Consider the following 53,503-nt stretch of genomic DNA (forward strand, 5'->3'; position numbering starts at 1 on the left):
GGCGCCGTGCTCGTTTGCCCTCGACATCCCGAAGCGCGCTTGCTGCAGCGCGATCCCTGATGGAGGCGCAGATGCAAGCACGCCGGCAACGTTCGTCAAGGGCATGGCTGCGCGCGATCGGCACCGGGGCATTGACGTTGCTCTTGTCACTGCCCCTCTCGCTCGCGCAGCAGCCGGCGAGCGACGACGCAGCCCAGCAGGCCTTCAACAATTCCTGCCGCACCTGCCACTCCATGAAAGAGGGCGACAATCGTCTCGGTCCCAATCTTAACAAGATCGTCGGACGCAAGGCCGGCGCGCTGCCGAACTACAATTACTCGTCGTCGATGAAGGAAGCCGGCTTCATCTGGGACCAAGACAAGCTCACCCGCTTCATGGTCAAGCCGGACGAGGTCGTGTCCGGCCACAAGATGCAGCCCTATGGCGGCATCTCGGCGGAGGAGGCGGCCAAGGTGGTTGCGTATCTGCAGGCAGCTTCGCAGTAACGACCTAGGCTAAGCGCGTCATTTTTGCTTGGTGTCGGTGATCGTGGCTATCCTTCGAGACGCCGCCTGCGGCGGGCTCCTCAGGATGAGGTCGGACTACGCGGCCGCCAATCCATACGGAACCCTTGCACCAAACTGCAGATGCCCGTTAGCCTCATCCTGAGGAGCGCGCCCTTGCGCGCGTCTCGAAGGACGAGGCGTTCACGATGACCGAAGGCGTACCTCTACATTCTCAAATGCGCCGATGGCAGTTACTACATCGGCACAACGCGCACCGCGCTCGACATCAGGGTCGCGCAGCACAACGCCGGCACGTTCGAAGGCTATACAAAGGCGCGTCGGCCCGTGACCTTGGTCTTCTCGCAATGGTTCGATCGCATCACCGACGCGATCGAATGCGAACGCAAGCTCAAGAAATGGAGCCGCGCCAAGAAAGAAGCCTTCATGCGCGGCGACCTCGCCGAGCTGCATGAGGTGGCGAAGCGCGGATCACATCATCCTTCGAGACGCCCGCCTGCGGCGGGCCCTCAGGATGAGGAGCGGAGTTCGCGGCAGCGCTCTAGCCCCGACTCCGATGCCGATTAGCCTCATTCCCGGGATGAGGGCGCAGGTGTGGCAGCAGTTTCAACGGGCCCGATGCCAACTAGCCTCATCCTGAGGAGCGCGCTTGCGCGCGTCTCGAAGGACGAGGCGTTCACACCGGGCGGTGCGTTACCGCTCGCCGCCGCGCCTTCGCTCCGCAATCAATCTCAGCCACGCCGCGGAATGAAACGCGCTCATCAACAGATACATCGGAAGCATGCCAACGAGCACGGATCCTTGTCCCGCGGAGCAGAGCATGTCCGCCGCACCGCCGCCGAGCGCGGCGGTCAGCAGGGCCATGATCGCGAAGGTCGGCGTGGCCGCCAGCCCCAGCCATCGGGCGAGGTGACGCGCGGCCGCGACGCTGTCGCAGTTGACGCTGGCGGCCGCGCTTGCGGAAGCGGTCATTTCCGTTCTCCCGCAGCCTCCTGCCGAAAAGCCTTCTCGCCGGCGGTCGAGATCTCGACCCACTTCTCGTCGGGTGCTGCACCTTCCGTGTAGCTGTCGTGCCAATTCCACCATTTGTAGGTCGGGGTCTGCGGATAGCCTTTCGGCGAATCCTCCCAGACCTCCTGGCGGCCGAGCGGCGTGATGTCGAGATAGTTCCAGGTACCGCCCATCTGCTCATCGCCCCGGCTCTTGACGAAATAGGTGCGGAACACGCGGTCGCCGTCACGGTAGAACACGTTGGTCCCGTGCCATTCGTCAACGCCGAAATCAGCATCGAAGCTGTCAGTGATGGTGACCCAGGGCATGATCCAGCCCATCCGCTGCTTCAGCCGCGCGATATCGGCCTGCGGCGCGCGCGAGGCGAAGACAAGGGTGGTGTCGCGGGCATTGAGGTGCGCGACATGGGCGACCTGGTCGGCGACCATGGAGCAGCCCCGGCACGCATGGTCGGGCCAGCCGAACACCCCCGGCTCGAAGAAGGCACGGTAGACGATCAATTGCCGCCGGCCCTGGAATAGGTCAATTAGACTGAGCTTGCCGCCGGGGCCCTCGAACGCATAGGTTTTGTCCACCGCCATCCAGGGCATGCGCCGCCGCTCGGCGGCCAGGGCATCGCGGGCACGGGTATGCGCTTTTTCCTTTACGAGCAGTTGCTGACGGGCTGCCTCCCAGTCCTGCGGCGACACCACAGGCGGTGTCTGCATGGCGGAATGTGCGTTCGTCCCTGCGTTCTCAACTGATGTCATCATGGCTCTCCAAACCTCTTGCCTGGGCGATCATTCCGCATCGCGTTATGACAGACGCGGAACCCCTGGCCCTTCACCGCACATCGTCGGTCGTAAACTGTTTCTGGCATCTCGCGGTTGCGGAGTGGGAGTAACAAGTGTGGCGGGATTAGAATGGAGTCGCTGATCACGGCCGCGGCGCGCGCGCTCGAGGCGGGCGATCCGCTCGGTGCGCTGAACCGCGTTGCGCTGCGCAACGACGCACCGTCGCTGGCGCTGCGCGGCATCGCGATGGCGCAGCTCGGCGATTTCGCCAAGGCCAAGACGCTGCTGCGGAGCGCCGCACGCGCCTTCGGTCCGAGAGAGGCGGTGGCGCGCGCAAGGTGCGTCGTGGCCGAGGCCGAGATCGCGCTGGTCTCGCGCGACCTGAGCTGGCCGGCGAAGACGCTCGCAGCGGCGCGCGCGACACTCGCAAGGCACGGCGATCTCGCCAATGCCGCCCATGCCGGTCACATCGAGGCCCGCCGCCTTCTTCTGCTCGGGCGCCTCGACGAGGCCGAGCGCACGCTGGCGGAGCTCGGCGCAGGCGCTCTTCCGCCTGCGTCTCAGGTCATCCGTGAACTCGTGGTCGCCGGCATCGCAATCCGGCGGCTCAAAACCAAAGTTGCGCGCGCGGCGCTCGACCGCGCCGCCGACGCGGCACGGTCGGCTGGGATTCCAGCGCTGACGGCCGAAGTCGAAGGCACGAACCTCGTGCTCGACACGCCCGCGGCGCGCCTGATCGCACGCGGCAAGGAGCATCCGTTGTTGCTCGGACAGGTCGAAGCGCTGGCGGCGTCTCAAGCGCTCGTCGTGGACACGTTCCATCACACCGTTCGCAAAGGAGGCATCGTCGTGTCGCTGGGAACGCGGCCGGTGCTGTTCGCGCTCGCCCGCCCCCTGGCGCAGGCGTGGCCCGCGGACGTGTCCCGAGAGGCTCTGATGACCGCCGCGTTTCGCGCTAGGCACGTCGATGAATCGCATCGCGCCCGGCTACGGGTCGAGATCGGTCGGCTCCGCGCCAAGCTCAAGCCTCTTGCCGATGTGAGCGCGACCAAACACGGCTTTGCGCTGACACCGCGCAAAACGCGACAGGTTCTTGTGCTGGCGCGTCCGGTCGAGGAGAAGCACGCCGCAGTGCTCGCCTTCCTGTCCGACGGCGAGCCCTGGTCGAGCTCGGCGCTCGCGCTGGCGCTCGGAACGAGCGCCCGCACCGTGCAGCGGGCCCTCGACGATCTGGCGCGATCACACAAGGTGCAGTCCTTCGGACATGGCCGGGCGAAGCGTTGGATGACCCCGCCCGTCCCGGGTTTCCCGACAGGCTTGTTACTCCCCACGCCGCTCCTGAAGACGTAGGGTGAGGTCACATCACAGGGATCGAGCACATGAAGCGTACAGCCGCCGAGATCATCAAGGAGTATGGGCCTTTCGCGGGCGTCGAAGCCGTGCATGGCGTCACCTATGACGGCAAACATGTCTGGTTCGCGTCCGGCGACAAGCTGAACGCGGTCGATCCGGCCGACGGCAAGATTGCACGCTCCATCGGTGTCGCCGCGCATGCGGGAACGGCGTTCGACGGCCGGCACCTGTTCCAGATCTCCGAAGATCGCATCCAGAAGATCGACGCCGCCACCGGCAGGGTGCTCAGCACCATTCCGGCGCCCGGCGGCGGTGGCGATTCCGGATTGGCCTGGGCCGAAGGTTCGCTCTGGGTCGGGCAATATCGCGAGCGCAAGATTCATCAGGTCGATCCCGAAACGGGAAAGGTCCTCCGCACCATCGAGAGCAAGCGCTTCGTGACCGGCGTGACCTGGGTCGATGGCGAGCTCTGGCATGGCACCTGGGAGAACGAAGAAAGTGACGTGCGGCGGATCGACCCCGATACGGGCAAGGTTCTCGAGCAGCTCGACCTGCCCGCCGGGACGATGGTCTCAGGTTTGGAGTCGGACGGCGGCGATCGCTTCTTCTGCGGCGGTGGCAGTCGCGGCAATGTGAGGGCGATCCGCCGTCCCCGACGCAGCTAGCCTCGCGATAACGATTTGAACGCGCGGCAACGGGGCGTTCGCAGCCGTTAACCTGTTCGCCCCAATTCCACCCCACCTGTGCGCTCTAGCGCCCTCCGCGCCAGCCCTGTAAAACCCCCGTCGGGGCGGCTTGGGGGATTGATGCGACTGACGTTGAATCTGAAGACGATCCTGATCGCCGTCGCAGTGCTCGCGGCGTCGTTCTTCATCAGCCTGAAGGCAATGGACTTGCTGTCGCCGCGCGTGACCAATTCGGCGCCGACGGTCGCGCAACTGCCGCCGTTGCCGCCGGCCTCGAAGAGTTCCATCGTGATCGCGCCGGTCGCGATCGCGCTGTCGGTGATCCGCGAGCAGGCCGAGAAGGCTTCGCCGCGCAATTTCGCAGGAAAGGCCGACAACCCGATCTCGCAGATCCTGGAGAACGCCGACATCGGATGGACGGCGGCGCGCGGACCGATGGCGGCAACAGGCGACAAGGACGTGCTGACGCTGTCGACGCCGCTCACCGGCAGGCTGAACGTGACGGGATCGCTGTCCTCGAAGGCCACCGGCGCGCTTGGCGACGCGCTCGGCAGTGTGCTCGGCGGCGACGCCGCGAAACGGATCGGCGCGGTCAACATCAAGAACCTGAACGCCAGCGCCGAGATCAAGGGCAACGTGGTCGTCACCTCGCGCCCGAAGCTCGCGGCCAACTGGTATCTCGAGCCCAATCTCGGCGCCCAGGTCAATCTCGGCGACACCAACGTTGCCGTCGCGGGCGCCAAGGTCAACGTGCCGGCGCAGGTGAAGCCATTGATCGACAAGAATGTCGGCGAGCAGATCAACGCCGTCTCCGAGCGCATCCGCAACGATCCCTCGCTGCGGGAGAATGCCAGGGTGCAATGGGCCAAGGCGTGCCGCTCGATCTCGCTGCAAGGCTCGGGCTCATCGGCCGCACTGCCGCCGCTCTGGCTCGAGATGAAGCCGGTGCGCGCAATCGCGGCGCAGCCGCGCGTCGATGCACAGGCCGTGACGCTGCTGCTCGGCCTCGAGGCCGAGACACGCGTGACCTCGACGCCGACCAAGCCGGAGTGTCCGTTTCCCGACAAGATCTCGATCGTGCCGCCGACCGGCACGGGCGTGAACATCGGCGTGCCGATCGACGTGCCCTTCACCGAGATCAACAAGCTGATCGCGGCGCAGATGGTCGGCCATACCTATCCCGAGGACGGCTCCGGCCCGGTCGACGTCACTGTCAAGACCGTCAACGTGACCCCCTCGGGCGACCGCCTGCTGATCTCGCTGCTGGTGCGCGCCAAGGAGAAGAAGAGCTGGTTCGGCCTCGGCGCCGAGGCGACCGTGCACATCTGGGGCCGGCCGATGCTCGACCAGGCGCAGCAAACGCTGCGGCTCGCCGACATCCAGCTCGCGGTGGAATCCGAGGCGGCGTTCGGTCTGTTAGGAGCCGCGGCGCGTGCCGTGGTGCCGCAGATGCAACAGGCCCTGCTGCAGAAGGCGACGCTCGACCTGAAGCCGATCGCCGCCAACGCCCGCGAGAAGATCGCAGCCGCGATCGCCGACTACCAGAAGAGCGAGGATGGCCTCAAGGTCGAAGCCAAGATCGACAGCCTGACGCTTGCCGACATCGCCTTCGATTCCAAGACCCTGCGCGTCGTCGCCGAAGCCGGCGGCTCGCTGAAGGTGGTTGTGACGAAGCTGTCGGGGATGTAGCCCGCCTTCGCTCACCGGGTCCGTGCGCGTCTTCGCTTGCACCGCTGGCATTCTCATCGGAGGATGCTAAGCTGTTCCTCGCAAGCTCGAACGAGGCGCTGACAGCATCGTAGCTGATAACGCGAGGACGACATGGAAGCCGGCATGGTCACGCCTGCGCCGGCACTGGTACGCTTTTCAGGCATTCAGAAGACCTACGATGGCGAGCACCTCGTGGTGAAGAACCTCGACCTCGAGATCAAGAAGGGCGAGTTCATTACCCTGCTCGGCCCGTCGGGCTCGGGCAAGACGACCACGCTGATGATGCTCGCTGGCTTCGAGGTTCCGACCCATGGCGAGATCTACCTCGCTGACCGGCCGATCAAGAACGTGCCGCCGCATAAGCGTGACATCGGCATGGTATTCCAGAACTATGCCTTGTTTCCGCATCTGACCATTGCGGAGAATATCGCCTTCCCGCTATCCGTTCGCAAAATCAACAAGGCGGAAGCGCAGGAGCGCGTCAGCGCGGCGTTGCGCATGATCAAGATGGAAAGCCTGGCGCACCGACGGCCCGCGCAGTTGTCCGGCGGTCAGCAGCAACGCGTCGCACTGGCCCGTGCGCTGGTCTTCAATCCGCAACTCGTGCTGATGGACGAGCCCTTGGGCGCGCTGGACAAGCGCCTGCGTGAACAGATGCAGCTCGAGATCAAGCAACTTCACGAGACAATGGGCATCACGATCGTCTACGTGACCCACGATCAGAGTGAAGCGCTCACGATGTCGGATCGTATCGCCGTATTCAACGACGGCATTGTGCAGCAGATCGATACGCCCGACTCGCTTTACGAGCATCCGGTGAACAGCTTCGTCGCCCACTTCATCGGCGAGAACAATGTGCTGGCCGGCACCGTCGAAACGATCGAAAAGGAATATTGCCGCGTCGCGCTGGCCGGTGGCGGCGCCGTGACCGCACGGGCGGTCAATGTATCACGCGCAGGCGCATCGACTTCCCTGTCGGTGCGGCCGGAGCGGATCTCCATTGTCCCGGATGGCACCTCCAGTGACGGACCGAACCGCCTGCCGGCCAAGGTGCAGAGCACCATCTATCTCGGCGATCACGCGCTGGCTGTGCTCGATGTCGCCGGCAATTCGGAGTTCATGGTCAAGCTTCAGCCCGTGGCGCATCACAGTCTGAGACAAGGCGAAAGTGTGTCGATCACCTTTCGCCCGGAGGACTGCCTGGCCCTCGATCCCGTCTGATCCACCCTGCAGCCTTCATCCAAAACAAGCGGTCGGGCATCTCAACGCAACTCACATGAAGAAGGAACAAGGACCATGCTGAACCGCAAGATTGGCAAGATTGCCTTGGGTTTCGCCGCGGCGCTCACCGCCAGCGCCGCGCTGACGACAATGTCGCAGGCGCGTGACCTCACCGTCGTGTCGTGGGGTGGCGCATATCAGGATGCCCAGAAGAAAGTCTATTTCGAGCCTTTCAAGAAGGCGGCCGGGATTGCGATGAACGACGAGTCCTGGGACGGCGGCATCGGGGTGCTGCGCGCCAAGGTGCAGGGGGGCGCCGCCACATGGGATGTGGTCCAGGTCGAAAGCGACGAACTGGCGGTCGGCTGCGAGGAAGGTCTGTTCGAGAAGTTGGATTATTCCAGGATCGGCGGCGAGTCCGCCTACATCGCACCGGCGGTCAATCCCTGCGGCGTCGGCGCGATCCTTTATGATTTCGTTCTCGGCTACGACAAGGACAAGCTGAAGGAGGCGCCGAAAGGCTGGGCCGACTTCTTCGATACCAAGAAGATTCCCGGCAAGCGCGCCTTGCGCCAAGGCCCGAAGACGACGCTGGAGATCGCTCTCATGGCCGACGGCGTCGCACCGAAGGACGTCTACAAGGTGCTGGCGACCGACGAGGGCATCGATCGCGCCTTCAAGAAGCTGGACACGATCAAGGGCGACCTCGTCTGGTGGAAGGCCGGCGCCCAGCCGCCGCAATTGCTCGCGTCCGGCGAGGTGGCGATGACCTCGGTCTACAATGGCCGCATCGACACCGCGAACAAGAACGAGAAGAAGAACTTTGGCATGGTGTGGGATGGAGCGCTCTTCACTCTCGACAGTTGGATCATCCTGAAGGGGAGCCCGAACAAGGACGCCGCCTACAAGTTCCTGGACTTCGTCGGCAAGGCGGAGAACCAGTCAAAATTGTCGGAGAACATTGCTTACGGCACCTCGAACAAGGACGCAGCCGCGCGGCTACAGCCCGCCGTTCTGAAGGACCTGCCGACGGCGCCTGACAACATCAAGAACGCGGTCGAGATCAACGTTGCCTTCTGGCTCGAGAACATCGACCGCCTGACCGAGCGCTTCAACAAATGGGCGGCGAAGTAGCGCGCGGCGGCAATCGACTTACGCAGCAGGTAGGGTGCGTGGCGGACAACTCGCCCGTGGCGCATCCTTCGAGACGCCCGCCTACGGCGGGCCCTCAGGATGAGGTCTGAGTCTGTGGCAGCGATCTTACAGGCACCTATGTCAATAAGCCTCATCCTGAGGAGACCGCGAAGCGGTCGTCTCGACGGACGAGGCGCTTGCACCGGCCGCTCCAAAAGGCCACATGCGATTGACCTACCCAAATTAGGGAGGGATATCCGTTCAAAGGGGCTCTTGCCGTGACGGATGCGCTCCTGACCGGCGCCAATGCGTCGACCGAGGTGCCGCTCAAGCGCCGGCTGAGGCGTGCTGAGCGGACACGGCAGGTCAAGGCATTGGCGCTGGTGGCACCGCTTCTCGTCTTCCTGCTCTTCACGTTCGCCGGGCCCATCGTCGGCATGTTGTGGCGCTCGGTCGAGGACAGGGAGGTGCGCCAGGTCTTCCCTCACACGGTAGCTGCTCTGGCCAGTTGGGATGGCAGGGACCTGCCAGACGAAATGGCTTATGCGGCGCTGGCCAGCGACATCCTGGCGACGCGCGCCTCCGGCACCATCGCCATTGCGGCCAAGCGGCTGAACTACGCATTGAATGGCTTCCGCACGATCCTGACCAGCACGGCACGCAATCTGAAGGCGGTGCCGGAGCCCGGCACGGCCAAGGAGACGCTGGGCAAGATCAATCCGGCCTGGCGCGAACGCGCCACCTGGACGACGATCAAGGACGCCAGCGGTCCGGTGACCGGCTTCTACCTTCTGGCGGCGCTCGACCTGACGCGAAACGCGGACGGCGCGATCGTCGCGGCCCCGCCGGATCAGGCCATTTACCGCGATGTTTTCGCCCGCACCTTCCTCATCAGCATCAGCGTCACGGCACTCTGCCTGATCCTCGGCTTCCCGGTCGCCTACCTGCTGGCGACGCTGCCGCCCGGCCGGTCGAACCTGCTGATGATCTTCGTCCTGCTACCGTTCTGGACTTCGCTTCTGGTCCGCACCTGCGCCTGGATCGTGCTGTTGCAGAGCAAGGGCGTCGTGAACGACAGCCTGCACTGGCTCGGCATCATCGACGAGCCGTTGCGCCTGATCTACAACCGCTTCGGTGTCTGCGTGGCGATGACCCACGTTCTCCTGCCGTTCATGATCCTGCCGCTGTACAGCAGCATGAAGGCGATCTCGCCTGCTTACATGCGTGCCGCCGCTTCGCTTGGTGCGCCACCGCTGACCGCTTTCCTGCGCATCTACCTGCCGCAGACCCTGCCCGGCATCGGCGCGGGAAGCCTGCTCGTCTTCATCCTGGCGCTCGGCTATTACATCACGCCGGCCCTCGTCGGCGGCGCCGCCGATCAGATGATCAGCTACTTCATCGCGCTCTACACGACCGAGACGGCCAATTGGGGCCTTGCCTCGGCGTTGGGCGCGGTGCTGCTGCTGGTCACTCTTCTGCTCGCTCTCGTCTACGGAAAGCTGGTGCATGGCCAGCAGGTTACGGGAGGAATGAAGAATTGAGCGACAATTCCCTCCTCCGCACGCCCAGCCAGCGCATCGCGTGGACCGCGACAATCATTGTCTCCACGCTGGTGTTCATCTTCCTGATCGCGCCAATCCTGGCGATCATGCCGCTGTCCTTCAGCTCAGGCTCCTACTTGACCTATCCGCTGCCCGGCCTCTCCTTGCGCTGGTACGACGATTTCATCAATTCGCCGCGCTGGATGAATTCGCTGAAGAACAGCATGATCATAGGCGTCGCTTCGACCGTGCTATCCATGGTGCTCGGCACATTGGCCGCCCTGGGACTGGCGCAGTGGAGGAGCCGGTTCAAGCCGCTCGTGCTGGCCTTCGTGCTGTCGCCGGTCGTGGTACCCGGCGTCATCACCGCGGTCGGCCTGTATTTCTTCTTCGCGCCGATCGGACTGACCGGCAGCTATCTCGGCTTGATCCTGGCCCATACGGCGCTGGCGACGCCGTTTGTGGTGATCACGGTCGGCGCGACGCTGCAAAGCTTCGACACCAACCTGGCGCGCGCCGCCGCCTCACTCGGCGCCTCGCCGCTTCAAGCGTTTCGCCGCGTGATCCTGCCGCTGATCCTGCCCGGCCTGGCGTCGGGTGCGCTGTTCGCCTTCGCGACCAGCTTCGATGAGGTGGTGATCGTGCTGTTCATGGCAGGTCCCGAGCAGCGCACCCTGCCGCGCGAGATGTTCGCCGGCATTCGCGAGAACATCAGCCCGACGATCACGGCAGCGGCGGTGGTGCTGACGGCGGTATCGGTCATCCTCCTCGCTACCCTGGAAGGCTTGCGTCGGCGCAACGAACGGCTCAAGAGCAGGAGCGCCTGACCGGCGCCGCCAAGCGATCTCGAAGAATTCCCTATTCCCCGCTCAGCCCCCGCCTTTTTGCATTCCGCTACGGCGCTCCTGGCTTAGCCGGCGGCGCCGATTGCGGCTAGAACAGGCGCGCAACAACACCCAAACAACAACACGCAGGGAGAAAGAACGTGCAAAAACTCATCGCCGCGGTCGCAGCGGGCTTCACGCTTGCCGCAACATGCAGCACCGCACAGGCCCAGATTTCCGATGACATCGTCAAGATCGGCGTGCTCACGGACATGTCGAGCCTCTATGCGGACGCGACCGGCAAGGGCTCGCTCGCCGCGGTCGAGATGGCGGTCGCTGATTACGGCGGCAAGGTTGCGGGCAAGCCGGTTCAGGTCGTCGCCGCCGATCACCAGAACAAGCCCGACGTCGGCGTCAACATCGCCCGCAACTGGTACGACAACGACAAGGTCGACGCGATCTTCGACGTGCCGACGTCCTCGGTGGCGCTGCCGGTCTCGGCGCTGACGCGCGAGAAGAACAAGATCCACATCAATTCCGGCGGCGGCTCGTCCGACATCACCGGCACCGCCTGCTCGCCCAACACGGTGCACTGGACCTACGACACCTATGCGCTGTCGAACGTCGCCGGCAAGGCGATGGTCAAGCGCGGCGAGGACAGCTGGTTCTTCGTCACCGCCGACTACGCCTTCGGCATGGCGCTCCAGCGCGACGCCGCCAACGTGGTGAAGGAGAGCGGCGGCAAGGTGCTCGGCGAGGTCCGCCATCCGCTCAACTCGTCGGACTTCTCCTCCTTCCTGCTCCAGGCCCAGGCCTCCAAAGCCAAGGTGGTCGCGCTGGCGAATGCCGGCGGCGACACCACCAACGCCTTGAAGCAGGCTTCCGAGTTCGGCCTGACCCAGGGCGGCCAGAAAATGATCGCGCTGTTGCAGGAGATTACCGACACGCATTCGCTCGGCATCAAGGCGACCCAAGGCCTGATCGTCACAGACGCCTTCTACTGGGACATGAACGAGGAGACGCGCGCCTTCTCCAAGCGCTTCAACGAGAAGGTCGGCCACATGCCGACGATGATCCAGGCCGGCCTCTACTCGGCAGCCATGCACTATTTGAAGGCGATCGACGCCATCAAGTCCGACGAGGCGCCGAAGGTGATGGAGGAGATGCGCAAGACACCGATCAACGACTTCTTCGCCAAAGGTGGCAAGATCCGCATCGACGGCCGCATGGTCCACGACATGTATCTGTTCGAGGTCAAGAAGCCCGAGGAATCCAAGGGCGAGTGGGACCTCTACAAGCTGATCGCCACCGTGCCCGGCGACGAGGCTTTCCGTCCGCTCGACAAGGGCGGCTGCCCTCTGGTGAAGGGGCATTGAACTGCGTCGTCATACGCAAGTTCGCCGCAATGACGAAAAGACACGACAGCGCGCCCGGGGAAAACCGGGCGCGCTTCGTTGAGGCGTTTAGAAGTTCATTACTCCGTGTACTTGAACTCCGGCATGTTCTTCAGCTCGTCCTTGCTGGCGTTGAACACGGCGTGGTCCGGATACCATTTCGACGCCGACGAGGTCGTGGTCGTCGCGGTCTTGTCGGTGCCGGTGGCTGCGCCAGTCGTCGTGGTCGCAGCCGGCCGGCCGGGCGGGTTGGTGGCTCCTGTGCCGGAGTAGGCGACGGCCTCGTTGACGAACTTCAGCTTCTCATAGGGCACCGCGACCAGATGCTCGCCCATGCCGAGGAAGCCGCCGACGCCGATCACGGCGATCTTGATGTTACCGCTCTTGTCCATCAAGAGGTCGTTGATCGAGCCGATGTTCTCGTTAGCCTCGTTATAGACCTTGACGCCCGACATTTTCGACACGCGCCACTGGTCGGACGCGCTCGTCGTCGTGGCGGTGGCCGCGGTCGGCGCCTTGTCGGTGGTGGCGGGCGGCGTTTGCGCGAACGCAGCGGTCGCGAGCAGTGCTGTGCCGGCAAGACCGGCGACGATCGACTTCATCATGTTGTCCTCTCCTTCGACAGAAACCTTGTGCGGAGAAAACAGCGCTGATCACGCCCAGTTCCGTGCGGGCGGCAATTTCGTCGCGCGATGCGCGAGCCGAAAAGCGCCCAGGGCATGTTCCTGCGTCACCCAGGAACATATTGCGGCGCACCGTTCCGACAATCATGCGCGCCGATCAACGTGCTGCTGGTCGAATCCGTCGTCGACGACGATCCGAAGAAGCATCCTCCGGCGGCCAAGATGCTGGAGCCGTTCGTGCGCGGCGACGACGCCTCCACCATGGACGCGCCACCGGCTTCGGGCTCGGCCCGTCGATCGCGCTCGCCCATGGCCGCGAGTTGTCACTGCACGACCGCGAGCCGCATGGCTTGATCGTGCGGATGCAATTGCCGGTGTGGCAGGAGCCGCTGCTGGCGGCGTAGCTCAAGCCGCGAGCGGCGGGTGCTTGATGGCGTGCTCATCGAAGATCGCCACCGCCTCGAAGCGGTAGCCGCAGGCGTGGCAATTCCAGAGATAGGAAACGCGGCCTTCGCCCGGCTCGATCCAGTCCGGGAATGGAATCGGCGTGCCGCACTGTGCACAGGGGTTCTGCGTGGGAATGTCGTCGATGTCTCGCGGGGTCATGGACGTCCTCCCGAATGCTGTTTTGAAAGCGATTTTTGGGCGGAGACACGAATGGACAGACCAGCTGTCGCGTAAGGCGCTCTGCCAGCTCCAAGCTTAACGTGAGTTTGAGTCGTAAAAGCGACGGCCCAACGAAAATCGCCGAAGGCGGCGTTTCGCCACATCATCGCCGTGTTCCCACGGCCTAACCCGCATGGGTGCAGGTCCGTTCTGCCAAGGAATATTTCGATGAAAATTTTACGCGTTGCCGCGCTGCTCGCAACCGCACTGATTTTGCCGCAGGGCGCATTCGCCGGCCAAGCCGAATACGCCGAGATGGTCGCAGCCCATGCCCGCGCCAACGGCGTGCCGGAGGCGCTGGTCCACCGCGTTATCATGCGCGAGAGCCGCTATCAGCCCGGCCTGGTCGGCCGCGGCGGCACCATCGGGCTGATGCAGATCAAGCTCGCGACCGCCCGCGGCGTCGGCTACACAGGCGATGCCGCAGGCCTGCGCGATCCCAACACCAACCTCACCTATGCGGTCAAATATCTCGCCGGCGCCTATCGCGCTGCCAATGGCGACCATGCCCGAGCCGTGCGTTATTTCGCGGGCGGCTATTACTATGCGGCAAAGCGGCAGCGGCAGGAGGCCGTGCAGGTCGCCACTATGGGCACGACCAAAATGGGCGAGACCAATTTTGGCGAGACTTGGCTCGAGCCGAACGGCAACCCGCAGCCGATGCTCGGCGCCACGCCGCCCAGGAAGCTCGTCCAGCGCGTCCGCAACGCCCGGGCGCAAGTTCCTCACTAGAGATCGTCATTCCGGGGCAGTCCGCAGGACCGAACCCGGAATCTCGAGATTCTCAGGTGCGCAATTGCGCACCATAGTTCGATGCTTTGCATCGCCCCGGAATGACGGCCGTGTGGCTTAACGCGTTGACACCGGCCGTCACTGGCATACATTAGAGCCGTTCCGAGGGGTGCTCCGAGGAGGAGCTGAGATACCGCTAAATGGGCAATACCGCCCAGGACCGCGGTGACCCTTTGAACCTGATCCGGGTCATGCCGGCGAAGGGACAGGGATGTTGCAGACCACCAAGCGACCGGATTCACCGGTATCCATCATCGGCGCAGGGATCGCAGGCGCCTGGCAGGCCTTGCTGTTCGCGCAGGCCGGCCATGTCGTGACGTTACACGAGCGTGGTGACGCCGCCATGACCGATGCCACCAGCCATTGGGCCGGCGGCATGCTCGCGCCCTATTGCGAGGCGGAGGTGGCCGAGCCCATCGTCAGCCGCCTCGGCCTGCGCTCGCTCGAGATCTGGCGCCGCGAATTGCCGGAAACGCCGTTCAACGGCTCGCTCGTCGTCGCCCATCCCCGCGAGCGCAACGATTTCGAGCGCTTTGCCCGCATGACGGAGGGTCACGAGCGGCTCGATGCGGCCGGTCTTGCCGCGCTGGAGCCGTCGCTGGAGGGCCGCTTCCGCGAAGCCCTGTTCTTCCCGAGCGAGGGCCACGTCGAGCCGCGCCGCGTGCTGCCGAAATTGCACGAGCGCATCCGCGCCGCCGGCGGCACCATCAAGTTCGAAAGCCGCGTCAGCGCCGCCGAGCTCGATGGCGTCGTGATCGACTGCCGCGGCCTTTCCGCGCGCGACGAGCAGCCCGAGCTGCGCGGCGTCAAGGGCGAGATGATCCTGATCGAGACGGACGAGGTGCACCTTGCGCGTCCGGTGCGATTGATCCATCCGCGCTGGCCGCTCTATGTCATCCCGCGCGAGGACAATCTGTTCATGCTGGGCGCGACCTCGATCGAGGCCGAGGACACCGGCGTCAGCGTGCGCTCGGCGCTCGAGCTGCTCGGCGCGGCCTATGCGGTGCATCCTGCCTTCGGCGAAGCCCGCATCGTCGAGTTCGGCTCGGGCCTGCGTCCCGCTTTTCCCGACAATTTGCCGCGGATCGGCATTCGCGGCGAGAAGATCGCCGTCAATGGCCTCTATCGCCATGGCTTCCTGCTCGCGCCGGCGCTCGCCGAGCTGACACTTGCCTATGTCCAGCGCGGCCAGATCGACAATGAGGTGATGCAGTGCGGGTGATCGTCAATGGTGAGCAGCGCGAAGTGAGCTCGGCCAGCGTCGACGCGCTGCTCACCGAGCTCGGCTACGAGGGCACCCATTTCGCCATCGCGCTCAATTACGACGTCGTGCCGAAAAGCCGCTGGGCGGAGACGCAGCTGAAAGCCGGCGACGAGATCGAGATCATCACGCCGCGGCAGGGAGGGTGAAGTGATGATGGCGCGCTCTCTTCGCGACGACGGCTCTTTTTGGCTCGTCATTCCGGGGCACGCGAAGCGTGAACCCGGAATCTCGCGCCGCAACTTCGAGATTCCGGATCGGACCGCGTCCCGCGGCCCGTCCGGAATGAAGGGGGAATTCATCATGGTGACCTTCTACGGCAAGACCTTCGCCTCGCGCCTGCTGATCGGCAGCGCGCTCTATCCCTCGCCCGCGATCATGCAGGCCGCGATCCGCGCCTCCGGCGCGAGCATCGTCACCGTCTCGCTGCGCCGCGAATCCGCCGGCGGCAAGACCGGAGACGCGTTCTGGAAGCTGATCCGCGAGCTTGACGTCACGGTGCTGCCGAACACCGCCGGTTGCCGCAGCGTACGGGAGGCGGTGACGACGGCAAAACTCGCCCGCGAATTGTTCGGCACGTCCTGGATCAAGCTCGAAGTGATCGCCGACAACGACACGCTGCAGCCCGACGTCGTCGGCCTGGTCGAGGCGGCCAGCATCCTGATCAAGGACGGCTTTGAGGTGTTCCCCTATTGCACCGAGGATCTCTCGGTCGCCAACCGCCTGGTCGATGCCGGCTGCAAGGTGGTGATGCCATGGGCAGCCCCCATCGGCTCGGCCCGCGGCATCACCAACCGCGACGCGCTGAAACTGCTGCGCGAGCGGCTGCCCGACATCACGCTGGTGGTTGACGCCGGCTTAGGGGCGCCCTCCCACGCGGCCCACGCGCTGGAGCTCGGCTACGATGCCGTGCTGCTCAACACCGCGATCGCAAAGGCCGCCGACCCCGTTGCGATGGCCAACGCCTTCCGTCTCGGCGTCGAGGCCGGCCGCACCGCTTACGAAGCCGGGCTGATGGACGCCCGCGACTTCGCCTCCCCCTCCACCCCTGTCGTTGGGACCCCGTTCTGGCATGCCGTATCCTGATCCTTTCTATCCCGTCGTCGACAGCCTCACATGGGTCGAGCGCCTGACGAAACTCGGCGTCGGCACCATCCAGCTGCGCGCGAAAGAGCTGAACGATGCCGACGCGCTGCAGATCGTCACCGATGCGCTGGCGATCACCAAAGACACGCAGGCCAAGCTGGTCGTGAACGACTATTGGCGCGCCGCGGTCGTCGCCGGCGCAAAATATCTGCATCTCGGCCAGGAGGATCTGGCGGATGCCGATCTCAAGGCCATCCGCGAGTCCGGGCTGTCGCTCGGCATCTCCACCCATGACGACGACGAGCTTGCGACCGCGCTCAAAGCCAAACCCGACTACGTCGCGCTCGGCCCGATCTTCTTCACCACGCTGAAATCGATGCGCTTCGAGCCGCAGGGCATTCCAAAAGTCACCGAATGGAAAAAGCGCATCGGCGATATCCCGCTGGTCGCGATCGGCGGCATCAAGCTCGAGCACGCCGCGGAGATTTTTGCCGCAGGCGCGGATTCCATCGCCGTGGTTTCCGACGTCACGCAAAATCCCGACCCGGATGCGCGCGTGCGGCAATGGCTCGACCTGTCGAAGGAGGCTGCGTGATGATCGCTCCGCTCTCACCACCCGTCATTGCGAGCGAAGCGAAGCAATTCAGGAACTTTCCGCGAAGGCGGTCTGGATTGCTTCGTCGCAAGGGCTCCTCGCAATGACGGAGCAAGAATTCACCGCAGTCGCGCCAACGCACGCAGAACAGAATTAACCGGAGAATCCCCATGAACATCCGTTCCAACCCCGACAAGACCGTCCCCGCCGTCACCACCGGTCCCCTTCCCTCCTCGCGAAAAATCTTCGCGACGCCCGACGCCGCGCCCGACCTGCGCGTGCCCCTGCGCGAGATCATCCTCTCCGAAGGCGCCGGCGAGCCGAACCTGCCGGTCTACGACACCTCGGGTCCCTACACCGACCCGAGCGTGACCATCGACGTCAACGCCGGCCTTGCGCGCAACCGCAAGCAATGGGTGCTGGAGCGCGGCGGCGTCGAAGAATATGACGGGCGCCAGATCAAGCCGGAGGATAATGGCAGCGTCTCCACCGACAAGGCCGCGCGCGCCTTCTCGGCCTATCACAAGCCGCTGCGCGGCCTTCCCGGCCACAAGACCACGCAGCTCGAATTCGCCCGCGCCGGCATCATCACCAAGGAGATGATCTACGTCGCCGCCCGCGAAAATCTCGGGCGCAAACAACAGCTCGAGCGCGCGGAAGCCGCGCTCGCCGACGGCGAGAGCTTTGGCGCATCGGTGCCCGCCTTCATCACGCCGGAGTTCGTGCGCGACGAGATCGCGCGCGGCCGCGCCATCATCCCCTGCAACATCAACCATTCCGAGCTCGAGCCGATGATAATCGGCCGCAACTTCCTGACCAAGATCAACGCCAATATCGGCAACTCGGCGGTGACCTCTTCGGTCGAGGAAGAGGTCGAGAAGATGGTGTGGGCGATCCGCTGGGGCGCCGACACCGTGATGGACCTCTCGACCGGACGCAACATCCACACCACGCGCGAATGGATCTTGCGCAACTCGCCGGTGCCGATCGGCACCGTGCCGATCTACCAGGCGCTGGAGAAGTGCAATGGCGATCCGGTCAAGCTGACCTGGGAGCTCTACAAGGACACCTTGATCGAGCAGTGCGAGCAGGGCGTCGACTATTTCACCATCCACGCCGGCGTGCGCCTGCAATACATCCATCTCACCGCCAGCCGCGTCACCGGCATCGTCAGCCGCGGCGGCTCGATCATGGCGAAGTGGTGCCTGGCGCACCACAAGGAGAGCTTCCTCTACACGCATTTCGACGAAATCTGCGACCTCATGCGCAAATATGACGTCTCGTTCTCGCTCGGCGACGGCCTGCGGCCCGGCTCGATCGCGGATGCCAATGACCGGGCGCAGTTTGCCGAGTTGGAGACGCTCGGCGAACTGACGAAAATCGCGTGGGACAAGGGCTGCCAGGTCATGATCGAAGGCCCCGGCCACGTGCCGATGCACAAGATCAAGATCAACATGGACAAGCAGCTCAAGGAGTGCGGCGAAGCGCCATTCTACACGCTTGGACCGCTGACCACCGACATCGCGCCGGGCTACGACCACATCACCTCAGGCATCGGCGCTGCCATGATCGGCTGGTTCGGCTGCGCCATGCTGTGCTACGTCACGCCGAAGGAGCATCTCGGCCTGCCCGACCGCAACGACGTCAAGACCGGCGTCATCACCTACAAGATCGCCGCCCATGCCGCCGACCTCGCCAAGGGCCACCCCGCCGCGCAACTGCGCGACGACGCCCTCTCCCGCGCGAGATTCGAATTCCGCTGGACCGACCAATTCAACCTCGGCCTCGATCCGGACACCGCAAAGAGCTTCCACGACGAGACCCTGCCCAAGGAAGCCCACAAGGTCGCCCATTTCTGCTCGATGTGCGGCCCAAAATTCTGCTCGATGAAGATCACCCAGGACGTGCGGGATTACGCGGCGACGCTGAACGATCCGAACTCGGTGGGCATGTCGATGGCCGGCAGCGTCGAAGACGGCATGAAGCAGATGAGCGAGAAGTTCAAGGAGATGGGATCGAGCGTATATTTGGATGCGGAGAAGGTGAAGGAGAGTAATCGGGTGTTGTAATTCTCCGCTCGTTATGCGCGGGCTTGCTCGAGCATCCATCAGGAGCGAGAAGCCGGGCGAAAGCTCGGCTTCTTTTTAGAGCGCAGCGTAGCCAGGGTGACATCCGGGATTGACAGCGGCCCGGACGCCGCTGACGCTCTGTAGGTTACAACGCAAAAGTTGGCCGATTTGCCCACCCCTACCCTCCACCGCCTCCCCGACCAGCTCCGTCCCAACCTCCGCCTCGTCTTTGTCGGCACCGCCGCCTCGACGCGCTCGGCTGAACTCGGGCACTACTACGCCCATCCCCGCAACCGCTTCTGGCGCGCCATCCATGAGGCCGGGATCACGCCGCGGCGCTATCAGCCGGGCGAGTTTGCATCGCTGATCGCGCTCGGGATCGGCTTCACCGATCTCTCCAAGTCGGGCGCCGGGATGGATCACCAGATCGCGGCGGAGACGATCGACGTGCCGGGCTTCAGGGCGAAGATGGAAAAGTATCGGCCGCGGACGATTGCGTTCACGAGCAAGAAGGCGGCGAGCTTGTTCTATGGCCGGCCGTCGGCTGCGATTGCGCTGGGGCGACAACCGCGCGATGCCAGCCTGCCGGAGGTCTTCGTGCTTCCCTCGCCGTCCGGTGCGGCGTCCGGGCATTGGACGATCGAGCCGTGGCGCGAGCTGGCGGCGTGGATCGATCGCGCGCACTGAATAGTTTCCTCGCGGAACGCCTCCGCTCTCGTGTCCCGGGCAAGCGGAGCGCAGACCCGGGACCCAGAGGCTCCGGTACGGATCCGCCATGGGCCCCGGCTCTGCAGCGCATCACGCCGCAAAAAGCGGCGCGCTGCACCGCGTCCGGGGCACGCCGCCACTCGCCTTGCGCTAGCCTGTCGGAAACTGCGTCGGTCGTTCGTCCTCTGGAAACAGACCACCCCGGAGCCTACGCATGCCGCCCACCATCACCGCCTTCGAAAACTCCCCCGACCGCGGCCGGGGGCAGGCGCGCGACATGCGGGTGCGCTGGGCGCTGGAGGAGGTCGGCCAGCCCTACGATGTGCGTCTTGTTTCATTCGAGGCGATGAAGGCACCGGCGCACCTTGCGCTGCATCCGTTCGGGCAGATCCCCACCTATGAGGACGGCGATCTCGCGCTGTTCGAGTCCGGGGCGATCGTGCTGCATATCGCCGAGCGCCACGATGGCTTGCTCCCGAAGGATGCGAATGCGCGGAGCCGTGCGATCGCGTGGATGTTTGCCGCACTCAGCACGGTGGAGCCGCCGATCGTCGAGCTCGCCATGGCGATGCTGTTCGAGCGCGACAAGAGCTGGTACGCGGAGCGCCTGCCCATGCTCCAGGACCGCGTCCGTGTCAGGCTCGGCGAATTGTCCCGCCACCTCGGCAGTGCCGACTGGCTCGACGGCGCGTTCAACGCCGGCGATCTCATGATGGTGACGGTGCTGCGCAGGCTGAACACATCGGGCTTACTCGACGAATATCCTGCCGTTGCCGCCTATGTCGGCCGCGGCGAAGCGCGGCCGGCTTTCAGGCGGGCGTTCGATGCGCAGCTTGCGGTGTTCAACGCCGCGTCGCGACCGTAGGGTCGGCAAAGCGAAAGCGTGCCACCAACTGTTTTGTATTGTGCTGACACTAATGGTGCGCACGGCGCTTGCGCGCCTTCCACCCAGGGCACCTCGCCTACCGCATCGTGATCGCAAGCCCGCTGAGATCTGCATTCGCCATCAACCCGACCTGCTGGCCGGTCAATTCCAGCACCGCGCCCTTCTGGTTGGTCAGCACGATGGCACGGGCGCCGCGGCCGACGGCAAGGCCGGCACCGGCGGCGCCGTAGACGCCAGCCACATCCGAGGGACGGTTGATGTTGGAGACCCGGCCGCGCAGTACGGTTTTCGAGCCGCCGAACACGAGGCCGTAATCGAGGCCGCCGGTGGAGAGCCCATAGGTGCGGCCGCGGAAGCTGAGCACACCGCTGCCGCCCGAGCCGCCGATGATCCAGCCCGCCTTGTAGATCGTCAGCGTCACGAAGCCGCTGTCGGCCCGTGCCGCAGTCGCAAGGCCAGCCAGGGCGATGATGGCGACCAGCACGGCGCGGAAGGTGGATGCGAACTTCATGGGTGTCTCCGGGGGGCTATTTTTCAGGGGGATCGAATCAGACGCGACAAATCTATCCGATCGATCGCGGCGGCAACATGATGGGGCGGACGTGACGTGCAAGATGCAGCATCCAACTGTCATCGCCCGCGCAGGCGGGCGATCCAGTATTCCAGAAGCGGTCATGGTTGAGCCGAGAGGCCGCGGCGGCCGCCGAAGCTTTAGCGAAGGCGGCAAGCCGGGGCATGACGGTGGAGTTTGAAGCTACAGGGCATTGTCGCCATGATGCCATTCTGCCAGTGTTTTGCCCGACGGGTCAACGATTATTTCGGACTTCCCGAATACATTGACACGTCTCGGCTTTTCTACTGTGCATGGGGTTGTTTTCGCATATTTTGTTTTGAGCGGCCCCCGGCCTGCCGCTACGCTCGTGAAACACGAGAAAACCGACCGAGGTGATCCATGCCGATTCAGCATTTCGCGCCCCCGCCGCACGTCAAGGCGCCGCCGCTGTCCTTTGCCACGCGCGTCGGCGACCTCCTGTTCGTCTCCGGCATTCCCGGCTTCGATGCCAATGGCACGCTGCCCGATGGGTTCGAGGCGCAGTTCGCCAACGTCGTCGTCAACATCAGACGCGTGCTCGACGAGGCCGGCGCGACCATCCGCGACCTCGCCAAGGTCAACGTGCTCTTGACCCGCGCCGCGGACGTTGCCGCCATGAACGCGCTCTATGCCGGCGCCTTCGGCCCGCCGCCCTACCCCGCGCGCACAACTTGCGTGGTGCAGGCGCTGCCCGATCCGAAGATGCTGATCGAGATCGAAGCGGTGGCATCGCTGTCGAAGTGAGCCGCACGAAGTGCGTGTGACTTGCCGGGCACGCGGCCAAACCAAATGCCCGGCGCTGTCTGACATGTCCGTGAACGGCCGCTCCCCGGCTTGCCAAGAACCTGCTTTTACCGCACGAATTTTCGCGTCACACACTTCCCCCACAAGGAGATACTTCATGCGTCGCGCACTCGCGCTCTGTGCCGTTGCCGGCATCGCTTCTTCCGTGTTCGCCGTGCCCGCTTCGGCGAAGGCCGGCTATTACGTGATCCGGTGGGACAACACCGGCATCTGCCAGGTCTGGAACGAGGACCTGCAATACAAGCCGTTCCAGTTCGGCGTGTCGACCTACAAGGTCGTCAGCAAGCCGCTCCCGACCTTCCAGGCCGCCTCCGACCTCCAGATCAAGCTGCGCTCGGAGCGCCGCTGCACGTTCTGAAGCTGACGCAACGGACCGGGCTTGAAGGGCGGATCGCAGGAGCGATTCGCTCTTTTCTTTTCGGAAGAGGCTCACGTTTTCCGGGCCAAATTCACGCATTTTCCCGCGTGTCCGCTTTGAACCCGATCGGCCGGCGGACCTACTCACATCTTGTCCGGGGCGTATGCCAAAAACGTCCCGCACCGCCCCTCCCCGTCATTGTCGGGAGGCGCATCCCATCTTTCATTTGAGGAGCTGATCATGCATCGTATTTCCGTGCTCTGCGCTGCCGTCGGTCTTGCCGTCACTGCGTTCGTCGCTGCGAGCCCTGCCGAGGCCGGCTATCACCTGATCCGCTGGCAGGACACCGGCTTCTGCCAGATCTGGGACGAGAGCATCCCGACCATGCCCTGGCCTTCCGACTATGCCCGCGTCAGCGCGACCGTCCCGACGTTCGGCGATGCGTTGATGGTGAAAGATCAGGCGCTCAGGAACGGCCATTGCACCTGGTAACGATTCGATCGGCGGACGAAGAGCCGTGCAAGGACGCCAGCGTTCTTGCCCGGCCGTTTTTTTTGCGTGAACGTGAGCTGACCCGCTCTCACGCGTCCTTGTGTGCACCCGGATGAATCAGGATGTCGCGCGCGGCGGCGAGGTCGATGAAGGCTTGCGCGCTGCCGCCATGGTCGGGATGCATGCCCTTGGCAGCGCGGCGATAGGCCCGGTTGATATCGTCGCAAGTGAGCTGCACGGCGAGCGGCAGGCCGAGAACCTTGCGGGCGCGATCCTCGCTCGACAGCTTCTTCGGCATGGCATTGCGGCGACCGAAGCGCGGCGCGGTCAGATCATGAATGACATCGAGGACCACACCGACGCGGCGCTGGGCCGCCAGCGTGACGCTGTGATCGTCGTTGTCCGCGGCCTGGCGCAGCACCGGCAGCGCCTGCTCCGCCGCCCGGCGCAGCGTGACGTCGCTGCTCATCCGCGCGATCTCGGTCACCAAGCGGCCCGCCTCGGCCCAATCGGCAGACTGCGCCGACCGCAGGCGCTCGAGCGCCAGTTTCCAGGATTCAAGCCGTTCCATCATGCGCGCAACGTTTAGCAATCAAGATCAGTATGCCAAGGCCGCCGTTTCCGACCCCTTAATTTCGAGTTAGCTTTTCGTGAAACTTCGCAAAGAAATCGGGAGGAAACTGTCATGGCATTGCTCGCAAACCACATCGCCGTGGTCACCGGCGCCGGTTCCGGCATCGGCCGGGCGATTGCGGCCGGCTACGCGCGGGAAGGCGCGCAAGTGGTGCTGCTCGACGTCAATGCCGACACGGTGGCGGAGGCCGCCCAGGAGATCCGCAAAGCTGGGGGCAAGGCCGAGAGCTTTGCGCTGGACGTGACCAGGCGCGAGGATTGCTTCGCGCTGGCACAGCAAATCGCCGACAAGGTCGGGCAGGTCTCGATCCTCGTCAACAATGCCGGCATCACCCGCCGCAACGCCTTCACCGCCGAGACGGAGACGGTGGCGAAGGATTGGAACGACATTATCTCACTCAATCTCAACGGCGTCTTCAACATGACGCAGGCGTTCCTCGCGCCCTTGCGCGCGAGCAAGGGCCGCATCGTCAATATCGGTTCGATCCAGTCCTTCGTGCATCTGCGCACGCCGAGCTCGGCGGCCTATACCACCTCGAAACACGGCGTGCTCGGCTTCACCAAGGCGCTCGCGGTCGAGCTCGGCAAGGAAGGCGTGCGCGTCAACGCGATCGGGCCCGGCTTCATCGAGACCAACATCAACGCCAATGTGCGCGCGACCAATCCGGCGCTGGTGCAGGCCTTCGTCGATCACACCCCGCTGGCGCGCACCGGCAAGCCCGAGGACATCGTGGGACCGGCAATCTTCTTGGCCTCGGATCTGTCGGCCTTTGTCACGGGAACGATCGTGATGGTGGACGGCGGATATCGGACGGTGTGAACGAGGGACCAAGCTGCATCCATATACGCGCTGTCACCGCCCGCGCAGGTGGGCGATCCAGTATTCCAGAGAGTCTGATGTCTCACGAGGTGCCGCGGGGTACGGGATCGTCCGCTTTCGCGGACGATGACACGGTGTGTGACGCGAGATCGACCCGCATCAGCTCCCATCCCGCGCCAATCGCGGCGGCTTCGCGGCATTGCTGAGGTCAATTGGTGCGATCGTCCACGGTTAACCTTTCGTTAACCAAACCCGACCACCGTACATCTACAGCTTGGGGGTCGTTTGTTCTCGATCCGCTTCCAATGATGGAAGCGGGCGTTGATCGGGGAGTATGTTGATGACCACTGTTCATGTCGCCGCGTCCCAGCCGGACGCGCAATTCCTTGCACCCAACCAGATCGTTCCGTTGCTGATCGGCGCGACCGTCGACGAAGTCGAGCGCGAGCTCGTGCTCCAGACCCTGGCGCGCTGCGACGGCAACCGCACGCGTGCCTCGCGCGTGCTCGGCCTGTCGGTGCGCACGCTGCGCAACAAGATCCGGCTCTATGCCGCCTCCGGAATCGACGTGCCCGCCTATCAGGATTAGTGCGCGGTGCCGATTGATGTTGGCCGATCCCGTGCGAGACGCGGGCGGAATTGCTGCTGTCGTCAAACGCCGCTAAGTAGCTTGCTTCCGTGACAGGGAGCAGCGGCGTGGCAGACGATCAGGGACGACGGCAGGGACCTCAGGGACCGCGCGGGCGGCAGGGTGAGCCGGGACGGCCGGGACCACAGGGTCATCCGGGCCGGCGCGGCCCCGACGGCGCGCGCGGCAAGCCGGGTCCGCAAGGCAAGCCGGGGCCGATCGGAAAGGCCGGACCGCCAGGCAAGCCTGGTCCGCAAGGCAAGCAAGGCGAAGCCGGTCCGCGCGGACCGGCCGGCGCGCAGGGGCCTGTCGGACCGCAGGGGCCGGCGGGGCCGCAAGGCCCGCGTGGCGAGGCCGGACCGCCCGGCCAATTGCCGTCGGTCGAACAGGTGCTGCCGTGGCTCGAGCAACTCTTCGACGCCTGGGACGAACGCCGCCGCCAGCGCGAGCATGAAGCCGCCGAGCGCGAGGCGCTGGAGGCCGCCGTGCAGGAGCCTGACGAGCCGATCGCCGATGACGGAAGCGACGACGGCGAAGACGAGGTCGATAGGAAAAAGAAGAAAAAGAAGAAGCACGGCAACAAGGGTTAGCAGACAGCCTATTCTTTGTTTTCGCGTCGCGGCAGCATGCCCATGCGCTCGAACTGCCAGCGCATGGCGCGATACCAGAGATAGCCCACTGCGGCGCCGCACAGGGCGAGGATGATCATGTTCATGCTCGAGAAGGAGCCGCCCCACCACATCATCCAGGCAGTCCACAGCACTGTGAGGACGATGGCACCTGCTTTCAGAGGAAGAAGGGGGCGGCTCATGATCCTGCTCCGGGCTGTCGAAATCCCGGCGGTCATCATCGCGCAGTAGGATTCTTGCTTCCGTGAGCCAGATCACGGAATGGGCTATCGGGAAAACCTATCCGAACCGCAGCCGCGAGCGCTCCTTTGCCTTTTCCGCCTCGACCTCGCGGTCGCGCGCCGGCGCATGGGTGTGCAGCGAGGCCAACAGCCGCCGCGCCGCCTCCGAGACTTCCGCCACCGCGCGTTCGAACACCTCCTCATTGGCCTGCGATGGCTTGTTGAAGCCGGACAGCTTTCGCACGAACTGGAGCGCGCTGGCGTGGATCTCGTCCTCCGTCGCCGGTGGTTCGAAGTTGAACAGCGTCTTGATGTTGCGGCACATGCAGTCTCTCCGGATATATCCCCAAGGACGGTTGGCAACGGCGAAATCCTACATCCTTCCCCGCACTTCTGTTAAGTTCCGCGGCAACGCGGCCGCCCAATACGTGCCGCATGGGGAGAGAAACATGAAAGCTTCTTGCGCGGCCTTGTCGGCCGTTCTGCTTTCCATCTCAACGTCAGCATGGGCAGCCGACTATCCGGCGCCCAACCAAGGCGACTGGATCGCCCGGGATTTCAAGTTCCACACCGGCGAGACCATGCCGGAGCTGAAGCTGCACTACACCACCGTCGGCGAGCCGAGCGGCCAGCCCGTGCTGGTGCTGCACGGAACAGGCGGCTCGGGCGCGAGCATGCTGGCGCCCGCCTTTGCCGGCGAGCTGTTCGGCCCAGGGCAACCGCTCGATGCCTCCAAATACTACATCATCATTCCCGATAGTATCGGCCATGGCAAATCATCAAAGCCCTCCGACGGCATGAAGACGAGCTTTCCGAAGTACAATTACGACGACATGGTCGAGGCGCAACATCGCCTGGTGACAGAGGGCCTCGGCGTCAAGCATCTGCGGCTCGTCATCGGCAATTCGATGGGCGGCATGCACACCTGGCTATGGGGAGAAAAATACCCGAGCGCGAGGGACGCGCTGATCCCGATGGCCTCGCAGCCGACCGAGATGGCCTCCCGCAACTGGATGCTGCGGCGGATCATGCTCGACACCATCCGCAACGATCCCGATTACAATGGCGGCAATTACACCAGCCAGCCCCGCATGATGAAATACGCCATCACGGCCTATGGCATCGCCAGCATCGGCGGCACGCTGGCCTATCAGCAGCAGGCGCCGACAGCAGCGAAGGCCGACAAGATCGTCGACGATCGGCTCGCGACGCCGATCACCGCGGATGCCAACGACTTCGTTTATCAGTGGGAATCCTCGCATGACTACAATGCCGGGGAGAAGCTGGAGCAAATCGAAGCCCCGCTGCTTCTGATCAATTCCGCCGACGACGAGCGCAACCCGCCCGAGACTGGCATTACGGACGCTGCGATGAAGCGGGTCAAGAACGGTCGGCTCTTCCTGATCCCAGCGAGCACTGAGACGCGCGGCCACGGCACCACTGGCAATGCGAAATTCTACAGCGAGCAGATCCGGCAATTTCTGCAGACGGCGCCGCAGCGGACGATGTAGGAGCGCCACACGCGCCCTCATCTCGCAAGGCATCATATGCAGGGCCTCGACGCCGCATATGATTTGAGCAATGCATTGCGCTGACAGCTCGGTTAATCGCGCCGACGATACGAATCGACGCGCGGGACAATCGCGCCTTTCGTCGGCGGATGCGGTTTAGCGGTATGGATTTCGTTGGCTGGAGGCGCCTGATCGGGTAGCTTGAGGCAAACCAGAAGCGGAGGCATGCCGTTGACCGATCTTTGCGCCGAAGACCTCGCAACCATCTATGCCAAGCCATCGCCGCGCGTCATTGCGAAAGCGCGGCCCGCGATCGATGCGCATGCGAAGAAATTCATCGAGATGTCGCCGTTCTGCGTGCTCGCGACATCGGGAGCGGACGGCAGCGTCGACGCTTCGCCCCGCGGCGGCGGCATCGGCTTCGTCCACGTTGCCGGTCCCAACCAGCTGTTGATGCCCGACCGCTCCGGCAACAACCGGATCGACAGTTTTCGCAACGTCGTCGAAGGCTCGGGCTTCGTGCACCTGTTGTTCTTCGTACCAGGGATCGACGAGACGCTGCGCGTCGGCGGACGCGGCACGTTGTCGGCTGATCCGGATCTGGTTGCCTCGATGGTGGAATTCGGCAAGCCGCCGCGCGCGGTGCTGAACGTCGCCGTCACCGAGGTCTATTTCCACTGCGGCAAGGCGCTGATGCGCTCGAAGCTATGGTCACCGGAGAAGGTGCAGCGCTCGGTGATGCCGAGCATCGTCGAAATCATCCACGAGCAGACCAGCCTCGGTGAGCCGCAGAGTCAGGAGATCGTGGAGGAGCTCTACAAGACGCAGCTGTAGCTGGCGCAACCGGTGTCGTCCCGGCGAAGGCCGGGACGACAGTGGGGAATGCAGCGCTAACGCGCCAGATTAATGCCCCTCGCCTTCGAGCCCGCCGACGTGCTTCTGCGTGTAGAGTTCGATGCCAATACGGCCGATCAGGTCGAGCTGGGTTTCGAGGAAATCGATGTGATGCTCCTCGTCGCTCATCAGCTTCTCGAACAGGTCACGCGTGACGTAGTCCTTGACGCCATGGCAGTAGGTCGCCGCTTCCTGGTAGAGCGCCCGGGCGCTCATCTCGGCGGCGAGGTCGCATTCGATGATCTCCTTGACGTTCTGGCCGATGCGCAAGGGATCGAGCACCTGCATGTTCGGAAAGCCGTCGAAGAACAGAATGCGCGCCGTGAGCTTGTCGGCATGCTCCATCTCCTCGATCGACTCCTTGCGCCAGACCTTGGCCATGTCCAGCAGGCCCCAATTGTCGAGGAAACGGTAATGCAGCCAATACTGGTTGATCGCAGTCAGTTCGTGACGCAGTGCCTTATTGAGATATTCGATGACCTTTGCGTCGCCCTGCATGGTTCACTCCAGCTCTTGCAGTCCAAATCGGCCCTAAACCGAATTTAGAATGTTTCTAAATGAGTTTGCGGGCGAGGGCAACCGGCTAGTGAGCACGCAGCCGAGGGAAAAGCTCAGCAGACCATATGGAAGGTTTCAGCAGGCTGCGAGCGCGAACTGAGCGGGTTCGACCGTCTCGTCATTGGCGGCCACAGTATGGCTGTGCGGACAGCCGGCACAGCAGGATTGGGCACAAGGGCCAAGCGCTTCGTCGATGATGGTTTTGATGGTCCGGGCACAGCGGCCGCATTCGGCGTTACAGCCGAGGCATCCATAAACCTGCTTGGCATGGCGCACGGCGTCGTCGGACTCGGCGACGGCGGCGCGGATGTCGTCATCGCTCAGCACGTTACAAGAACAAACGATCATGGAAGCGGCAGGCCCTTCGGTGATGCGTCAACATCGATATTTAAGGGGGCGGCCGGATGCAAAAGGAAAAATCGGAATTTGAAGCTATTCCAAACTGGCTCGCAACGGCCTAGAACGGCTCTAAAATAGGGCGTTGCGCTGGATCAAGATTGCAGCGGACCTAGTCGCCGCCATCGCTGCTGGAACAGCTGCCGCCGTCAGTCGAGCTCCCCGAACTGTCGCTGGAAAACCAGCTTCCCAGCGACAAGCCGTCGCTCGTCCCCGAGTAGCTATCGCCGCTGCTACTGCCTCCATCGCTAGCGGCTGCTGCGCGGGACCGGCGTCCGCGGTTCTGGAGATATGTGATCCAGCCGTAGCCGATCGCGAAGACGATCCCGGCCGCAATCAATGCATTTGCCAACGCGTTGCTCATCATCGCCTCGGAGCCGCGGTCCATACTAATTGGTCGTACCCCGCAAGGGCGCCGTTCATTGATCATTCAAGCGAAGTATGGAACTCTGCCCCCAAAGAGTTCCGCATGATTGTGCGAAAGGTCAAGCCAATGAAGAAGTCGCTCGTGGCAGCCGCTGCCATCGTCACTCTGGTCCTGACGGCCGGAGCACCCGCCCATGCGCAACGCGGCGTCGCTGCGGGCGTGGCGGCCGGGATCATCGGCGGCGCCATTGTCGGTGGCGCGCTGGCATCTCCGTATTATTACGGACCGGGCCCCGGCTATTACGAGCCCGGCTACTATCCGCCCCGCTACTACGCTCCGGGCCCGGGCTATGTCGCCGACGACTATTACGGCGGCGGGTGTGTCTGGCAGAAGCAGCGCTTCTGGGACGGCTACGCTTGGCGCGCCCGCCGCGTCAGGGTCTGCGGCTGAGTCGCCGTGAACCGGTTCATTACGGAGGCGCCGTTCATCTTGGAGCCTGAAAAAGACCGCTTTTTCTCGTCACAGCTCCGTGTGCGTTTACCGTGGATTGACCATTTGCGCGCTTCCTAGCCCAACGGTCAATTCCATCAGAGTGTGCGTGAACCTTTGAAACCCGGGCGCCTCTAACAAGGTGAGCCCATCTCCCAGGAGAGCCCTGAGCATGAAGAAGACTTTAGTTGCTGCCCTCACGGTTGCGACAGTCGCCGGTTCGCTGGTGACCGCGACACCGTCCGCGAAGGCGCATGATGGCGTCGGCGCCGGCATCGCGGCCGGCCTGATCGGCGGCGCGATCGTCGGCGGCGCCATCGCGTCGAGCCGTCCCGCCTATGGCGGCCCCGTTTACGTGGCTGAGCCCCCGCCGCCCGCGCCCTGCTACTGGCGGCGTGAGCGGTATTGGGACGGCTACGGCTGGGTCGTCCGCCCGGTCCGCGTCTGCTACTGATCCGATCGCGTGGCGCTCAGACGCGCCGCGAACGAAGCCCGGCCGAGCATCTCGGCCGGGCTTTTTCTTTTGCTGCGCTATCGCGCAGCCTGGATCGAGCGCAGCACCTCTTCGTTCGGCCAGCAATCGACCTTGAGGCCCGCCGACTTCTGGTAGGCACCGAGCGCGGCGCGGGTCTGCATGCCCGCCTTGCCGTCGATCTTGTCCTTGTAGAGCCCGATGCGCGTGAGACCGCGCTGCATGGTCTCGACGTCCTTGGTGCGCAACTGCTTCGAAGCTGACCAGGGCGTTGCGAAAGGCAGCGGGCTGGTCATGCGGTCACTGAGATGGCCGACGAACAGCACGTAGAGATCGGAGAAATTGTACTCCTTGATGACGAAGTAGTTCTTCGTGGTCAGGAACGACGGGCCGTAGATCCCTTCGGGCTGGAGCAACGAGGCCGGCTGCGCCTGCTCGGCCGCGCTGAGTTTCTGCCCGCGCACCGGCACGAAGCCTTCGCGCAGCCACTGGCCGATCGGCTTCGTCACCTCGGGCACGCCGGTGGTGCAATCGAGCTTGGCCGGCGCCTGCACCTCGTAGGCCCAGCGCACGCCACTTTGCCAGCCCTTGTTGACGAGCTGCTGCGCGGCGGACGCCAGCGCATCCGGCACCGAATGCCAGATATCGATGCGGCCGTCGCCGTCGAAATCGACGCCGTGCTTGTAATATTCGGACGGCAGGAACTGAGTGAGGCCGGTCGCACCGGCCCAGGACGAGCGCATGTCCTTGCGCGTCACCACGCCCTCGCCGAGGATCTTCAGCGAGAGGATGAACTCGTTGCGGTACTGATCCTTGCGGCGTCCGACATAGGCCTGTGTCGCCAGCACGCGGACGAGATCGTAAGGCAGCGTGTAGCGGCCGAAATCGGTCTCACGGCCCCAGATCGCGAGCATGACGGTCGCAGGTACACCGGATTTCTTTTCGATCTCGGTCAGCGCGGTGCGATATTTTTGCAGCAGCCGCTGCCCCTCGCCTGCAAGCCGTGCGATCGAGGCTTCCTTGACGTAGTCGGCGGGCACCTGCACGAACTCGGCCTGCGACGGCGCACCGGTGGCGGGCCGCCCCGGCAGGATCAGATCGGGCAGCTTGTAGTCGGGCTCGAGCCCGCGCGTCTGTTCCTCGAAGGTCGCGCGCGAGACGCCGGCGGCCTGCGCCTCGGGCCACAGCGAGGCGACGAACTGTGTGAAAGCTGCGTCGGCGGCGCGGGCGGGCGACAGGCCACAAGTGACAGTGATCACCGCAGCGATGAGCGCCCGCCACATCATGCCGAAATCACCGCGTCAGCTTCTTGTACTTCACGCGGTGCGGAATGATGCTGTCCTGGCCGAGTCGGCGCATCTTGTCCTTCTCGTAATCCTGGAAGTTGCCCTCGAACCATTCGACATGGCTGTCGCCCTCGAACGCGAGGATGTGCGTCGCGATGCGGTCGAGGAACCAGCGATCGTGGCTGATGATGACAGCGCAGCCAGCGAAATCCTCCAGCGCCTCTTCGAGCGCGCGTAGCGTATCGACGTCGAGGTCGTTGGTCGGTTCGTCGAGCAGCAGCACGTTGGCGCCGGACTTGAGCATCTTGGCGAGGTGCACGCGGTTGCGCTCTCCGCCGGAGAGTGCGCCGACCTTCTTCTGCTGGTCGGCACCCTTGAAGTTGAACGCCGAGCAATAGCCGCGCGAGTTCACTTCCTTCTTGCCGAGCAGGATCAATTCGTTGCCGCCGGAGATCTCCTCCCACACGGTCTTCTTGCCGTCGAGCGCATCGCGCGACTGATCGACATAGCCAAGATGCACGGTCTCGCCGACCGTGATCGTGCCGGAGTCCGGGTTCTCCTGGCCCGTGATCATCCTGAACAAAGTGGTTTTGCCGGCGCCGTTGGGACCGATGACGCCGACGATACCACCTGGCGGCAGCTTGAACGTGAGGTCGTCGATCAGGAGACGATCGCCGAAGCCTTTGCTGAGCCCCTCGAAATCGACCACGTTGGCGCCGAGCCGCTCGGCGACCGGGATGATGATCTGTGCGGTCTGGGTCTGCTTCTCGCTCGCCTTCTTGAGCAGCTCCTCATAGCGCTGGTAGCGCGCCTTGGACTTGGCCTGGCGCGCCTTCGGCGAGGAGGCGACCCATTCCTGCTCGCGGGCGAGCGTCTTCTGATGCGCGGCGTCCTCGCGGCCTTCCTGCTCGAGGCGCTTCTGCTTCTGCACCAGCCACGACGAGTAATTGCCCTCATAGGGAATGCCGCGGCCGCGGTCGAGCTCGAGGATCCAACCCGTCACGTTGTCGAGGAAATAGCGGTCGTGGGTGACGATCAGGATCGCGCCGGGATAATTGCGCAAATGCCCTTCGAGCCACGACACGGACTCGGCATCGAGATGATTGGTCGGTTCGTCCAGCAGCAACAGCTCGGGCTGGTCGAGCAGCAGCTTGCATAGCGCGACGCGGCGGCGCTCACCGCCGGAGAGTTTCGTCACATCGGCATCGTCGGGCGGGCAGCGCAGCGCGTCCATGGCCTGGTCGACCTTGCTGTCGAGATCCCAGAGGCCCTGGGCCTCGATCTCGTCCTGGAGCTTGGTCATCTCGTCCGCGGTCTCGTCCGAATAATTGACCGCGAGTTCGTTGTAGCGGTCGAGAATCGCCTTCTGCTTGGCGACGCCCTGCATGACGTTCTCGCGCACAGAAAGCTTGGAATCGAGCTGCGGCTCCTGCTCGAGATAGCCAACGCGGGCGCCTTCGGCGACCCAGGCCTCACCGGTGTATTCCTTGTCGAGGCCGGCCATGATCTTGAGCAGGGTCGACTTGCCCGAGCCGTTGACGCCGAGCACGCCGATCTTGGCGTCCGGGTAGAAGCTCAGATGAACGTTATCGAGCACCTTCCGGGTCGGGTAGCTCTTGGTCAGGCCCTGCATGAAATAGATGAACTGGCGCGCCATCGGTCCCGTGAAACCTTCGATTTGAGGAAATTTGCTGCCGCCGATGTAGCGATCCCGCCCCCAAAGGGCAATGTTTTCCGTCCGTTCACCACGGTTGAATACGGAACGGACACCATCCGGCCACCGATCCGGACAATTGAAACCATCTTTTAATAAATCAGGCCAAAGCTCGGTGTCGCGCGGAAACAGCGCCACCCGCTCAGAATGAACGGCGAGCACAGCGAGACAGCGTCATGGCCATGATCGAGACCAACTCTCTCCCTGGTCCGGCAGACGCCGGGCAGGTCTCCGGATTCGTTTCGGAGATCCAGAGCTTCTGGAAGCGCTTTTTCGCCACCGCCTTCAACCCGTACCGGCCCGAATTGCACTATATGCGCGGCCCTGGCCCGGCCTGGCGCGCCAAGCACGGCATGGATGCGCCGTTCCGCCTGAAGCCCCGCGACCTCTGAGCCTGCCCCCAACGATTTTTTGAAGACGTCAGCTGCTTGCGCGCAGGCATGATTGCGCGCAACCATGGCCCGGCTCCGACGAGGGCGCCCCCTCGCTCGCGCCGTCACCTCTCGCCATGGATGAAATGCTGATGACGCGGCTGCGCTGTGCAATTCTCGACGATTATTTCAACCTCGCCCTCGACGTCGCCGACTGGCCAAAGCTCTCCGACCGCGTCGATGTCACCGTGTTCAGCCACCCATTTGCGTCCGAGCAGGCCGCGGCGAGCGCGCTGGCCGACTTCGAGATCATCTGCGCCATGCGCGAGCGCACGGCATTTCCGAAGAGCCTGCTCGACAAGCTGCCGAAGCTGAAGCTGCTCTTGACCTCCGGCATGCGCAACGCCGCCATCGACATGGAGGCCGCGAAGGTGCGTGGCGTCGCCATCGGCGGCACGCAATATTCGCGCGATCCGACCGCCCCGCTCGCCATGGGCCTGATCCTGGAACTGACCCGCGGCATCGGCCGCGAGAATGCGCGCATGCATGCCGGCGAGCCCTGGCAGACCTTTGCCGGCATCGAGATCGAGGGACTGACGCTCGGCATCGTCGGGCTCGGCAAGCTCGGCAGCAAGATGGCAGGGATCGCCAAGGCGTTCGGCATGAACGTGATCGCCTGGAGCCCGAACCTGACGCCGGAGAAGTGCAAGGAGGCCGGCGTCGGCTACGCCAGCAAGGATGAGCTGTTCGCGAAAGCCGACATCGTCACCATCCATGTGGTGCTGAGCGAGCGCTCGCGCGGGCTGGTCGGCCGCGCCGATCTCGCGCGGATGAAGCCGACCGCCTTCCTCGTCAACACCGCGCGCGGGCCGATCGTGGACGAGCAGGCGCTGCTCGAGGCCTTGCAGCAGAGGAAGATCGCAGGCGCCGGCTTGGATGTGTTCTCGGTCGAGCCGCTGCCGGTCGATCATCCCTTCCGCAAGCTCGACAACCTCGTGTTGACGCCGCATCTCGGCTACGCCACTGCGGACGGCCTGCGCATCCATTACGGCCAGATGGTCGAGGCGATCGACGCCTTCACCAGGGGCGGCAAGCTGCCGCGCAAGCTGGCCTGAAACGCCATGAAATCGGGATGATCATCGCTCGCTGCAAGCGTTGTTGAGCATGATCTCAGGCCGCCGAGCGCTGGCCGGCGGAAGAGCTTGCGGCGTCGGCAAAGCCATCACGCCAGGACGGGTGTGCCGGCAGCCAAGCCAGTTCGCGCTTGGCCTTGGCGTTGGAGGCGCCGCGCACCTCGGTCATCATCGCCGTCATATGCTCGCCCGCAAGCAGCCGCCCGAGCCATGCGGGCACGTGAAGCGGCGGCTTGGCACCGAGCAATTCGGCGAGCGCCGGCAGCCAGTCCCTGACCAGGGCCGGACGGTCGTCGACGATGTTGTAGATCTCGCCCGCGCGTCCGCGCTCGATGGCGGCGACCGTCGCAGAGGCGGCATCTTCGGTGTGAATGAATGACCAGTAGCCACCGCCATCGCCGATCACCGGCACGCGCCGGCGACGAAGCTGCTCTCTCATCTGCGGCGACAGCGTGCCGGTGTCCGGGCCATAGAAGAATCCATAGCGCAGCACGATCCCTTCGGGCGCAGTCGATGCCAGCACCGCGCGCTCCAGGTACTGGATAGCTTCCAGGGTGCGGCGAAGTTCCTGCGGCGGATTGGGGTCAAGCTGATCCGCTTCTGTCTTGATCGCTCCCCCGTCGCGGCTGAAGGTCCAACCGCAGAAGCTCTGGGCAATGAAGCGCTTGGCGCCGGCCTCGCGCGCGGCCGCGAGCAGAATGTCCGTTCCGCGAGTGCGCAACTCGTTGGTTCTCGCGAACGCGCGATCGAAATGCCGCAGGTCGGTAGCTGCGGCGAGATCGGTCATCTCATGGATGACCACGTCCGGCCGTGCCGCCTTTACGGCCGCGCGCATGCTCCCCGCATCGAGACCATCAGCAACGACGGATTCGGCACCAAGCTCCTCGAGAAGGCCGGACTTCGCGGCGCTCCGGGTTGAGGCGATGACCGAATGACCGGTGGCGACAAGGAGGGGGACGAGCTTGCGACCGACGGCACCGGTGGCGCCCGCAACAAAGATTCGCATCTTGTGTTTCTCGCATTCGTGGCAACCAGCCGGGACGTAGTTGACCCCGGCCCGGATTCAAGCGAGCGAACGTGCGGACGCGGCGGAAAGGATGCGTCAAATGATTACGGCGCGTGGCCGAAGCGCACGCGCCGTTTCTCGATCGATGTTTGAGCGATCGGCCTAGCGCACGGTGACCGGCGCAGGCAACGGCGGCACCACCGTCGGCTGCGTGCCCGGGACGGGACCGGCCTGGGCGGCCATCGGAGCCGGACCGGCAGCACCCGGCGTCGGCGCAGCGGATGCGGTCGCCGTTCCCGGCGGCGGGCCGCCCGGCAGCACCACCACGCGGGTGCCGACCTTGACACGGTCGAACAGGTCGGAGACGTCCTCGTTCAGCATGCCAATGCAGCCGGAGGAGACGAACTTGCCGATCGTCGAGGGCTGGTTGGTGCCGTGGATGCGGTAGACGGTCGAGCCGAGATACATCGCGCGGGCGCCGAGCGGATTGCCGGGGCCACCGGCCATGAAGCGCGGCAGATAGGGCTGGCGCTCGATCATTTCGGTCGGCGGATGCCAATCCGGCCACTCGGCCTTGCGGGTGATCTTCTGCACGCCGGTCCAGGTGAAGCCGTCGCGGCCGACGCGGACGCCGTAGCGGATCGCGCGGCCGTTGCCGAGCACGTAATAGAGGTAGGTGTGTGGCGTATCGACCACGAGCGTGCCGGCCGGCTCCTTGGTCTGGAACGCGACTTCCTGGCGGCGCAGGTTCTGAGGCAGCTGCGCGGGAGCAGCATCCGGCTGCTCCTCGGGCGGTAGCGACGCGATCGTCATCGGCCGGCCATCGGCGCCGACGGGCGGCTGGCCGGCCTGGACCGTACCGGTCGCGGCGGGACCACCAACGGCCTCCGGCGGACGCAGGCCGTCATTGGCCGGTGCCTGGCCCGGACGATTGGCATAGATCACCGGCGGCGGACCGGCGGGCCGGCCGTAACGGGGATCGTCGGGCGACATCACGGGGCCTTGGGGCGGCGCTGCCGAGTAGACCGGCGGAGCGCCGGCCGGGCGGCCGTAACGCGGATCATCCGGCGACATCACCGGGCCCTGCGGGGCGGCCGAATAAACCGGCGGCGCGCCGGCCGGACGGCCGTAGCGCGGATCGTCCGCCGGTCCGGGCGGCGGCAGCGAGGCCTGCGGCATCGCGTCGTCGTCTTCGTCCAGGGCGTCGAAGTTCGGCGTGCGATCGCCCGGACGATATTCAGCCGGAGGGCCATAGCCCGGCGCCTGCTGGACCGGATAGCTCTGAGCTTGAGCGAGCGAGGTTCCCGCCGCAGCGACTGTCGCGGCAGCGCATATCGTCAGAAAGTGTTTGATCATCATCGCTCTTGTATAGTCCCCAAGCCCGATCGGACCGTTAACGGCCAGATGACGGAAGATAGCGGCACATTCAAGACGTATCAGGCTCATTTGCGCCGGATTTGCCGATTTGTGATCCGCAAGACTACCGTTGCCCCGTTGCATCACGGGGGCGGAAATCGCATCGCGCCGTCAATTGCCGCGGTGTTCGGCCTCGAATTTAACGAAGCGATGCCGAGCGTTGCGATATGGTCGAATCAGCCTGATTCGTCACCTTTTGAGCTCCGATCCCGGCGTGGCGAACGCGGCACTCAGTACCGTCACCGCGTTCAGATGGCTCTTGGGCCCTGGCCATTTGGTCGCCGGGGCGGAAATTCGCAACCCCTCGATGCTTCCCGGCTTTCGCTTCCTGTTTGCCGCGATCCTGCTGTCAACCTCCATCCTGGTGTTCGGCCTAGGGGCCGCCGCGCTGCTGCGGGCGAGCCATGAGCAGTATGTCAGCAGCCCCTCCTGGCGAAACGGCCCGCAGGAGAAGGTGTTTGCGCAGGCGCCAGAGCCGGCTCAGCCCGTGCTCGCGGTCTTACAGGCGGAGCCGGAGATCACCGCCGATCCCGCACCCTCGGTGCGCGACCAGGTGCCGACGATCGGGCTGCCGGTGAGTGAGCCCGAGCCGCTGGTCGCAGCAACGAGCGAGACCGACGTTCAGCCGGAGGTCACTGAAGCCGCGCCCCAGGCCCAGGCTCCGACCGCCGAACCCCTCACGGCCGAGACCACGCCGGACGCCGCAGCGCCGGCTCCCACCGACACGCTCACCCCTGCCGACACCACGGCATCGGTCCCCGAGACGCAGCCGGCCGCTGCCGTAACAGTCAGCGAGCCGCCGGCTGATTCCAGTGTTGCCTTTGATTCCAGTGTTGCCCTGACCTCCTCGGCGCTCGCTGTCGCCGCGACCAAGAGGGCCGCGGTAGACGCCCCGGCGACGACGGCGATGAAGGATGCCCCGGCGAAGCCCAAGGCCGAGGGCAACAAGACGGGGAGCAGCGCCTCCGACAGCAAGGCGACCAAGCGCAAGGCGAAGGTCACGAAGCGGCACCGCGTGGTGCGGCGCCCGCCGCCTCAGCAGTTGCAGCAACAGCTCGATCCGTTCGGACAGCGGCAGACGCTCGCAACAACGGTCACACGCACCCGCCAGTAAGGTCACGCCGGCCCGGTCGCGATCGGCGGGCCGCCGGCCTGGCCCCATTCCGACCACGAGCCGTCATAGAGCGCGGTGTCGGTGATTCCCAAGCGATAGAGCGCGAGCGTCAGCACGCCTGCCGAGACGCCGGAGCCGCAGCTCGTCACGATCGGCGCATCCAACTTGACGCCGGCGGCGGTGAAGGCGGCGCGGAGCTCGTCAAGCGGCTTCATGGTGCCTGTTTCCGCATCGAACAACAGATTATAGGGCACGTTGCGGGCGCCGGGAATGTGGCCGGAGCGGATGCCCGGCCGCGGCTCCGGCGCGCGGCCCTCGAAGCGGTCGGCGGCGCGCGCGTCGATCACCTGCTCGGCCCGGCTTTCGACATTGGCGATCAGCTGCTGCATGCTGCGCACGCGCTTTGCATCATAGCTCGCCTTGAATGTCGCCGGCTTCGGCTTCACCTCGCCGCTCTCGACCGGACGGCCCTCAGCGCGCCACTTCTTCAGGCCGCCATTGAGGATGCGCACATTGCTGTGGCCGTAAGACAGGAACATCCACCACGCGCGCGGCGCCGCGACCCAGCCGCCGGCATCGTAGATCACCACCGTATCGGCATTGGAGATGCCGAGATTGCCGACGTCGCGGCCGAACTGCTCGGCGCTCGGAAACATGTGCGGCAACGGGTTCGAATGATCCGACACCGCATCGACGTCGAAGAACACAGCGCCCGGCAGATGCGCGGCGAGATAGTCGTCCTTCGGCAGCGGCAGCACGCCGGGCAGCTTGAAGCTGGCGTCGAGGACCTTGACGTTGGTATCGTCGATGTGGGCGGCGAGCCATTCGGTGGAGACGAGGGGGTCGGTGGCGGTCATGCGAGGTCCTTCCTTGTGGTCATTCGGGCGCGCGTCGCGCGAGCGAGGACGATGCAGCGTCTCCGCTGTCATCGCCCGGCTTGCCGCCTTCGCCAAGGCTTCGGCGGGTCGAGCACTCCTATGGGCCTCGGCGTAGCCTTGGCGGAGCCGGGGCCGGGCGATTCAGTACTCCGAGACGGGTGTGATTCAACCGATAGGCCGCAGCGTACTGGAATCCCCGCCTGCGCGGGGAATGACGAGGCCCTCATCCCTTCTTCTTCGGCACCCATTGCTCGGTCGGCCCACCGGCATCGCGCCAGGCGGCGTAGCCGCCGGCGATGTGGGCGACGGGCTTGAGGCCCATGTCCTGCGCCGTCTTGGCGGCGAGCGCGGAGCGCAAGCCGCCGGCGCAATGGAAGACGAACTTCTTGTCCTCCTGGAAGATCGGTTTTGCGTACGGGCTCTGCGGATCGATCCAGAACTCGAGCATGCCGCGGGTGCAGGCGAACGCGCCGGGAATGCGGCCGTCGCGCTCGATCTCGCGGGGATCGCGGATGTCGACGATGACGACATCGCCGTTCTTGGAGATCTCGATGGCGTCCTTGGCGGAGAGCGTTTCGATCTCGGCATTGGCCTCGTCGATCAGCGCCTTGATGCCGCGGGTGATGGTCTGGGGCATGTTTGTTCCCTTCTTCTCTTCCGTCATTCCGGGGCGATGCGCAGCATCGAACCCGGAATCTCGATCGTCACACGCCATCTCGAGATTCCGGATCGGCCGCGCTGCGGCCGTCCGGAATGACGGTGGATCGCATCAGTGCGTCAATTCCTTCATCGCACCTTCCAGCCCCTCGATCGTGATCGGATACATGCGATTGGCAAAGATGCGTTTGATGATGGTGGTCGATTCTGAATAGTCCCAATGCTTCTGCTGCACCGGGTTGAGCCACACCGCATGCGGATAGGTGCGGATGATGCGGTCGAGCCAGACCGAGCCGGGCTCCTCGTTGACGTGCTCGACCGAGCCGCCCGGCACCATGATCTCGTAAGGCGACATCGAGGCGTCGCCGACGAACACGACCTTGTAGTCGTGAGGATATTTGTGCAGCACGTCCCAGGTCGGGGTGCGGTCGGTGAAGCGGCGCTTGTTCTGCTTCCACACGCCTTCGTAGAGGCAGTTGTGGAAATAGAAATATTCCATGTGCTTGAACTCGCTCTTCGCCGCCGAGAACAGCTCCTCGACCTGCTCGATATGCGCATCCATCGAGCCGCCGATGTCGAAGAACACTAAAAGCTTCACCGCATTGCGCCGCTCGGGCCGCATGTGGACGTCGAGATAGCCGTGATTGGCGGTCTCGCGGATCGTGGTGTCGAGATCGAGCTCGTCCGGCGCGCCGGTACGCGCGAATTTGCGCAGGCGGCGCAGCGCCACCTTGATATTGCGAATGCCGAGGTCGACATTGCCGTCGAGATCCTTGAACTCGCGCCTGTCCCACACCTTCACGGCACGGTTGTTGCGGTTCTTCTCCTGGCCGATGCGCACGCCTTCGGGATTGTAGCCGTGGGCGCCGAACGGCGAAGTGCCTGCGGTGCCGATCCACTTGCTGCCGCCCTGGTGCCGTCCCTTCTGCTCCTCGAGGCGCTTCTTCAGCGTCTCCATGAGCTTGTCCCAGCCCATGGCCTCGATCTGCTTCTTCTCTTCCTCGGTGAGATACTTCTCGGCGAGCTTCTTCAGCCACTCCTCGGGGATCTCCGCCTTCTCCATGGCGTCGAGCAGGTTTTCCAGCCCCTTGAACACGGTGCCGAAGACGCGGTCGAACTTGTCGAGATTGCGCTCGTCCTTCACCAGGGAGGCGCGCGACAGATAGTAGAAGTTCTCGACCGTGTAGTCCGCGAGGTCAGCGTCGAGCGCCTCGATCAACGTGAGGTATTCGCGCAGCGTCACAGGGACCTGCGCGTCGCGCAGAGAGGTGAAGAATTGCAGGAACATGGGTGACAGATTGCCCGTCGGGTGCCGAACGTCAAGAGGGCGGAGAACGCCGCGGGGCGCTGGACCGGGTGGCTTTTTGCTCTAGAATTGGCGGCCATAGGGGGACGTTTGCAATGGGAATTGTCGCCGCGCTCATCATCGGCGCGATCGCAGGCTGGCTGGCGGGCAAGATTGTCCACGGGGCGGGATTTGGGTTGATCGGCAACATGGTCGTGGGCATCATCGGCGCGCTGGTCGCGAGCTGGGTGCTGCCGCAGCTGCATATTGCGCTCGCCACCGGCACGGTCGGCGCTATCGTGGACGCGACGATCGGGGCGGTGATTGTGCTCGTCATCCTTTCGCTGATAAAACGGGTCTGAAAGCCTGACCGAACCAGGAACGGCCGCTATGTGCGGCCGTTCGTTTGTCGCGGCCGGGGCCGACGCCCCTCGCTGACAGCTACCTAAGGACACGCAATGAAATTTACCGGCACCAAGGACTATGTTGCGACCGACGACCTCAAGGTCGCCGTCAATGCCTCGATCGTGCTGGAGCGCCCGCTGCTCATCAAGGGCGAGCCCGGCACGGGCAAGACGGTGCTGGCGGAGGAAGTGGCGAAGGCGCTGAACGCGCCGCTGCTGACCTGGCACATCAAGTCCACCACCAAGGCGCAGCAGGGCCTCTACGAATACGACGCGGTGTCGCGCCTGCGCGACAGCCAGCTCGGCGATACCAGGGTGTCCGACATCAGGAACTACATCAAGCGCGGCAAGCTGTGGGAGGCCTTCACGAGCGAGCAGCGCCCGGTGCTGCTGATCGACGAGATCGACAAGGCCGATATCGAATTCCCCAACGACCTGCTGCTCGAGCTCGACCGCATGGAATTCCATGTCTACGAGACCGGCGAGACCATCAAGGCCAAGCAGCGCCCGATCATGATGATCACCTCCAACAACGAGAAGGAGCTGCCCGACGCCTTCCTGCGCCGCTGCTTCTTCCACTACATCAAATTCCCCGACGCCGACACGATGGGCCGCATCGTCGACGTCCACTTCCCCGGCATCAAGAAACGCCTGGTCGAAGAGGCGCTGCGCATCTTCTTCGAGGTGCGCGAGGTGCCCGGCTTGAAGAAGAAGCCATCGACGTCCGAACTGCTCGACTGGCTCAAGCTCTTGCTCAACGAGGACATGAGCGCCGAGCAGCTGCGCGAGCGCGACCCGCGCAAACTGATCCCGCCGCTGCACGGCGCGCTGCTCAAGAACGAGCAGGACGTGCACCTGTTCGAGCGGCTGGCGTTCCTGAGCCGGCGGGAAGTGTAGAGGTCTCGTGTCCCGGACGCGCCGCAACGCGCAATCGTTGCTGCGCAGAGCCGGGACCCAGAAGGCGATCCGGATTGCTCGGAGACATGGGCACCGGCTCTGCAGCGCATCGCTGAAGAAGCGCTAGCTTCGTCCGGGGCACGAGAGTACGGCATGACGCACCACTGCCTCCCCATCGTCATTGCGAGCGCAGCGAAGCAATCCAGAATCTTTCCGCTGAGGCAGTCTGGATTGCTTCGCTGCGCTCGCAATGACGGAGCAAGGGGCATCGGCGTCGTTCTCCAATTCGCATTTGCGTTGCAGACACACGTCCGCATCCTCGCGGCGCATTTCGCCCGAGCTTTGCTTCGTCGCTCCACCCTCAAAACGGCCGAGGGCGCAGGGAAGGCCGCATAGGCGTTAAGTTTATTCTTGAGTGTTGGAATCACACGTGATTCCTAGCCGGGATGGCAGACGAATCGCTTCTGAACGAGGACTGGACGAGAGTGCTTACGCAACTCGGCGGGGCTGCGCAGCTTGAGATAAGTGCGCGCCAGACGAAGGCTTTCGTGCGGCGGCGCCAAATTCCAGATGCGGTGTCGTTACTTCGGCTGATGCTGGCCTATTGTCTGGGTGAAAGAGGGTTGAGATCGACAGCCGCGTGGGCCGCTTCTGTTGGCCTTGCCGACCTCAGTAGCGTGGCGTTGTTCTATCGCCTGCGTCAATGTGGCGATTGGTTTGCAGTGCTGGTGGAGGGCTTGCTCGCTGCGGCAGCCCCGAAGGCGAGCCGAGGCCGCCTGATCCGCATTATCGATGCGACGACAGTGCCTCAGGCAGGACCGGCTGCGCGCAGGAACAGTGAGCTTTGGCGCGTTCATAGTGCATTCGATCTGCCATATGAGCGCTTTGGTCACTTCGAGCTGACAGATCAGCAAGAGGGCGAAACGTTTGACCGGATACCGGTGGTCAAGAACGAGATCCGCATTGCTGACCGCGCTTATCTGCAACCCGACCGCATCGCCGCTGTCCGCGACGCCGGGGCAGACGTTTTGATCCGAGCGGGCTGGAAGAACGCACGTTGGCTTGATGCCAAAGGCCTTCCGTTCGATCTGATGGCCCAATTGCGTGCGGCGAAGGCGCACGGACTGATCGATCGGAGGATTTGGATCAAACGCAAGGACGGTTCAGCAAGGCCGGGCGCTACGGCGACGGCCACGGCCTCTACCTCCAGATCAACGCGAACGGCGCGAAGTCGTGGCTCTTTCGATATCAGCGCGGTTCGAAAGAGACGGCGATGGGCTTAGGCCCAGTGCATACCGTCTCACTAGACGAAGCGCGAGAGGCCGCGCGGCAAAATCGATTGCTCTTGAAGAGGGGCATCGATCCGCTGCTCGCGAGCCGCGCGGAGCGCAGCGCTAACGCGGCCACCCAAGCTGGCCAGAAGACGTTCCAGCAGGTTCTCACTGAATATTATGAGGATCAGAAGGGCGCGTGGAAGAGCGACAGGGAGCGGAAGTACTTTCTAAAAACAATGCAACGATACGTCACGCCCATTTTGGGCAGGTTGCTTGACCGCTGAACTCGATAGCGACTTTGTCGAGGAGGTCGTTGACCGCAAGCGACTGCCGGCCGCCGACCGCCGAAACCGGGACGCGATCGGCAAGCTGGCCCGCAAACTTCTCCAGACTGAATGGGCGGAGCTGACCAGGCCGAAAAAATAAAAAGCGACTGCGTCGCCATCTCGATCCTAGATCGGCGCTATCCTTCGGATTATGCGCAATCACCGGAATTCGAACATGATCCACGACCGCTTCCGGCGCAACGGAGGCGCCGTTTTCATCCGCACAGCCGCGAGAGTGATCAAAGCTGTCGCCAATGATGACTTTGCAAACCGCAACGCAAAGGCGGCGGGAGATATAGACGTGTCGTTGTTGCTGAAGGCAGCGACATCTCCAGCGACTACATCATCGAGTAACTGGGCTGGCTCACTCGCGAGTTCGGCCGTCGCGGACTTCATCGGCTCATTGGGGCCGATCTCCGCTGCCGCGAGATTGATCGCTGCAGGTGTAACGGCCTCACTCGACGGCGTCGCAACGTCGGAGATACCGCGACGCCAAGGCGGAAAGTGCCTTCGGGGCAATACCCAAGATCACCGCGAGCGTCGAAGCTACCGTCCACATGGACACGACCGCGCTCCCGTTGAGCTCCGTGGGCACGCCGTCCTCTGTGGCCGCGCCGATTCAAAATGCGTTCCAAAGCGATTTGATCTTGTTGAGGTGCATTTTGGACTGTGCGTGGGCAATGAGGGCTGAGGGTCGGGTCGCGTTCGTCGAGGGCGCACATTGGGGCACAGCGCCATGAACAACTACTATGGGCGTTCCATTGACATTCTTGCCCGCGCTCACGCGACCTTAGATCGCTTGGCGAATATTGACGCCGACATTGCCGAGCGAGCGCGCCGCGAGGCGCTTGGGCTAATCCCGGAGTACACTCCGCCTCCTCCGCCGGAGCCGACACCATCCGAAGAGGAGATTGATGGCGAGCGTCCAATGACGCTCGCGCAATTCGAAGCCGTGATGCTCGAATTGATGGTGCACTTACGTGGCGAGATAAACGCAGTGCGCGAAGAAGTTATGGCTCTCAAGCGGCGACGCAGGCGCAAAGACAAGAGCAAGGACCAACAGAATGACCCATCGCAATCAGAACCACGATGAAATCGTCGCTTCGCAAATGCGCGCCATATCTGAAGCCGTTATGAAGGCCCGCGACTTTAATCCCCTGCGCACCGCCTCTGGCCTTTGTATCGTCGCGGTCACGCTCGCTGGTTCGCGGTCGCCAGCGAGCAGATCGATGCGTTGAACCTCAAGCCTTGGCAGTCGCCACCATCGCACATTGACGATCCTGAGGAGGTCCTTGCGTTGGGCACATCGCATCCCGACCGCAAGGCGGCGCTGCTCCTACAGCGAATGCTCGCGGCGGGCGTTTCGAGGTATGCGCCTGATCCGCTGCTCGCGATTGAGAAGGCAAAGCTTGGAAAAGCGCGACGATAAGAAGCAGGAGCAACAGCGCGTCAAGTCGGGAGACCGGGAGCGCGGCCCCGATCTCACGCGCCTACCGCCGGAGGAATGGTCGCCTTGGCCGATTTTCCCACAGCCCCCGACGATAGGATTGTGAATACAGCTTCGCGAGCTGAACCGAATCATGGACCATTAGCAATCACGGCGGGTACCGATGCGAGTTCGATGGAGACAGACTGGAGTATGACTCAACTATGAAGTTGCTGAAGACCTTCAGCATGTTCCGCTGAGAGAAGCGCAACGCACAGAAGCGTTAAAGCGTCAGGAGGTCCCGTTGACCGTAGCAGACGACATACTCAACGAGGTTCGACGCAGAGGCGGCCATACGGAGGAGGATTTGGCCGCGCTGATCTTCGGGCAGAGGAACGCTTACCAGCAGCGTGTCAATTCGACGTGCCGCCGGTTAGTCGCCGAAGGGAAGATCGTTCGCAAGGGTGAAGGGGGTAGGAACGATCCGTTCAGATACTACCTCCCGCCGCTTCCGAGACGAGTGTGAAGCGGTTGTTTTTTTCGCTCCGTCCGGGTGCCGCGGCGGGGGTTTTTACCTGATCACTGGAAAAACATCAGCGATTTCAATTAGGGTAGCGGACGCGTCCACCGCAACCCGGCCCGCGTTTCGAACGACAGGCGAGACGCCCCTCATCATCGGGCCGGGCTGTCTCGATCTATGCCGCAATTCCGAATTTCGGTAAAGTGGAATATTTTCGCGGGAAGGGATTGACAGCGCCCGGGTGTTTTGCCCGACGTATCGAGTTGCAACGCACACGTGTCCCGGACGCGCTGCAGCGTGCAACGCTGCTGCGCAGAGACAGGACCCAGGAGCCGCGTTGAGATCGGTGGTGAGATGGGCCCCGGGCTCTGCAGCGCACCGCTCCCGCACGATGCTTCGCATCGCCTAGAGAGCGCTGCGTCGGGGCTCGGGACCTTCCTACGCCACCGCCGCCTCCGGTATCCGCGCGGCTTCCATCGGCTGCTTGCCGCGGATCAGGTCCGAGGCGCGGTCGGCGATCATCATGGTGGAGGCGTTGAGGTTCGCCGAGATCATGCGCGGCATGACCGAGGCATCGATGACGCGCAGGCCTTCGAGGCCGTGGACGCGGAGCTGGTCATCGACGACCGCCCAGGTGGAATCCGCCGGACCCATGCGGCAAGTGCAGCCGGGGTGGAAGGTGGTGGTGCCGCGCTGGGTGGCGGCGTGCAAAAATTCCTCATCGGTGTTGACGTTGGGGCCGGGGAAATCTTCGTAGGCGTAATAAGGCGACAGCGGTGCGGACTTGAGAAGTCTGCGTGCGAGCTTCATGCCGGCGACGATGACGCGGCGGTCGAGCTCGGCGTCAAGATAATTGGTCTGGATGATCGGCGGCGCGAACGGATCGCTGGAGCGGATGCGCACATAGCCGCGGCTTTCCGGGCGCTGCTGCCAGGAGGCGACCGTCATGCCGGGCTCGTCCTCGAGCTGGCCCTGCACGCCTTCTTTGTAGGAGGCCGGCGTGAAGGTAAGCTGGAGATCGGAGCTCTCTGCGGTCTCTCCGGAATGCCAGAAGCAATAGACCATGGTCGGCGACAGCGAGAGCAGGCCGCGGCGTGCCGTCGCCCATTTCGCTGCTTCGACCCAGAGCCGCCAACCGCGGCGAAGCTCGTTGATGGTCTTGATGTCCTTGACGCGCGCGACCGTGCGCGGGGCGTAATGGTCCTGGAGGCCCTCGCCGACGGGGAGCGCGTGGCGCACTTTGATGCCGTGGGCCTGCAACAGATCGGGCGAGCCGATGCCGGAGAGCTGCAGCAGCTGCGGCGAATTATAGGCGCCGCCCGAGAGGATCACTTCCTTGTTGGCGCGCACCTCGACAGGCGTGCCGCCACGGCCGCCCTTCATGTAGCGCACGCCGACGGCGCGCTTGCCCTCGAAGATGATCTCGGTCGCGTGCGCATGGGTGTGCACATGCACGTTGGGGCGCTTCATCGCGGGCTTGAGGAATGCGGTGGCGCCGGAGACGCGCAGGCCGTTGTTGATGGTGCGCTGGCAGTAGGAGACGCCTTCCTGAGTCTTGCCGTTGTAATCGGGGTTGCGGGGGATACCGAGCGAGACCGCGCCTTCCATGAAGGCCTCGCAGAGCGGATCGCGCCAGTTCATGGTCGTGACGATGAGGTTGCCGTCGCGGCCGCGATAGGTGTCCTCGCCCTCGCCGATCCGCTTCTCCAGCCGCCGGAAATAAGGCAGCACGTCGGCATAGCCCCAGCCGCGATTGCCCATCTGCGCCCAGGTGTCGAAATCCATGCGCTGGCCGCGATTGTAGATGTGGCCGTTGATCGAGGACGAGCCGCCGAGCGTCTTGCCGCGCGGCGCGTAGATGCTGCGCCCGCCGGTCCAAGGCCCCGGCTCCTGCTGGTAGGCCCAGTTGATGCTCTTCATGTGGAAGGTCTTGATGAAGCCCGCCGGCAAATGGATGTAGGGATGCCAGTCGGAAGGACCTGCCTCCAGCACGCAGACGCTTGTGTTGGGATCCTCGCTCAACCGGCTGGTGAGCACGCAACCGGCGGAACCCGCGCCGACGATTACATAATCAAATCTGTCCATGGTGCCTCAGCCGCCCTAGGTGTCGTGAAATTGAGTGAAGTGCAGCGGCGCTCGCGATCACCTCTCCCCGGAGGGGAGAGGTGATCGAGCGCACCGCAAAACCAGTGTACATCATAACTAGCGCGGCTTGTCGTTGAGTTGAAATTCGAGATGCGCCTGTACGGTCGGCCATTCGGCCGCGGTGATGCTGTAGACCACGGTGTCGCGCAAGCTGCCGTTCGGCGCGACCTGATGGCTGCGCAGGATGCCGTCCTGCTTGGCCCCCAGGCGCTCGATGGCACGGCGGCTCTGGTGGTTGAAGAAATGCGTGCGGAACTCGACGGCGATGCAGTTCAGGGTTTCGAAGGCGTGCCGCAGCAGCAGGAGCTTGCATTGCGTGTTGAGCGGGCCGCGCTGCGCGCTCTTGCCATACCAGGTCGAGCCGATCTCGACGCGCCGGTTGGCGGCGTCGATGTTCATGTAGGTCGTCATCCCGACGATCCTGCCGGCGGCGTCGAACACCGTGAACGGCAGCATCGAGCCCGCGGCCTGTAGCCCCAAGCGGCGGTCGATCTCCTTGCCCATGTTCTCCGGCAGCGGGATCGCGGTGTACCAGAGCTTCGACAGCTCGCCGTCCTTGACGGCCTCGGCCAGCCCCTCGAGATGCTGATGCGACAGCGGCTCGAGACGGGCGTGCTGTCCACGCAGGGTGATGGGGTCGGGCCAGGGCATGGAAGTCTCTCCTTACGTCATTGCCAGCGAAGCGAAGCAATCCGGACTGCCAACCCCTCATCCTGAGGAGCGCGGAACGCGCGTCTCGAAGGATGAAGGCGCGGCTGGTGGCCTCGCCCTTCGAGACGCGCGCTAAGGGCGCGCTCCTCAGGGTGAGGGTCAGGCAGGTGCTTTGCCTTGCTCTCGAAGACGGTAACTAGCACTGCTCATTTGTTTAGGAAATTGAGCGGCAAACCGCCGCGCGGCCAGTCCATGGCGATCAGTTCGCCCTTGCCCGATAGGGTGATGTAGGCGGTCTTCAGCTCGGGGCCGCCGAAGGCGATGTTGGTGGTGACGCGATCGCCGGTCGGCACCTGCTCGACCAGGGTGCCGTCGGGCGCGATCACCGAGATGCAGCCGGAGACGAGGGTGGCGACGCAGACATTGCCATTGGCTTCCACCGCGAGCGAGTCGAACATCTGGTAGCCGCCGAGGCCGCAGATCGGCTTGCCCCGTTCGCCGCGATAGATCACCTCGCGCGGCTTGAGCGTGCCCGGCGCCGAGAGCTCATAGGCCCAGAGCCGGCCCGTCGGGGTCTCCGCGATGTAGACGGTGTTCTCGTCCGGCGACAGCCCGATGCCGTTCGCCGGCAACACGCCGTGCACGACTTCCACGATCTCCTTCATCCCGGGCTTGAGGTAATACATGCCGCCGACATCCATTTCGCGCGCGCGGCGCTTGCCGAGATCGGAGAACCACAGGCCGCCCTGCTTGTCGAACACCAGATCATTGGGCCCGCGCAGATCGTGCTCGCCGCATTTGGTCACGACGGTCTCGACCTTGCCGGATTGCAGATCGACGCGCTGGATCGAGCCGCCGAGATAGTCGTCGGGCTGCGGGCCCGGCATGATCATGTTGCGGGTTGGGATCCAGGAGAAGCCGCCATTGTTGCAGATGTAGATCTTGCCGTCGGGACCCAGCGCAGCACCATTCGGGCCGCCCGGCACCTTCGCGACGATCTCCTTGCGGCCATCGGCATGAACGCGGGTCAGGCGCTGGCCGCGGATCTCCACCAGGACGACCGAACCATCCGGCATCACGACCGGCCCTTCTGGAAATTCGAGGTCGGTGGCGAGAACGCGGACGTTGGACATGTTGGGACCCTCCCGGCTGCTTGTTATGACTTGCACGGGATGTCCGGCACGGGCCCCACACGCAAGATTTGCCGGCGGTTATGACAAAGTCACCGGCGCTTGCCAAGCAAGCCGGATGGTATGCCAGCGTTGCGGAAGCCCCTACTCGCTGACCGGCCGCCATTTCCGGTTGCTGGATCGAACTTTTCGTCATAGCGCTCGAAGCTCGGTGCGTCCGCGGCTTTAAGACCGGAGGCCGGCAGCCATTGATTCCAGATCGTGTTGACCGTACGCCGGATCGAGGCGACGTGATCGGTGTGGGTGAAGACCGCGTAGCGCTGCTCGGGGATGCGGATGCGGCCGAAGCGACGTGGCAGGTCCGAGAAATCAGCGACCTCGACGCCGGCGATGTAGTCGAAATTGCCGGAATCATCGCCGTTGCAGCAAACGCCGTAGGCGACGTTACCGACGCGCGCGGGAATGTCGGCGACCTCCTGGTGAAAGCGGTGCCACAGGCCGGGGATGATGGCGCCATTGTCGCAGGAGATGCGCTCGGCGGGACCGGCGACGAGGAAGGCCTTTGCAGTCTCGAAACGCGGCGGGGCAAGATGGTCGAGCATGGTGGAGTCCATGAGGATCGGCTCCTGAAGCTTGAGGTGGCTGACGCATGTCGCGGCCCGCACTGCTTCGGGCGTAGTGCCGAACTGATCGCGGAACGCGCGGGTGAATGCTTCGTGCGAGCCGTAATCCGCCTCCAGCGCCAGTGACAGGATGTCCGGCGCACCGTTGGCAAGACTGCGCGCAGCTTCCGTCAGCCGTCGCGCGCGCGCGTAACGCATCACCGGCAGTCCGGTGGCTGCGGCAAACGCACGCACGACGTGGAACCGCGACACGCCGGATATCTGCGCGATCTCGTCGAGCGTCATCGGCTCGGCCAGATGGCTCTCGACATACCAGAGCGCGCGCTGGGCTGGGTTCATGGCGATTCAGGCCCTCGTTCGAAACGCGGCGATGGTGCACCGGTCACGCCCGCTTCGCTTGATCGGCGTTGCTGTCCTCGCATGAGGATAGTTCGGGAATGGCCACTGGCAACGCCCTCGCGTTCGTGGCTACACTGCCTGAAACCGCTCACCAGAAAGCACGGAGGAACCGCGTCATGGAAATCACCGATGTGCGGGCGCACCATGTCCGCATCCCCTATGATGCCGGTGTCGCCAGCTTCCGCCAGGGCGCTTCCGCAATCACAGCCCTCGACATGGTGCTGGTCGAGGTCACGACCGATGCCGGGCTGACCGGCTGGGGCGATGCCTTCGCCTATGTCTGCCCTCGCACCACGCGCAGCGCCGTCGAGGAGATGATTGCACCCCAAGCGCGCGGGCTGAAGGTGCCTGATGCGGCCGGCATCCCTGGGGTCATGGAGCAGATCCAGCGCAATCTGCATCTGTTCGGCCGCTACGGCATCACCATGTTCGCGATCTCCGGGCTCGATATCGCGCTGTGGGACCTTGCCGCCAAGATCGAGGGCGTGCCGGTCCACCGCCTGCTCGGCGAGACCAGGCGCACGGCCATCCCGGCCTATGCCAGCCTCTTGCGGATCGGCTCGCCCGAGGCCATCGCTAACGAATGCAGGAAGGCGCTGGCGCTCGGTTATGGCGCCATCAAGCTGCACGAGACCACGCTACCTGCCGTGTTCGCCGCACGCGAGGCGATCGGGCCCACCATTCCGCTGATGGTCGACATGAACTGCCCGCTGACGAGCGAGCAGGCGATTGCGTTCGCGAAGACATGTGCAGACGCAAGACCCATGTTCCTGGAGGAGCCGGTATGGCCGCCGGAGGATTTTGCTGCGCTCGCCGACGTTCGCAGCAAGGGCGGGCTGAATATCGCCGCCGGCGAGAATGCCTGCACGGAATATCAATTCCGCCAGATGATGAATGCGGGCGCGGTGAGCCACGCCCAGCCCTCGGTGATCAAGGTCGGCGGCATCACGGAATTTGTGAAGGTGGCGGCGCTGGCCGATCAGCTCGGCGTCAAGATCGTCCCGCACTCGCCCTATTTCGGTCCGGGCCTGCTCGCGACGCTGCATCTGCTGGCGACGCGCGAGGACGGGCTCGTCGAGATGTTCTATCTGAAACGTGAGGCCTGCCTCTGGGGCGGCCGCGCCGATGTCGATGCGACCGGCCATGTCGCAGTGCCGAGCGGCCCTGGACTTGGCTACGAGCCGGATCGCGGCGTGATGGAGCGTTATCGCGTCGCCTGATCGCCGCCTATTTCGCGGCGTCCTTCGCCGCCGGCGCGTCCTGCTTCTTCTTCAGATCGTCGGCGGTCTTGGCTTGCGCAGCCTGGAGATCGGCGAGCGTCTTCTGCAAGCCGGCGAGGCTCGTCTTCAACGCGTCGATCTGGCGATTGGCCGCATCCAGCCTCTGCTGATGATCGAGGCTGAGCTTGGTGATGGTCTTCTGAAGGAAATCGACATTGCTCTGGAGGCAGCTCGTGCGCCGTTCCATGGTCTTCTCGACCGTGCAGATCTCGATGCCGGGCACGTCCTGCGCGTGCAGCGGCAGCGGCGCCAGCGTGGCGAGCAGCAACATTGCGAAACAAACGCCGGCGCTTCGGAGCAGCATGAAGGTTCCTCGTCAAATCGATCACGGCAATGTGCGCCGTTTGCGCGCAGTCGCGTGAGGCTACCACACTCGTACCGCATTCTCGCGTTGAGCTTGCGCCCGTTCCCTCGGACGGGGAACGATGATCGGCACGCGGAAAGAAGTGGGCGTTCTTTCCGCGGCTTTGTTTAGGGGAGATTTTTGGAATGGCAACGCGCGATAGACGTCTGGCGGAATTCGACGGCGCCGGAGAACCACCAGCTGGCCTGCCACTCGAGGTGCTGTGCGAGGACCACAGCGGAACGTATCAGCTGCCGTTCGCCTGCCGCTATGTGGAGGGACGCTGGCAGAACCACGAGGCCGGCATCGCGGTCGAAGCAACCGTCATCGGCTGGCGCCTGCCCCGCATGAAGCAGCGCGGGGCGGCCTGACGGCGATCCCTGTTTCAAAATGCGACGGGGCCGCGCTTCGCCTTAACCTTCGGAACGCGGCCCGAACGAATCACGTCCGAATCGGCCGCATGGCCCCGTACGCACCTGTTCACGGCTAGATGTCGCGAGCCGGCCGGTTCGCGCGCACAAGATC

Annotated in this window: 62 protein-coding genes, 1 pseudogene and 1 riboswitch; of the genes and pseudogenes, 40 read left to right on the forward strand and 23 right to left on the reverse strand. The window is 64.2% G+C overall.

Annotation, left to right across the window (positions count from 1 at the left end; translation table 11 throughout):
* Positions 1-59 precede the first annotated feature (59 nt).
* A complete protein-coding gene (locus tag IVA96_RS27375; protein WP_247420377.1) occupies positions 60-485 on the forward strand; it encodes a c-type cytochrome in 426 nt (141 codons plus the stop codon).
* 258 nt (positions 486-743) lie between these two features.
* Positions 744-1,070: a GIY-YIG nuclease family protein gene (locus tag IVA96_RS27380; protein ID WP_346347915.1), complete on the forward strand. Its 327-nt coding sequence runs from the start codon at positions 744-746 to the stop codon at positions 1,068-1,070.
* Between the two features lie 126 nt (positions 1,071-1,196).
* Here IVA96_RS27380 and IVA96_RS27385 read toward each other — a convergent pair whose 3' ends face one another.
* Together IVA96_RS27385 and IVA96_RS27390 are read right to left on the reverse strand one after the other, a co-directional pair.
* A complete protein-coding gene (locus IVA96_RS27385; RefSeq protein WP_247420379.1) occupies positions 1,197-1,475 on the reverse strand; it encodes a hypothetical protein in 279 nt (92 codons plus the stop codon).
* Positions 1,472-2,266, reverse strand: coding sequence for a DUF899 domain-containing protein (locus IVA96_RS27390; protein ID WP_247420381.1), 795 nt, complete (start codon positions 2,264-2,266; stop codon positions 1,472-1,474). Before IVA96_RS27390 ends, IVA96_RS27385 begins: the two co-directional genes overlap by 4 nt.
* Before the next feature lie 150 nt (positions 2,267-2,416).
* Between IVA96_RS27390 and IVA96_RS27395 the strand changes: the two genes are divergently transcribed.
* The 8 genes from IVA96_RS27395 to IVA96_RS27430 all read left to right on the forward strand — a co-directional run bounded on the left by IVA96_RS27395 (position 2,417) and on the right by IVA96_RS27430 (position 12,132).
* Complete coding sequence (locus tag IVA96_RS27395) at positions 2,417-3,637, forward strand: helix-turn-helix domain-containing protein (protein ID WP_247278435.1); 1,221 nt, start codon at positions 2,417-2,419, stop codon at positions 3,635-3,637.
* 29 nt (positions 3,638-3,666) lie between these two features.
* On the forward strand, positions 3,667-4,305 hold the full coding sequence (locus IVA96_RS27400; RefSeq protein WP_247420383.1) for a PQQ-binding-like beta-propeller repeat protein: 639 nt from the start codon (positions 3,667-3,669) through the stop codon (positions 4,303-4,305).
* A gap of 141 nt (positions 4,306-4,446) precedes the next feature.
* Positions 4,447-6,015 carry a DUF4403 family protein gene (locus tag IVA96_RS27405; protein WP_247278433.1) on the forward strand — a complete coding sequence of 523 codons (1,569 nt, stop codon included), beginning with the start codon at positions 4,447-4,449 and terminating at the stop codon, positions 6,013-6,015.
* A gap of 132 nt (positions 6,016-6,147) precedes the next feature.
* Positions 6,148-7,257 (forward strand): ABC transporter ATP-binding protein, encoded by a 1,110-nt coding sequence (locus tag IVA96_RS27410; protein ID WP_247420385.1) that lies wholly within the window; start codon positions 6,148-6,150, stop codon positions 7,255-7,257.
* 75 nt (positions 7,258-7,332) lie between these two features.
* Positions 7,333-8,391 (forward strand): ABC transporter substrate-binding protein, encoded by a 1,059-nt coding sequence (locus IVA96_RS27415; RefSeq protein WP_247420387.1) that lies wholly within the window; start codon positions 7,333-7,335, stop codon positions 8,389-8,391.
* Between the two features lie 278 nt (positions 8,392-8,669).
* Positions 8,670-9,932 (forward strand): ABC transporter permease, encoded by a 1,263-nt coding sequence (locus IVA96_RS27420; protein ID WP_247420391.1) that lies wholly within the window; start codon positions 8,670-8,672, stop codon positions 9,930-9,932.
* Positions 9,929-10,759, forward strand: coding sequence for an ABC transporter permease (locus tag IVA96_RS27425; protein ID WP_247420392.1), 831 nt, complete (start codon positions 9,929-9,931; stop codon positions 10,757-10,759). The genes IVA96_RS27420 and IVA96_RS27425 overlap by 4 nt, the downstream gene beginning before the upstream one ends.
* A 158-nt stretch (positions 10,760-10,917) precedes the next feature.
* The gene (locus IVA96_RS27430; protein ID WP_247278428.1) at positions 10,918-12,132 is read left to right on the forward strand and encodes an ABC transporter substrate-binding protein; all 1,215 of its coding nucleotides are present in this window, start codon (positions 10,918-10,920) and stop codon (positions 12,130-12,132) included.
* Between the two features lie 98 nt (positions 12,133-12,230).
* On the opposite strand, the gene IVA96_RS27435 is transcribed toward IVA96_RS27430, so the two are convergent.
* Complete coding sequence (locus IVA96_RS27435; RefSeq protein WP_247420394.1) at positions 12,231-12,755, reverse strand: PRC-barrel domain-containing protein; 525 nt, start codon at positions 12,753-12,755, stop codon at positions 12,231-12,233.
* Positions 12,756-12,992: 237 nt separating this feature from the next.
* Between IVA96_RS27435 and IVA96_RS27440 the strand changes: the two are divergent.
* Positions 12,993-13,177, forward strand: a pseudogene (locus tag IVA96_RS27440) (two-component sensor histidine kinase); the annotation flags it as partial.
* Between the two features lies 1 nt (position 13,178).
* Here IVA96_RS27440 and IVA96_RS27445 read toward each other — a convergent pair.
* A complete protein-coding gene (locus tag IVA96_RS27445) occupies positions 13,179-13,379 on the reverse strand; it encodes a hypothetical protein (protein ID WP_247278426.1) in 201 nt (66 codons plus the stop codon).
* 228 nt (positions 13,380-13,607) lie between these two features.
* Between IVA96_RS27445 and IVA96_RS27450 the strand changes: the two genes are divergently transcribed.
* The 8 genes from IVA96_RS27450 (at position 13,608) to IVA96_RS27485 (ending at position 20,815) form a co-directional block, all read left to right on the forward strand.
* Positions 13,608-14,171 (forward strand): lytic transglycosylase domain-containing protein, encoded by a 564-nt coding sequence (locus IVA96_RS27450; protein ID WP_247420396.1) that lies wholly within the window; start codon positions 13,608-13,610, stop codon positions 14,169-14,171.
* A gap of 155 nt (positions 14,172-14,326) precedes the next feature.
* Positions 14,327-14,455: riboswitch (TPP riboswitch) on the forward strand.
* Positions 14,443-15,453, forward strand: a complete 1,011-nt coding sequence (locus tag IVA96_RS27455; RefSeq protein WP_247420397.1) for an FAD-dependent oxidoreductase — start codon at positions 14,443-14,445, stop codon at positions 15,451-15,453. It overlaps the preceding riboswitch by 13 nt.
* Complete coding sequence (gene thiS / locus IVA96_RS27460) at positions 15,444-15,641, forward strand: sulfur carrier protein ThiS (protein WP_247420398.1); 198 nt, start codon at positions 15,444-15,446, stop codon at positions 15,639-15,641. The genes IVA96_RS27455 and thiS overlap by 10 nt, the downstream gene beginning before the upstream one ends.
* A 154-nt stretch (positions 15,642-15,795) precedes the next feature.
* Positions 15,796-16,578 carry a thiazole synthase gene (locus tag IVA96_RS27465; RefSeq protein WP_247420501.1) on the forward strand — a complete coding sequence of 261 codons (783 nt, stop codon included), beginning with the start codon at positions 15,796-15,798 and terminating at the stop codon, positions 16,576-16,578.
* Complete coding sequence (locus tag IVA96_RS27470; protein ID WP_247420399.1) at positions 16,565-17,173, forward strand: thiamine phosphate synthase; 609 nt, start codon at positions 16,565-16,567, stop codon at positions 17,171-17,173. Before IVA96_RS27465 ends, IVA96_RS27470 begins: the two co-directional genes overlap by 14 nt.
* 170 nt (positions 17,174-17,343) lie before the next feature.
* Positions 17,344-19,242, forward strand: a complete 1,899-nt coding sequence (gene thiC, locus IVA96_RS27475; protein ID WP_247420401.1) for a phosphomethylpyrimidine synthase ThiC — start codon at positions 17,344-17,346, stop codon at positions 19,240-19,242.
* Between the two features lie 168 nt (positions 19,243-19,410).
* Complete coding sequence (locus IVA96_RS27480) at positions 19,411-19,929, forward strand: mismatch-specific DNA-glycosylase (RefSeq protein WP_247420404.1); 519 nt, start codon at positions 19,411-19,413, stop codon at positions 19,927-19,929.
* Between the two features lie 235 nt (positions 19,930-20,164).
* Entirely contained in the window at positions 20,165-20,815 is a 651-nt protein-coding gene (locus IVA96_RS27485) for a glutathione S-transferase family protein (protein WP_247420407.1), read from the forward strand.
* 97 nt (positions 20,816-20,912) lie between these two features.
* Here IVA96_RS27485 and IVA96_RS27490 read toward each other — a convergent pair whose 3' ends face one another.
* Positions 20,913-21,347: a hypothetical protein gene (locus tag IVA96_RS27490; protein WP_247420411.1), complete on the reverse strand. Its 435-nt coding sequence runs from the start codon at positions 21,345-21,347 to the stop codon at positions 20,913-20,915.
* Positions 21,348-21,788: 441 nt separating this feature from the next.
* Between IVA96_RS27490 and IVA96_RS27495 the strand changes: the two genes are divergently transcribed.
* The 3 genes from IVA96_RS27495 to IVA96_RS27505 all read left to right on the forward strand — a co-directional run bounded on the left by IVA96_RS27495 (position 21,789) and on the right by IVA96_RS27505 (position 23,082).
* On the forward strand, positions 21,789-22,172 hold the full coding sequence (locus tag IVA96_RS27495) for a RidA family protein (protein ID WP_247278416.1): 384 nt from the start codon (positions 21,789-21,791) through the stop codon (positions 22,170-22,172).
* A gap of 157 nt (positions 22,173-22,329) precedes the next feature.
* Positions 22,330-22,590, forward strand: coding sequence for a hypothetical protein (locus IVA96_RS27500; RefSeq protein ID WP_247420414.1), 261 nt, complete (start codon positions 22,330-22,332; stop codon positions 22,588-22,590).
* Positions 22,591-22,830: 240 nt separating this feature from the next.
* Positions 22,831-23,082 carry a hypothetical protein gene (locus IVA96_RS27505; RefSeq protein WP_247278414.1) on the forward strand — a complete coding sequence of 84 codons (252 nt, stop codon included), beginning with the start codon at positions 22,831-22,833 and terminating at the stop codon, positions 23,080-23,082.
* Between the two features lie 88 nt (positions 23,083-23,170).
* Here the strand turns inward: IVA96_RS27505 and IVA96_RS27510 are convergent, their stop codons facing one another.
* Positions 23,171-23,656, reverse strand: coding sequence for a J domain-containing protein (locus IVA96_RS27510; RefSeq protein WP_247278413.1), 486 nt, complete (start codon positions 23,654-23,656; stop codon positions 23,171-23,173).
* 111 nt (positions 23,657-23,767) lie between these two features.
* On the opposite strand from IVA96_RS27510, the gene fabG reads away from it, so the two are divergent.
* The 3 genes from fabG to IVA96_RS27525 all read left to right on the forward strand — a co-directional run bounded on the left by fabG (position 23,768) and on the right by IVA96_RS27525 (position 25,753).
* Positions 23,768-24,535, forward strand: a complete 768-nt coding sequence (fabG, locus tag IVA96_RS27515; RefSeq protein WP_247278412.1) for a 3-oxoacyl-ACP reductase FabG — start codon at positions 23,768-23,770, stop codon at positions 24,533-24,535.
* 340 nt (positions 24,536-24,875) lie between these two features.
* Positions 24,876-25,124 carry a helix-turn-helix domain-containing protein gene (locus IVA96_RS27520; protein WP_247278411.1) on the forward strand — a complete coding sequence of 83 codons (249 nt, stop codon included), beginning with the start codon at positions 24,876-24,878 and terminating at the stop codon, positions 25,122-25,124.
* 107 nt (positions 25,125-25,231) lie between these two features.
* Complete coding sequence (locus IVA96_RS27525; protein ID WP_247278410.1) at positions 25,232-25,753, forward strand: collagen-like protein; 522 nt, start codon at positions 25,232-25,234, stop codon at positions 25,751-25,753.
* Positions 25,754-25,761: 8 nt separating this feature from the next.
* On the opposite strand, the gene IVA96_RS27530 is transcribed toward IVA96_RS27525, so the two are convergent.
* Complete coding sequence (locus tag IVA96_RS27530) at positions 25,762-25,974, reverse strand: hypothetical protein (protein ID WP_247278409.1); 213 nt, start codon at positions 25,972-25,974, stop codon at positions 25,762-25,764.
* A 97-nt stretch (positions 25,975-26,071) separates the two neighbouring features.
* Positions 26,072-26,338, reverse strand: a complete 267-nt coding sequence (locus IVA96_RS27535; protein ID WP_247278408.1) for a DUF2277 domain-containing protein — start codon at positions 26,336-26,338, stop codon at positions 26,072-26,074.
* 124 nt (positions 26,339-26,462) lie between these two features.
* Between IVA96_RS27535 and IVA96_RS27540 the strand changes: the two genes are divergently transcribed.
* Both IVA96_RS27540 and IVA96_RS27545 read left to right on the forward strand, forming a co-directional pair.
* A complete protein-coding gene (locus IVA96_RS27540) occupies positions 26,463-27,524 on the forward strand; it encodes an alpha/beta fold hydrolase (RefSeq protein ID WP_247420418.1) in 1,062 nt (353 codons plus the stop codon).
* Positions 27,525-27,755: 231 nt separating this feature from the next.
* On the forward strand, positions 27,756-28,358 hold the full coding sequence (locus IVA96_RS27545; protein ID WP_247420503.1) for an MSMEG_1061 family FMN-dependent PPOX-type flavoprotein: 603 nt from the start codon (positions 27,756-27,758) through the stop codon (positions 28,356-28,358).
* Between the two features lie 69 nt (positions 28,359-28,427).
* Here IVA96_RS27545 and bfr read toward each other — a convergent pair whose 3' ends face one another.
* The 3 genes from bfr to IVA96_RS27560 form a co-directional block, all read right to left on the reverse strand.
* Positions 28,428-28,916, reverse strand: coding sequence for a bacterioferritin (bfr, locus tag IVA96_RS27550; protein ID WP_247278406.1), 489 nt, complete (start codon positions 28,914-28,916; stop codon positions 28,428-28,430).
* A 135-nt stretch (positions 28,917-29,051) separates the two neighbouring features.
* Positions 29,052-29,324 (reverse strand): (2Fe-2S)-binding protein, encoded by a 273-nt coding sequence (locus IVA96_RS27555; protein ID WP_247278405.1) that lies wholly within the window; start codon positions 29,322-29,324, stop codon positions 29,052-29,054.
* 160 nt (positions 29,325-29,484) lie between these two features.
* Positions 29,485-29,739, reverse strand: a complete 255-nt coding sequence (locus tag IVA96_RS27560; RefSeq protein ID WP_247420505.1) for a hypothetical protein — start codon at positions 29,737-29,739, stop codon at positions 29,485-29,487.
* Between the two features lie 126 nt (positions 29,740-29,865).
* Here IVA96_RS27560 and IVA96_RS27565 point away from each other — a divergent pair, with 126 nt between their 5' ends.
* Together IVA96_RS27565 and IVA96_RS27570 are read left to right on the forward strand one after the other, a co-directional pair.
* Positions 29,866-30,189, forward strand: a complete 324-nt coding sequence (locus IVA96_RS27565; RefSeq protein ID WP_247278604.1) for a hypothetical protein — start codon at positions 29,866-29,868, stop codon at positions 30,187-30,189.
* A gap of 211 nt (positions 30,190-30,400) precedes the next feature.
* Positions 30,401-30,682, forward strand: coding sequence for a hypothetical protein (locus tag IVA96_RS27570; RefSeq protein WP_247278404.1), 282 nt, complete (start codon positions 30,401-30,403; stop codon positions 30,680-30,682).
* A gap of 77 nt (positions 30,683-30,759) precedes the next feature.
* Here IVA96_RS27570 and IVA96_RS27575 read toward each other — a convergent pair whose 3' ends face one another.
* Together IVA96_RS27575 and ettA are read right to left on the reverse strand one after the other, a co-directional pair.
* Positions 30,760-31,986 (reverse strand): lytic murein transglycosylase, encoded by a 1,227-nt coding sequence (locus tag IVA96_RS27575; protein WP_247420421.1) that lies wholly within the window; start codon positions 31,984-31,986, stop codon positions 30,760-30,762.
* Positions 31,987-31,993: 7 nt separating this feature from the next.
* Positions 31,994-33,643, reverse strand: a complete 1,650-nt coding sequence (gene ettA / locus IVA96_RS27580; RefSeq protein ID WP_247420423.1) for an energy-dependent translational throttle protein EttA — start codon at positions 33,641-33,643, stop codon at positions 31,994-31,996.
* 233 nt (positions 33,644-33,876) lie between these two features.
* On the opposite strand from ettA, the gene IVA96_RS27585 reads away from it, so the two are divergent.
* Entirely contained in the window at positions 33,877-34,092 is a 216-nt protein-coding gene (locus tag IVA96_RS27585; RefSeq protein WP_247278401.1) for a hypothetical protein, read from the forward strand.
* 131 nt (positions 34,093-34,223) lie between these two features.
* Positions 34,224-35,186 (forward strand): D-2-hydroxyacid dehydrogenase family protein, encoded by a 963-nt coding sequence (locus tag IVA96_RS27590; protein WP_247278400.1) that lies wholly within the window; start codon positions 34,224-34,226, stop codon positions 35,184-35,186.
* 55 nt (positions 35,187-35,241) lie between these two features.
* On the opposite strand, the gene IVA96_RS27595 is transcribed toward IVA96_RS27590, so the two are convergent.
* Entirely contained in the window at positions 35,242-36,210 is a 969-nt protein-coding gene (locus tag IVA96_RS27595) for an NAD-dependent epimerase/dehydratase family protein (protein ID WP_247420425.1), read from the reverse strand.
* Positions 36,211-36,372: 162 nt separating this feature from the next.
* Complete coding sequence (locus IVA96_RS27600) at positions 36,373-37,566, reverse strand: L,D-transpeptidase (protein ID WP_247278603.1); 1,194 nt, start codon at positions 37,564-37,566, stop codon at positions 36,373-36,375.
* A 367-nt stretch (positions 37,567-37,933) separates the two neighbouring features.
* On the opposite strand from IVA96_RS27600, the gene IVA96_RS27605 reads away from it, so the two are divergent.
* Positions 37,934-38,740 (forward strand): hypothetical protein, encoded by an 807-nt coding sequence (locus IVA96_RS27605; protein WP_247278398.1) that lies wholly within the window; start codon positions 37,934-37,936, stop codon positions 38,738-38,740.
* Positions 38,741-38,742: 2 nt separating this feature from the next.
* Here the strand turns inward: IVA96_RS27605 and sseA are convergent, their stop codons facing one another.
* The 3 genes from sseA to IVA96_RS27620 form a co-directional block, all read right to left on the reverse strand.
* Positions 38,743-39,597 (reverse strand): 3-mercaptopyruvate sulfurtransferase, encoded by an 855-nt coding sequence (gene sseA / locus IVA96_RS27610; RefSeq protein WP_247420427.1) that lies wholly within the window; start codon positions 39,595-39,597, stop codon positions 38,743-38,745.
* 244 nt (positions 39,598-39,841) lie between these two features.
* Entirely contained in the window at positions 39,842-40,255 is a 414-nt protein-coding gene (locus tag IVA96_RS27615; RefSeq protein ID WP_247278396.1) for a rhodanese-like domain-containing protein, read from the reverse strand.
* Positions 40,256-40,387: 132 nt separating this feature from the next.
* A complete protein-coding gene (locus IVA96_RS27620) occupies positions 40,388-41,563 on the reverse strand; it encodes a VWA domain-containing protein (protein ID WP_247420429.1) in 1,176 nt (391 codons plus the stop codon).
* Between the two features lie 113 nt (positions 41,564-41,676).
* On the opposite strand from IVA96_RS27620, the gene IVA96_RS27625 reads away from it, so the two are divergent.
* The 6 genes from IVA96_RS27625 to IVA96_RS27650 all read left to right on the forward strand — a co-directional run bounded on the left by IVA96_RS27625 (position 41,677) and on the right by IVA96_RS27650 (position 45,554).
* Positions 41,677-41,922, forward strand: a complete 246-nt coding sequence (locus IVA96_RS27625; protein WP_247278394.1) for a GlsB/YeaQ/YmgE family stress response membrane protein — start codon at positions 41,677-41,679, stop codon at positions 41,920-41,922.
* Positions 41,923-42,018: 96 nt separating this feature from the next.
* Positions 42,019-42,861, forward strand: coding sequence for a MoxR family ATPase (locus tag IVA96_RS27630; RefSeq protein ID WP_247278393.1), 843 nt, complete (start codon positions 42,019-42,021; stop codon positions 42,859-42,861).
* Positions 42,862-43,307: 446 nt separating this feature from the next.
* Positions 43,308-44,144 (forward strand): transposase, encoded by an 837-nt coding sequence (locus tag IVA96_RS27635; RefSeq protein ID WP_247420431.1) that lies wholly within the window; start codon positions 43,308-43,310, stop codon positions 44,142-44,144.
* 62 nt (positions 44,145-44,206) lie between these two features.
* Positions 44,207-44,419 carry a hypothetical protein gene (locus tag IVA96_RS27640; protein WP_247420433.1) on the forward strand — a complete coding sequence of 71 codons (213 nt, stop codon included), beginning with the start codon at positions 44,207-44,209 and terminating at the stop codon, positions 44,417-44,419.
* Complete coding sequence (locus IVA96_RS27645; RefSeq protein WP_247420435.1) at positions 44,409-44,561, forward strand: hypothetical protein; 153 nt, start codon at positions 44,409-44,411, stop codon at positions 44,559-44,561. Before IVA96_RS27640 ends, IVA96_RS27645 begins: the two co-directional genes overlap by 11 nt.
* Before the next feature lie 636 nt (positions 44,562-45,197).
* Entirely contained in the window at positions 45,198-45,554 is a 357-nt protein-coding gene (locus IVA96_RS27650; protein ID WP_247420437.1) for a hypothetical protein, read from the forward strand.
* A gap of 1,291 nt (positions 45,555-46,845) precedes the next feature.
* Here the strand turns inward: IVA96_RS27650 and IVA96_RS27655 are convergent.
* The 4 genes from IVA96_RS27655 to IVA96_RS27670 all read right to left on the reverse strand — a co-directional run bounded on the left by IVA96_RS27655 (position 46,846) and on the right by IVA96_RS27670 (position 51,295).
* Positions 46,846-48,492, reverse strand: coding sequence for a GMC family oxidoreductase N-terminal domain-containing protein (locus tag IVA96_RS27655; protein WP_247278392.1), 1,647 nt, complete (start codon positions 48,490-48,492; stop codon positions 46,846-46,848).
* Positions 48,493-48,609: 117 nt separating this feature from the next.
* The gene (locus IVA96_RS27660) at positions 48,610-49,203 is read right to left on the reverse strand and encodes a GNAT family protein (RefSeq protein ID WP_247420440.1); all 594 of its coding nucleotides are present in this window, start codon (positions 49,201-49,203) and stop codon (positions 48,610-48,612) included.
* Between the two features lie 206 nt (positions 49,204-49,409).
* A complete protein-coding gene (locus IVA96_RS27665) occupies positions 49,410-50,336 on the reverse strand; it encodes an SMP-30/gluconolactonase/LRE family protein (protein ID WP_247420442.1) in 927 nt (308 codons plus the stop codon).
* Positions 50,337-50,425: 89 nt separating this feature from the next.
* Positions 50,426-51,295 (reverse strand): AraC family transcriptional regulator, encoded by an 870-nt coding sequence (locus tag IVA96_RS27670; RefSeq protein ID WP_247420445.1) that lies wholly within the window; start codon positions 51,293-51,295, stop codon positions 50,426-50,428.
* 176 nt (positions 51,296-51,471) lie between these two features.
* Between IVA96_RS27670 and IVA96_RS27675 the strand changes: the two genes are divergently transcribed.
* Complete coding sequence (locus tag IVA96_RS27675) at positions 51,472-52,575, forward strand: mandelate racemase/muconate lactonizing enzyme family protein (RefSeq protein WP_247420447.1); 1,104 nt, start codon at positions 51,472-51,474, stop codon at positions 52,573-52,575.
* Positions 52,576-52,582: 7 nt separating this feature from the next.
* Here IVA96_RS27675 and IVA96_RS27680 read toward each other — a convergent pair whose 3' ends face one another.
* Positions 52,583-52,939, reverse strand: a complete 357-nt coding sequence (locus IVA96_RS27680; RefSeq protein ID WP_247420449.1) for a hypothetical protein — start codon at positions 52,937-52,939, stop codon at positions 52,583-52,585.
* Positions 52,940-53,124: 185 nt separating this feature from the next.
* Between IVA96_RS27680 and IVA96_RS27685 the strand changes: the two genes are divergently transcribed.
* On the forward strand, positions 53,125-53,349 hold the full coding sequence (locus tag IVA96_RS27685) for a hypothetical protein (RefSeq protein WP_247278387.1): 225 nt from the start codon (positions 53,125-53,127) through the stop codon (positions 53,347-53,349).
* The last annotated feature ends 154 nt before the right edge of the window (positions 53,350-53,503 follow it).

The organism is Bradyrhizobium sp. 159, assembly GCF_023073795.1.
In the GTDB taxonomy this organism is placed as follows: Bacteria; Pseudomonadota; Alphaproteobacteria; order Rhizobiales; family Xanthobacteraceae; genus Bradyrhizobium.

Coding starts and splice junctions, on each gene's coding strand:
- IVA96_RS27655 (WP_247278392.1), bottom strand. CDS start 48,492: ATGGACAGATTTGATTATGTAATCGTCGGCGCGGGTTCCGCCGGTTGC.
- IVA96_RS27455 (WP_247420397.1), top strand. CDS start 14,443: ATGTTGCAGACCACCAAGCGACCGGATTCACCGGTATCCATCATCGGC.
- IVA96_RS27535 (WP_247278408.1), bottom strand. CDS start 26,338: ATGTGCCGCAACATCAAGACGCTGTTCAACTTCGAACCACCGGCGACG.
- IVA96_RS27405 (WP_247278433.1), top strand. CDS start 4,447: ATGCGACTGACGTTGAATCTGAAGACGATCCTGATCGCCGTCGCAGTG.
- IVA96_RS27555 (WP_247278405.1), bottom strand. CDS start 29,324: ATGATCGTTTGTTCTTGTAACGTGCTGAGCGATGACGACATCCGCGCC.
- IVA96_RS27470 (WP_247420399.1), top strand. CDS start 16,565: ATGCCGTATCCTGATCCTTTCTATCCCGTCGTCGACAGCCTCACATGG.
- fabG (WP_247278412.1), top strand. CDS start 23,768: ATGGCATTGCTCGCAAACCACATCGCCGTGGTCACCGGCGCCGGTTCC.
- IVA96_RS27685 (WP_247278387.1), top strand. CDS start 53,125: ATGGCAACGCGCGATAGACGTCTGGCGGAATTCGACGGCGCCGGAGAA.
- IVA96_RS27450 (WP_247420396.1), top strand. CDS start 13,608: ATGAAAATTTTACGCGTTGCCGCGCTGCTCGCAACCGCACTGATTTTG.
- IVA96_RS27400 (WP_247420383.1), top strand. CDS start 3,667: ATGAAGCGTACAGCCGCCGAGATCATCAAGGAGTATGGGCCTTTCGCG.
- IVA96_RS27575 (WP_247420421.1), bottom strand. CDS start 31,986: ATGATGTGGCGGGCGCTCATCGCTGCGGTGATCACTGTCACTTGTGGC.
- IVA96_RS27485 (WP_247420407.1), top strand. CDS start 20,165: ATGCCGCCCACCATCACCGCCTTCGAAAACTCCCCCGACCGCGGCCGG.
- IVA96_RS27445 (WP_247278426.1), bottom strand. CDS start 13,379: ATGACCCCGCGAGACATCGACGACATTCCCACGCAGAACCCCTGTGCA.
- IVA96_RS27615 (WP_247278396.1), bottom strand. CDS start 40,255: ATGCCCCAGACCATCACCCGCGGCATCAAGGCGCTGATCGACGAGGCC.
- IVA96_RS27390 (WP_247420381.1), bottom strand. CDS start 2,266: ATGATGACATCAGTTGAGAACGCAGGGACGAACGCACATTCCGCCATG.
- bfr (WP_247278406.1), bottom strand. CDS start 28,916: ATGCAGGGCGACGCAAAGGTCATCGAATATCTCAATAAGGCACTGCGT.
- IVA96_RS27675 (WP_247420447.1), top strand. CDS start 51,472: ATGGAAATCACCGATGTGCGGGCGCACCATGTCCGCATCCCCTATGAT.
- IVA96_RS27375 (WP_247420377.1), top strand. CDS start 60: ATGGAGGCGCAGATGCAAGCACGCCGGCAACGTTCGTCAAGGGCATGG.
- IVA96_RS27620 (WP_247420429.1), bottom strand. CDS start 41,563: ATGTTCCTGCAATTCTTCACCTCTCTGCGCGACGCGCAGGTCCCTGTG.
- IVA96_RS27385 (WP_247420379.1), bottom strand. CDS start 1,475: ATGACCGCTTCCGCAAGCGCGGCCGCCAGCGTCAACTGCGACAGCGTC.
- thiC (WP_247420401.1), top strand. CDS start 17,344: ATGAACATCCGTTCCAACCCCGACAAGACCGTCCCCGCCGTCACCACC.
- IVA96_RS27570 (WP_247278404.1), top strand. CDS start 30,401: ATGAAGAAGACTTTAGTTGCTGCCCTCACGGTTGCGACAGTCGCCGGT.
- IVA96_RS27635 (WP_247420431.1), top strand. CDS start 43,308: ATGGCAGACGAATCGCTTCTGAACGAGGACTGGACGAGAGTGCTTACG.
- IVA96_RS27540 (WP_247420418.1), top strand. CDS start 26,463: ATGAAAGCTTCTTGCGCGGCCTTGTCGGCCGTTCTGCTTTCCATCTCA.
- IVA96_RS27680 (WP_247420449.1), bottom strand. CDS start 52,939: ATGCTGCTCCGAAGCGCCGGCGTTTGTTTCGCAATGTTGCTGCTCGCC.
- IVA96_RS27625 (WP_247278394.1), top strand. CDS start 41,677: ATGGGAATTGTCGCCGCGCTCATCATCGGCGCGATCGCAGGCTGGCTG.
- IVA96_RS27495 (WP_247278416.1), top strand. CDS start 21,789: ATGCCGATTCAGCATTTCGCGCCCCCGCCGCACGTCAAGGCGCCGCCG.
- IVA96_RS27565 (WP_247278604.1), top strand. CDS start 29,866: ATGAAGAAGTCGCTCGTGGCAGCCGCTGCCATCGTCACTCTGGTCCTG.
- IVA96_RS27605 (WP_247278398.1), top strand. CDS start 37,934: ATGCTTCCCGGCTTTCGCTTCCTGTTTGCCGCGATCCTGCTGTCAACC.
- IVA96_RS27560 (WP_247420505.1), bottom strand. CDS start 29,739: ATGATGAGCAACGCGTTGGCAAATGCATTGATTGCGGCCGGGATCGTC.
- IVA96_RS27490 (WP_247420411.1), bottom strand. CDS start 21,347: ATGAAGTTCGCATCCACCTTCCGCGCCGTGCTGGTCGCCATCATCGCC.
- IVA96_RS27395 (WP_247278435.1), top strand. CDS start 2,417: ATGGAGTCGCTGATCACGGCCGCGGCGCGCGCGCTCGAGGCGGGCGAT.
- IVA96_RS27650 (WP_247420437.1), top strand. CDS start 45,198: ATGAACAACTACTATGGGCGTTCCATTGACATTCTTGCCCGCGCTCAC.
- ettA (WP_247420423.1), bottom strand. CDS start 33,643: ATGGCGCGCCAGTTCATCTATTTCATGCAGGGCCTGACCAAGAGCTAC.
- sseA (WP_247420427.1), bottom strand. CDS start 39,597: ATGACCGCCACCGACCCCCTCGTCTCCACCGAATGGCTCGCCGCCCAC.
- IVA96_RS27530 (WP_247278409.1), bottom strand. CDS start 25,974: ATGAGCCGCCCCCTTCTTCCTCTGAAAGCAGGTGCCATCGTCCTCACA.
- IVA96_RS27465 (WP_247420501.1), top strand. CDS start 15,796: ATGGTGACCTTCTACGGCAAGACCTTCGCCTCGCGCCTGCTGATCGGC.
- IVA96_RS27595 (WP_247420425.1), bottom strand. CDS start 36,210: ATGCGAATCTTTGTTGCGGGCGCCACCGGTGCCGTCGGTCGCAAGCTC.
- IVA96_RS27590 (WP_247278400.1), top strand. CDS start 34,224: ATGACGCGGCTGCGCTGTGCAATTCTCGACGATTATTTCAACCTCGCC.
- IVA96_RS27520 (WP_247278411.1), top strand. CDS start 24,876: ATGACCACTGTTCATGTCGCCGCGTCCCAGCCGGACGCGCAATTCCTT.
- IVA96_RS27500 (WP_247420414.1), top strand. CDS start 22,330: ATGCGTCGCGCACTCGCGCTCTGTGCCGTTGCCGGCATCGCTTCTTCC.
- IVA96_RS27600 (WP_247278603.1), bottom strand. CDS start 37,566: ATGATCAAACACTTTCTGACGATATGCGCTGCCGCGACAGTCGCTGCG.
- IVA96_RS27665 (WP_247420442.1), bottom strand. CDS start 50,336: ATGTCCAACGTCCGCGTTCTCGCCACCGACCTCGAATTTCCAGAAGGG.
- IVA96_RS27670 (WP_247420445.1), bottom strand. CDS start 51,295: ATGAACCCAGCCCAGCGCGCGCTCTGGTATGTCGAGAGCCATCTGGCC.
- IVA96_RS27410 (WP_247420385.1), top strand. CDS start 6,148: ATGGAAGCCGGCATGGTCACGCCTGCGCCGGCACTGGTACGCTTTTCA.
- IVA96_RS27510 (WP_247278413.1), bottom strand. CDS start 23,656: ATGATGGAACGGCTTGAATCCTGGAAACTGGCGCTCGAGCGCCTGCGG.
- IVA96_RS27585 (WP_247278401.1), top strand. CDS start 33,877: ATGGCCATGATCGAGACCAACTCTCTCCCTGGTCCGGCAGACGCCGGG.
- IVA96_RS27630 (WP_247278393.1), top strand. CDS start 42,019: ATGAAATTTACCGGCACCAAGGACTATGTTGCGACCGACGACCTCAAG.
- IVA96_RS27505 (WP_247278414.1), top strand. CDS start 22,831: ATGCATCGTATTTCCGTGCTCTGCGCTGCCGTCGGTCTTGCCGTCACT.
- IVA96_RS27415 (WP_247420387.1), top strand. CDS start 7,333: ATGCTGAACCGCAAGATTGGCAAGATTGCCTTGGGTTTCGCCGCGGCG.
- IVA96_RS27435 (WP_247420394.1), bottom strand. CDS start 12,755: ATGATGAAGTCGATCGTCGCCGGTCTTGCCGGCACAGCACTGCTCGCG.
- IVA96_RS27660 (WP_247420440.1), bottom strand. CDS start 49,203: ATGCCCTGGCCCGACCCCATCACCCTGCGTGGACAGCACGCCCGTCTC.